This window comes from Hydrotalea sp. AMD (assembly GCF_004100315.1).
GTDB classification, from domain to species: Bacteria; Bacteroidota; Bacteroidia; order Chitinophagales; family Chitinophagaceae; genus Hydrotalea; species Hydrotalea flava.
In genome coordinates this window covers 1-57,671 of sequence record NZ_SCKY01000020.1, presented here as the reverse complement: position 1 = coordinate 57,671, position 57,671 = coordinate 1, and the positions used below count along the sequence as shown (strand labels likewise).

At 36.5% G+C, this 57,671-nt stretch carries 52 protein-coding genes, 2 rRNA genes and 1 pseudogene (1 of these 55 running past the window's edge); 16 read left to right on the top strand and 39 right to left on the bottom strand.

Annotation, left to right across the window (positions count from 1 at the left end):
• Together EO766_RS13945 and EO766_RS13940 are read left to right on the top strand one after the other, a co-directional pair.
• Positions 1 to 334 carry the final stretch of a COX15/CtaA family protein gene (locus tag EO766_RS13945; RefSeq protein WP_074418926.1) on the top strand. Its footprint begins 731 nt before the window's first position, so only the last 334 of its 1,065 coding nucleotides appear in the window; its start codon lies beyond the left edge, outside the window; it ends in the stop codon at positions 332 to 334.
• A gap of 140 nt (positions 335 to 474) precedes the next feature.
• Positions 475 to 2,709: a hypothetical protein gene (locus tag EO766_RS13940; protein WP_074418927.1), complete on the top strand. Its 2,235-nt coding sequence runs from the start codon at positions 475 to 477 to the stop codon at positions 2,707 to 2,709.
• A 72-nt stretch (positions 2,710 to 2,781) separates the two neighbouring features.
• On the opposite strand, the gene EO766_RS13935 is transcribed toward EO766_RS13940, so the two are convergent.
• The 3 genes from EO766_RS13935 to EO766_RS13925 form a co-directional block, all read right to left on the bottom strand.
• Positions 2,782 to 3,999 carry an N-acetylmuramoyl-L-alanine amidase family protein gene (locus EO766_RS13935; protein ID WP_074418928.1) on the bottom strand — a complete coding sequence of 406 codons (1,218 nt, stop codon included), beginning with the start codon at positions 3,997 to 3,999 and terminating at the stop codon, positions 2,782 to 2,784.
• A 111-nt stretch (positions 4,000 to 4,110) separates the two neighbouring features.
• Positions 4,111 to 5,379, bottom strand: coding sequence for a BamG family beta-barrel-assembly machinery protein (gene bamG, locus EO766_RS13930; RefSeq protein WP_074418929.1), 1,269 nt, complete (start codon positions 5,377 to 5,379; stop codon positions 4,111 to 4,113).
• 9 nt (positions 5,380 to 5,388) lie between these two features.
• Positions 5,389 to 6,759 carry a DUF4270 family protein gene (locus tag EO766_RS13925; protein WP_074418930.1) on the bottom strand — a complete coding sequence of 457 codons (1,371 nt, stop codon included), beginning with the start codon at positions 6,757 to 6,759 and terminating at the stop codon, positions 5,389 to 5,391.
• A gap of 360 nt (positions 6,760 to 7,119) precedes the next feature.
• On the opposite strand from EO766_RS13925, the gene EO766_RS13920 reads away from it, so the two are divergent.
• Positions 7,120 to 8,166, top strand: a complete 1,047-nt coding sequence (locus EO766_RS13920; RefSeq protein ID WP_074418931.1) for a Kelch repeat-containing protein — start codon at positions 7,120 to 7,122, stop codon at positions 8,164 to 8,166.
• Positions 8,159 to 8,497 carry a DUF4907 domain-containing protein gene (locus tag EO766_RS13915; protein ID WP_074418932.1) on the top strand — a complete coding sequence of 113 codons (339 nt, stop codon included), beginning with the start codon at positions 8,159 to 8,161 and terminating at the stop codon, positions 8,495 to 8,497. The genes EO766_RS13920 and EO766_RS13915 overlap by 8 nt, the downstream gene beginning before the upstream one ends.
• A gap of 106 nt (positions 8,498 to 8,603) precedes the next feature.
• Here EO766_RS13915 and EO766_RS13910 read toward each other — a convergent pair whose 3' ends face one another.
• Together EO766_RS13910 and EO766_RS13905 are read right to left on the bottom strand one after the other, a co-directional pair.
• Positions 8,604 to 10,394, bottom strand: coding sequence for an acyl-CoA dehydrogenase FadE (locus tag EO766_RS13910; protein WP_074418933.1), 1,791 nt, complete (start codon positions 10,392 to 10,394; stop codon positions 8,604 to 8,606).
• 50 nt (positions 10,395 to 10,444) lie between these two features.
• Positions 10,445 to 10,885 (bottom strand): MarR family winged helix-turn-helix transcriptional regulator, encoded by a 441-nt coding sequence (locus EO766_RS13905; protein ID WP_074418934.1) that lies wholly within the window; start codon positions 10,883 to 10,885, stop codon positions 10,445 to 10,447.
• A 92-nt stretch (positions 10,886 to 10,977) separates the two neighbouring features.
• Here EO766_RS13905 and EO766_RS13900 point away from each other — a divergent pair, with 92 nt between their 5' ends.
• The 3 genes from EO766_RS13900 (at position 10,978) to EO766_RS13890 (ending at position 14,334) form a co-directional block, all read left to right on the top strand.
• Complete coding sequence (locus EO766_RS13900; protein ID WP_074418935.1) at positions 10,978 to 11,790, top strand: alpha/beta fold hydrolase; 813 nt, start codon at positions 10,978 to 10,980, stop codon at positions 11,788 to 11,790.
• 20 nt (positions 11,791 to 11,810) lie between these two features.
• A complete protein-coding gene (locus EO766_RS13895; protein ID WP_074418936.1) occupies positions 11,811 to 12,959 on the top strand; it encodes a glycosyltransferase in 1,149 nt (382 codons plus the stop codon).
• Positions 12,960 to 13,218: 259 nt separating this feature from the next.
• Positions 13,219 to 14,334 carry an ABC transporter permease gene (locus EO766_RS13890; RefSeq protein ID WP_074418937.1) on the top strand — a complete coding sequence of 372 codons (1,116 nt, stop codon included), beginning with the start codon at positions 13,219 to 13,221 and terminating at the stop codon, positions 14,332 to 14,334.
• Here EO766_RS13890 and EO766_RS13885 read toward each other — a convergent pair.
• From EO766_RS13885 to cysC, 7 genes are all read right to left on the bottom strand, one after another.
• Positions 14,314 to 15,774, bottom strand: coding sequence for an O-antigen ligase family protein (locus EO766_RS13885; protein WP_074418938.1), 1,461 nt, complete (start codon positions 15,772 to 15,774; stop codon positions 14,314 to 14,316). The genes EO766_RS13890 and EO766_RS13885 overlap by 21 nt on opposite strands.
• A complete protein-coding gene (locus tag EO766_RS13880; RefSeq protein WP_074418939.1) occupies positions 15,774 to 16,640 on the bottom strand; it encodes a Wzz/FepE/Etk N-terminal domain-containing protein in 867 nt (288 codons plus the stop codon). Before EO766_RS13880 ends, EO766_RS13885 begins: the two co-directional genes overlap by 1 nt.
• Positions 16,641 to 16,675: 35 nt before the next feature.
• Positions 16,676 to 17,149: an Lrp/AsnC ligand binding domain-containing protein gene (locus EO766_RS13875; protein WP_074418940.1), complete on the bottom strand. Its 474-nt coding sequence runs from the start codon at positions 17,147 to 17,149 to the stop codon at positions 16,676 to 16,678.
• Between the two features lie 389 nt (positions 17,150 to 17,538).
• On the bottom strand, positions 17,539 to 18,603 hold the full coding sequence (locus EO766_RS13870; protein WP_074418941.1) for a sulfotransferase: 1,065 nt from the start codon (positions 18,601 to 18,603) through the stop codon (positions 17,539 to 17,541).
• 374 nt (positions 18,604 to 18,977) lie between these two features.
• Entirely contained in the window at positions 18,978 to 19,145 is a 168-nt protein-coding gene (locus tag EO766_RS13865; protein WP_179853183.1) for a hypothetical protein, read from the bottom strand.
• Positions 19,146 to 19,156: 11 nt separating this feature from the next.
• A complete protein-coding gene (locus tag EO766_RS13860) occupies positions 19,157 to 20,485 on the bottom strand; it encodes an arylsulfotransferase family protein (protein ID WP_074420337.1) in 1,329 nt (442 codons plus the stop codon).
• A 17-nt stretch (positions 20,486 to 20,502) separates the two neighbouring features.
• On the bottom strand, positions 20,503 to 21,111 hold the full coding sequence (gene cysC, locus EO766_RS13855; protein WP_218330826.1) for an adenylyl-sulfate kinase: 609 nt from the start codon (positions 21,109 to 21,111) through the stop codon (positions 20,503 to 20,505).
• A gap of 126 nt (positions 21,112 to 21,237) precedes the next feature.
• On the opposite strand from cysC, the gene trmB reads away from it, so the two are divergent.
• From trmB to EO766_RS13840, 3 genes are read left to right on the top strand one after another with little or no spacing between them, the layout of a single operon-like run.
• Positions 21,238 to 21,942, top strand: coding sequence for a tRNA (guanosine(46)-N7)-methyltransferase TrmB (gene trmB, locus EO766_RS13850; protein WP_074418944.1), 705 nt, complete (start codon positions 21,238 to 21,240; stop codon positions 21,940 to 21,942).
• Positions 21,929 to 22,135 (top strand): C1orf53 family protein, encoded by a 207-nt coding sequence (locus tag EO766_RS13845; RefSeq protein ID WP_074418945.1) that lies wholly within the window; start codon positions 21,929 to 21,931, stop codon positions 22,133 to 22,135. The genes trmB and EO766_RS13845 overlap by 14 nt, the downstream gene beginning before the upstream one ends.
• Positions 22,136 to 22,147: 12 nt before the next feature.
• The gene (locus tag EO766_RS13840) at positions 22,148 to 22,546 is read left to right on the top strand and encodes an MGMT family protein (protein ID WP_218330825.1); all 399 of its coding nucleotides are present in this window, start codon (positions 22,148 to 22,150) and stop codon (positions 22,544 to 22,546) included.
• Here the strand turns inward: EO766_RS13840 and EO766_RS13835 are convergent.
• The 14 genes from EO766_RS13835 to EO766_RS13770 form a co-directional block, all read right to left on the bottom strand.
• Positions 22,527 to 23,069 carry a DUF420 domain-containing protein gene (locus EO766_RS13835; RefSeq protein WP_074418946.1) on the bottom strand — a complete coding sequence of 181 codons (543 nt, stop codon included), beginning with the start codon at positions 23,067 to 23,069 and terminating at the stop codon, positions 22,527 to 22,529. The genes EO766_RS13840 and EO766_RS13835 overlap by 20 nt on opposite strands.
• A gap of 34 nt (positions 23,070 to 23,103) precedes the next feature.
• Positions 23,104 to 23,925, bottom strand: coding sequence for an SCO family protein (locus EO766_RS13830; RefSeq protein WP_074418947.1), 822 nt, complete (start codon positions 23,923 to 23,925; stop codon positions 23,104 to 23,106).
• A 108-nt stretch (positions 23,926 to 24,033) separates the two neighbouring features.
• Positions 24,034 to 24,471 carry a cytochrome C oxidase subunit IV family protein gene (locus EO766_RS13825; protein ID WP_068245402.1) on the bottom strand — a complete coding sequence of 146 codons (438 nt, stop codon included), beginning with the start codon at positions 24,469 to 24,471 and terminating at the stop codon, positions 24,034 to 24,036.
• A 31-nt stretch (positions 24,472 to 24,502) separates the two neighbouring features.
• Positions 24,503 to 25,177 carry a cytochrome c oxidase subunit 3 gene (locus tag EO766_RS13820; protein WP_074418948.1) on the bottom strand — a complete coding sequence of 225 codons (675 nt, stop codon included), beginning with the start codon at positions 25,175 to 25,177 and terminating at the stop codon, positions 24,503 to 24,505.
• An 80-nt stretch (positions 25,178 to 25,257) separates the two neighbouring features.
• Positions 25,258 to 25,839, bottom strand: a complete 582-nt coding sequence (locus EO766_RS13815) for a cytochrome c oxidase subunit 3 (protein WP_074418949.1) — start codon at positions 25,837 to 25,839, stop codon at positions 25,258 to 25,260.
• 33 nt (positions 25,840 to 25,872) lie between these two features.
• Entirely contained in the window at positions 25,873 to 26,784 is a 912-nt protein-coding gene (gene cyoE / locus EO766_RS13810) for a heme o synthase (RefSeq protein ID WP_074418950.1), read from the bottom strand.
• A gap of 93 nt (positions 26,785 to 26,877) precedes the next feature.
• On the bottom strand, positions 26,878 to 28,695 hold the full coding sequence (locus tag EO766_RS13805; protein WP_074418951.1) for a cytochrome c oxidase subunit I: 1,818 nt from the start codon (positions 28,693 to 28,695) through the stop codon (positions 26,878 to 26,880).
• Positions 28,696 to 28,756: 61 nt separating this feature from the next.
• On the bottom strand, positions 28,757 to 29,854 hold the full coding sequence (locus tag EO766_RS13800; protein WP_074418952.1) for a cytochrome c oxidase subunit II: 1,098 nt from the start codon (positions 29,852 to 29,854) through the stop codon (positions 28,757 to 28,759).
• A 49-nt stretch (positions 29,855 to 29,903) separates the two neighbouring features.
• Positions 29,904 to 31,142 (bottom strand): quinol:cytochrome C oxidoreductase, encoded by a 1,239-nt coding sequence (locus EO766_RS13795; protein ID WP_081298612.1) that lies wholly within the window; start codon positions 31,140 to 31,142, stop codon positions 29,904 to 29,906.
• A 44-nt stretch (positions 31,143 to 31,186) separates the two neighbouring features.
• Complete coding sequence (locus tag EO766_RS13790; RefSeq protein ID WP_074418953.1) at positions 31,187 to 31,804, bottom strand: c-type cytochrome; 618 nt, start codon at positions 31,802 to 31,804, stop codon at positions 31,187 to 31,189.
• A 21-nt stretch (positions 31,805 to 31,825) separates the two neighbouring features.
• The gene (locus EO766_RS13785) at positions 31,826 to 32,416 is read right to left on the bottom strand and encodes a DUF3341 domain-containing protein (RefSeq protein WP_074418954.1); all 591 of its coding nucleotides are present in this window, start codon (positions 32,414 to 32,416) and stop codon (positions 31,826 to 31,828) included.
• A gap of 66 nt (positions 32,417 to 32,482) precedes the next feature.
• A complete protein-coding gene (gene nrfD, locus EO766_RS13780; RefSeq protein WP_074418955.1) occupies positions 32,483 to 33,922 on the bottom strand; it encodes an NrfD/PsrC family molybdoenzyme membrane anchor subunit in 1,440 nt (479 codons plus the stop codon).
• Between the two features lie 96 nt (positions 33,923 to 34,018).
• Complete coding sequence (locus EO766_RS13775; RefSeq protein ID WP_081298613.1) at positions 34,019 to 37,129, bottom strand: TAT-variant-translocated molybdopterin oxidoreductase; 3,111 nt, start codon at positions 37,127 to 37,129, stop codon at positions 34,019 to 34,021.
• 120 nt (positions 37,130 to 37,249) lie between these two features.
• Positions 37,250 to 38,485, bottom strand: coding sequence for a c-type cytochrome (locus EO766_RS13770; RefSeq protein WP_228733143.1), 1,236 nt, complete (start codon positions 38,483 to 38,485; stop codon positions 37,250 to 37,252).
• A 308-nt stretch (positions 38,486 to 38,793) separates the two neighbouring features.
• Here EO766_RS13770 and purN point away from each other — a divergent pair, with 308 nt between their 5' ends.
• Entirely contained in the window at positions 38,794 to 39,414 is a 621-nt protein-coding gene (gene purN, locus EO766_RS13765; RefSeq protein WP_074418958.1) for a phosphoribosylglycinamide formyltransferase, read from the top strand.
• A gap of 100 nt (positions 39,415 to 39,514) precedes the next feature.
• Here the strand turns inward: purN and EO766_RS13760 are convergent, their stop codons facing one another.
• The 4 genes from EO766_RS13760 to EO766_RS13745 form a co-directional block, all read right to left on the bottom strand.
• Positions 39,515 to 39,991: a hypothetical protein gene (locus EO766_RS13760; RefSeq protein WP_074418959.1), complete on the bottom strand. Its 477-nt coding sequence runs from the start codon at positions 39,989 to 39,991 to the stop codon at positions 39,515 to 39,517.
• 10 nt (positions 39,992 to 40,001) lie between these two features.
• Positions 40,002 to 40,688, bottom strand: coding sequence for an NAD-dependent epimerase/dehydratase family protein (locus tag EO766_RS13755; protein WP_074418960.1), 687 nt, complete (start codon positions 40,686 to 40,688; stop codon positions 40,002 to 40,004).
• A gap of 146 nt (positions 40,689 to 40,834) precedes the next feature.
• Complete coding sequence (gene ygiD, locus EO766_RS13750; protein ID WP_074418961.1) at positions 40,835 to 41,668, bottom strand: 4,5-DOPA-extradiol-dioxygenase; 834 nt, start codon at positions 41,666 to 41,668, stop codon at positions 40,835 to 40,837.
• Between the two features lie 153 nt (positions 41,669 to 41,821).
• On the bottom strand, positions 41,822 to 42,139 hold the full coding sequence (locus tag EO766_RS13745; protein ID WP_074418962.1) for a hypothetical protein: 318 nt from the start codon (positions 42,137 to 42,139) through the stop codon (positions 41,822 to 41,824).
• A gap of 477 nt (positions 42,140 to 42,616) precedes the next feature.
• On the opposite strand from EO766_RS13745, the gene EO766_RS13740 reads away from it, so the two are divergent.
• Genes EO766_RS13740 through EO766_RS13730 form a run of 3 tightly spaced genes read left to right on the top strand, consistent with a single transcriptional unit; the run spans position 42,617 to position 44,111 of the window.
• Positions 42,617 to 43,204 (top strand): precorrin-2 dehydrogenase/sirohydrochlorin ferrochelatase family protein, encoded by a 588-nt coding sequence (locus EO766_RS13740; RefSeq protein ID WP_074418964.1) that lies wholly within the window; start codon positions 42,617 to 42,619, stop codon positions 43,202 to 43,204.
• A 3-nt stretch (positions 43,205 to 43,207) separates the two neighbouring features.
• Positions 43,208 to 43,486 carry an Rdx family protein gene (locus tag EO766_RS13735; RefSeq protein WP_074418965.1) on the top strand — a complete coding sequence of 93 codons (279 nt, stop codon included), beginning with the start codon at positions 43,208 to 43,210 and terminating at the stop codon, positions 43,484 to 43,486.
• 34 nt (positions 43,487 to 43,520) lie between these two features.
• Entirely contained in the window at positions 43,521 to 44,111 is a 591-nt protein-coding gene (locus tag EO766_RS13730; protein ID WP_074418966.1) for a molybdenum cofactor guanylyltransferase, read from the top strand.
• Here EO766_RS13730 and EO766_RS13725 read toward each other — a convergent pair.
• From EO766_RS13725 to nirB, 7 genes are all read right to left on the bottom strand, one after another.
• Positions 44,097 to 45,590, bottom strand: a complete 1,494-nt coding sequence (locus EO766_RS13725; RefSeq protein WP_074418967.1) for a rubredoxin — start codon at positions 45,588 to 45,590, stop codon at positions 44,097 to 44,099. The genes EO766_RS13730 and EO766_RS13725 overlap by 15 nt on opposite strands.
• A gap of 9 nt (positions 45,591 to 45,599) precedes the next feature.
• Positions 45,600 to 46,181 (bottom strand): nitrate reductase associated protein, encoded by a 582-nt coding sequence (locus tag EO766_RS13720; protein WP_218330824.1) that lies wholly within the window; start codon positions 46,179 to 46,181, stop codon positions 45,600 to 45,602.
• Entirely contained in the window at positions 46,139 to 49,654 is a 3,516-nt protein-coding gene (locus EO766_RS13715; RefSeq protein ID WP_074418975.1) for a nitrate reductase, read from the bottom strand. Before EO766_RS13715 ends, EO766_RS13720 begins: the two co-directional genes overlap by 43 nt.
• Before the next feature lie 109 nt (positions 49,655 to 49,763).
• Positions 49,764 to 51,071, bottom strand: a complete 1,308-nt coding sequence (locus EO766_RS13710) for a NarK family nitrate/nitrite MFS transporter (protein ID WP_074418968.1) — start codon at positions 51,069 to 51,071, stop codon at positions 49,764 to 49,766.
• A gap of 58 nt (positions 51,072 to 51,129) precedes the next feature.
• Positions 51,130 to 52,488 (bottom strand): alginate export family protein, encoded by a 1,359-nt coding sequence (locus EO766_RS13705; RefSeq protein ID WP_141676749.1) that lies wholly within the window; start codon positions 52,486 to 52,488, stop codon positions 51,130 to 51,132.
• Between the two features lie 103 nt (positions 52,489 to 52,591).
• Complete coding sequence (gene nirD, locus EO766_RS13700; protein WP_074418969.1) at positions 52,592 to 52,990, bottom strand: nitrite reductase small subunit NirD; 399 nt, start codon at positions 52,988 to 52,990, stop codon at positions 52,592 to 52,594.
• Positions 52,991 to 53,010: 20 nt separating this feature from the next.
• On the bottom strand, positions 53,011 to 55,512 hold the full coding sequence (gene nirB, locus EO766_RS13695; RefSeq protein ID WP_074418970.1) for a nitrite reductase large subunit NirB: 2,502 nt from the start codon (positions 55,510 to 55,512) through the stop codon (positions 53,011 to 53,013).
• Positions 55,513 to 55,718: 206 nt separating this feature from the next.
• Here nirB and cobA point away from each other — a divergent pair, with 206 nt between their 5' ends.
• Positions 55,719 to 56,516, top strand: a complete 798-nt coding sequence (cobA, locus tag EO766_RS13690) for a uroporphyrinogen-III C-methyltransferase (RefSeq protein WP_074417861.1) — start codon at positions 55,719 to 55,721, stop codon at positions 56,514 to 56,516.
• 306 nt (positions 56,517 to 56,822) lie between these two features.
• Positions 56,823 to 57,005, top strand: a pseudogene (locus EO766_RS13685) (transposase); the annotation flags it as partial.
• A 119-nt stretch (positions 57,006 to 57,124) separates the two neighbouring features.
• Here EO766_RS13685 and rrf read toward each other — a convergent pair.
• Both rrf and EO766_RS13675 read right to left on the bottom strand, forming a co-directional pair.
• Positions 57,125 to 57,238, bottom strand: a 5S ribosomal RNA gene (gene rrf, locus EO766_RS13680).
• A 47-nt stretch (positions 57,239 to 57,285) separates the two neighbouring features.
• Positions 57,286 to 57,671 (bottom strand): 23S ribosomal RNA (locus EO766_RS13675); the annotation flags it as partial.

Here is a 57,671-nt window from a genome sequence, read left to right as displayed (position 1 = left end):
TCAAAATTTATTCTTCAATAAAATTACCATCCATTTTATACACCGAACATTAGCGTATATTATTTTAATACTGCTTATTAGCTGGTATCGTAAAGCTTCGCAAGTAAAACAATCAGATTGGTTGAATGTAACCAAAAAACTTTCCATTGCTTTGGTTGCCTTACAAGTATTGTTAGGCATTGCAGCTATTTTAACAAGCCCCGGTATTGTATTAGGCAAATTTGGTTTGTTTGAATGGCTGGCTGAATTACATCAGGTTGTAGGCATGCTGCTTTTATTATCGATGATTACTAATGCATATTTATTGCTGTTTAAAAAAACAAACAACACATAAGATAACAGCTTCAACTATTTTTTATTTTTATTGATTGCAGTTAACTTTATAAGCAATATCCCAATTTATTGCAGCCATATTAGTGTAATGAAAAGATTGCTGCATGGTTGATATGGTTTACAAAGCTTATACACAACCGAATGAAAAAATATTTTTTAGGCTTTTGGTATTCATTACCTGTACAGCTTTTTTTACTGCATTTTAGAAAGTACCAGATTTTGCTGCTATTCTGGTATATTCTTTTTGCTACCATAGCCGGTTATTTCATGGAAAATTTTGGCGCTAACTCACTCTATCTGGCACCTGAATATTTTGATAAAGTAAATCCTGTTAGCGCCGCTATTGTGGGTTTTGCTATTGGCATTTTTATTATGAGCTGGAATATTACTACATTTATTTTAAATGCCCGATATGTTAAATTTTTAGCAACTACAGCCTCTCCATTTTTAAAATATTGCATCAACAATGCTGTGCTGCCATTGCTGTTTTTAGTGTTTTATTTAATTAGAGGATTGCAATATGCCCAACAACAACAACTGCAAAGTTTAGGCGATACGCTATTTACCGTTGCCGGTTTTACCGGTGGTTTATTTTTATCTATTCTGTTTGCATTTGTTTATTTTTTTAGTGCCGACAAAACCATTTATTACACCATTAAAAAAGGTATATCAGATGCCAACAAGCGGTATAATTCTATTATCAACGACAAGCCATTGCCGCAGGCTAAATCAGAAATGCGGGTTGATTGGTTTTTGAGCGCCAGCTTTAAATTACGCAGGCCTCGCGATATTAGGCACTATAATGAATCGTTTTTAGATGATGTATTTTCCAAACACCATATTGCTGCTGTAATTGCCATTCTCATTGCTTTTATTTTTTTAATTATTTTAGGTTTTAGTGCCGATACCCGATTGTTTCAAATACCTGCTGCAGCCAGCATTTCAGTACTATTTGCCGTATTAATTGCTGTTTCGGGAGCAGTGTCGCTTTTTTTTAAAAGCTGGAGTATTCCACTCATTATTATTATTTATTTAATCTTGAATTATTTTTACCAGGCCGGTATTATAGACCCCAGAAACAAAGCTTATGGATTAAATTATGATAATAAAACAGAAAGACCGGTATATGATGCAGTTGCAGTTAAACAATTGGCATCTGATAGTGCAATGCTGACCGATAAAGCATATTATTTATCCATCTTAAATAAATGGAAAGCACGGCAATCTGAGGAAAAACCAATCATGTATATCATCAATACCAGTGGTGGGGGTTTAAGAAGTGCAGTATTTACCATGAACACCTTACAAAAACTAGACAGTGTTTTACAAGGCCATCTTATGCAGCATACTTTATTCATTAACGGAGCTTCCGGCGGATTATTGGGCGCAGCATATTTTAGAGAATTGTATTATCAAAAAATCATCGGCAATAAAAATATTCATTTGCACGATACAAAATATGTAGATGATGTTGCCAAAGATTTATTAAATCCGCTTTTTTCTTCTTTTGTTACACGTGACATTATTGGGCCGGTACAAAAATTTAAATATGAAGGATTTGAATATATTAAAGACCGCGGCTACGCCTTTGAAGAAAAATTGAACGAGAACACACATGGACTGTTAGATAAAAACATTCATGCTTATGCGGCCCCAGAAGCTTCTGCCACTATTCCCATCATGTTCTTTAACTCCACCATCAGCCGCGATGCAAGAAACATGATAGTGGCCACCCACCCTGCCCGATTTTTAATGCGCCCCCTGCCCGATTCTTCGCACCTCACGGCTTACGATTCAGATGCTATTGATTTTAATAGTTTTTTCAAACAGCAAAACAGCGACAGCCTGCGCGTTTTATCGGCACTGAGAATGAATGCAACCTTCCCATTTGTTCTGCCGAATGTATGGTTGCCCTCTCAACCTATTATTGATGTAATGGATGCCGGCCTTCGCGATAATTTTGGACAGGAATTAACACTCCGCTTTTTGAATGTATTTAAAGACTGGTTAAAAGAAAACACCAGAAAGGTGATAATTATACAATTGCGTGATAGAAGTATTGATGATTGGGAAAACCCATACGATAATACCAGTTTGTTAAGCATGCTCACCAAACCTTTGCTATTGCTTCAATACAACTGGTTTAGGCTACAGGATTATTATCAGCACGATGCATTGAATTATTTTGCAGATGGATACGGTTCACATTTTTATACCGTTTCTTTTCAATACCTCGCTTCCAAAAAAGATGCGGCTGCTACATTAAATTTTCACCTCACTGCTGCTGAAAAGAAAAGTGTGATTGATGCTTTTGATAACAAAGTAAACTTGCAGGCACTGCATTTTCTTATGAAAGAAAGCCACGACTTACAATAAATTGCCCACAAAAAACAGCACAAAACTTTATGTTTGTATGCATATTGAAATAATGATTGGGAAGTAGGAAGCTTAATTTTTTTCGGTAGAAACATATTGCAACCAATCTTTTATACCCAGTACAATTTGTCTGGCTACTGCAGTTCGGAAGGCAGGGCTTTTAATTTTAGCCTCATCGCTTTTATTGCTTAAGAAGGCAATTTCAACCAAACAGTTCACAAAATCGGTGGGGGCATTTAAAGCAAAATTAAAACTGCCTACATTGCCAAACTCGTTCATTTTAATAGCGGCAATCCGTTTTAAAATGAATTGGCTGAGTGGTCTGAAACCAATGTGCTTATAATAGGTGCTTGCGCCATTCACACTGGCATCATCTGCCGAATTTAAATGCAGACTAATCAACACATCTGGATTTTTTTGTTGCAAAAACAATACCCTGTCTTTATTATCGAAGGTAGTATCGTTGGTTCTTGTCATCATTACTTTTGCATGTGCCAGTTTTAACTGTTTTCCTAATTCTTTGGCAAATAACAATGTATAATTTTTTTCTACTAACCCATACACATTTCCGCTGGCTCCTTCATTGGTTCCGCCATGCCCGGCATCAACAGCAAAAGTTAAATGCGATAAACCAACGATATTGGGCTGACGTTTAACTTTAATTATCAGTTTATTTCCTTCATACCCAATGGTATAACCCCAATGCTGTGCATGTTGTAACTGTATGGTAACTTCCAGCACATCATTTTCTATTTGATGGTAATATAAATTTTTAATTTCCTTCAGCGATTGCATCTGTGTGATCCAGTTGGTATTGCTTTGCACGCCATACAGATTAATTTTTATGGCAGCAGGATTTACTTCCATGTAGGAAGTATAAGGCACTTTCTCATTTAAATGAATGGTTACGATATCATAACAGCTATCAGTACCCCAGGCTTTCCACGATCCGCTGAGCACGGGTTTAGCTGTTTGCAATGCAGTATCACGTTGTATCATTGCAGTATCAATCAATGCTGTATGAAATTGCGACAATTGTAATTGATAAAATTTTTTAGGCCGGCCAATGATTTTACAAACCACACCGGTATCAATATAGCCCATGACGGCACCTCCTAATCGGTCGGCTCCTTCGCCATACAACAGTGCAGGCAATTTACCTGTGGTTTTGCCCCACCAAATAGAATTTTTTTTAACAATTACATTGGATTGTTCTGCTTTTTGATGATTGGATTGGCTACAGGCAGTAAATACTACAAAGAGAATGGGACAAATCAGGCAATATTTCATCTTACGGTAATTTATAGAAAAGAGAAAACAGTAAAAATTTAGATTTCACGATTTTTTCCGTAAATGAAAATACCAATAATTCAGCATAGAAATGATGGTGTCAGTTCTAGGTTAATCATATCTTCTAAAGTGGCGGGGAAGCCAAAATTCACGGAAGCCCAGAATAAAGGTTACCTGAAGATAATTTTCTTTCACTAAACCGTTAATGGTAGTTCCGCGAACCCCACCTTCTAAATTCACCTGAACAGAAAGTGTACTACGTAAGGCATTAAAGCCGGTACCCAGGGTACCTCCAATATTATCAATTTGCTGTCCGGCTATATTCACATAAGATTTTCCATAGAAAAAGCCGGCCTGAAAAAAGCTTTTCTCTGCAGTAATATCTCTGAATTTTGCTTTTTTGCTGTATTCAAAACCAACATTTACCCGATTGCTGTTTACCAGATTATAAGAAAGCCCGCTGTAATTTAATTTACGCCAATCCTGATAAGTATAATCGGCAGCAAAAGTGTAATCGTCTTTATAAGTAAGGGCAATACCAGCCGTGTACATATCCGGAAGCGTAAAAGTACCAATATTGTATTGCGGATTATCTATTAGTGTTGTGGTGCCATCGGTTACATTCAATGAAGTTAAACTGTTTAATTTGGTTTGCATAGAACCAGATGCACCTAATGCCACTTTCCATTTTTTGCCAATTTTGGTTCGGTATTGCACCCCTAATTTTAAATATGGGTTATTGAGATAGGTATTTTTTGTGGTAACTAGGTTACTATCTAAACCAGTTCCGGAAATTGTTTCTGTTTGGCCCAATTGTCCAAACAAATAAGAGGCTTGTAAGCCAACCGAAAAATGGTCGGAAAATTTATAGCTGTTGGTAATATAAAATAAATTGGTACTTCCAGTTCCAGTATAATAAGCCGGGAAAGTTTGTTGTGTGCCCTGAATTACTTTATTGGAATAAAAAGAGTAGTTAGCGGTACTAAATGGAGTTAACCCAAAGCCGATAGCCCATTTGGGTCTTACTTTTATAGCCATAGCAATTCTCTTAAATTGAATATCAGCACTTTGGTTATTGTTCACCAAATCAATAGGCTGTCCGGTATAAGAAACACCCCTGTAGCGGGCAGCTATTTCAAAATTAAAAAAATGCTCATCCAACATACTTAATGAAGCCGGGTTAGCCATATACATGGTTCTGCCACCAGATAGCGCCACACCTGCATGCCCCATACCGGATGTACGGTCTAAATAACTTTGTTCCAAATCGCCAATACCAATGATAGAGTAAGGAGAATTGTTGTTTTGCGCAACCGCTTTACTACACAAGGTTGTAAAAGTAAAAACAAGTAGTAATATATAAAGGTCAATTTTCTTCATTCTAAACAATTAGTATGATTTTACAGATGCGTAATAAAGGTCTAATTCAATTTGGCAGTTAATATTTGGATAAAACCTATCACCTGCTACTAATCTTGCAAATTGAGATTGAAATGCCGGATTGGGAGGTGTAAGCAATAATCCGGATTGATAATAGGGATATTCAGGATCCGCCAAGATACTTTTAACATAATTGGTTAAATCGTAGGTATAATAACTTTTACCACTAAAATAATCGGTAACCAGATTGCCATACTGCACACCAGCGCCGGCTCCTGGCGTTGCTACCTGTGTTAAATCCTGCCCCAATTGGTTTAAAATGGTGGTGGTGGAAAGCCTTAATTGTGGTGGCAAAAAATATAAAGGACTGTAACTGTTTGCAACCGGACGAATAATGAGCTGCGCTTTTAAGAATTTAGCATAATAAGGCAGTTTTTGTACATCCTGAATATTCGGGAAACGAATTTTTATCATGGTATTGGAAATAGGCTGGGAGAAAGCCATATTACCTGCCTGAGTACTCTTAATAATATTTACTTTTCCGGGTTGATTCAATCCACCCAAATTTTGCAATGCCGTTCCGGTTCTGTCTGCTGTAACATGAATAAAATGCAAGTTTCTGTTCACTAATGGAAAAGCCAATCGGGCACTGTCTTTATTTAAATTCGGATTGTGATAGGCTAAAAACACAGTAGCAGAATCTGCACAGGTATATACTGCATGGCTGTTACTGTTTGAGGCAATACGTAATCCATAAAAATAGCTGAGAAAATTAGAGGTACTCTGTAAATCTAAACTGGCTGTTTTTATTTTATTAAAAAGTTCCTGCCCCATGGCATCATCTAATTTTATATGAATGGAATCATCCACAGTTGGGCGAATATAGGCATCGGTAGTACCTAAGGGTTTTGGAAATACCGCAAAACTGTTTTTACTATATAATATACTACCCGGATCGCCATAAAAGGAGGGCGGGATAATAGGCTCTGAAAGGCGGGATACCTGAATATGAATGGGCTGCGTGGTATCGCCATAAAATGTTTTACGCAGTTTTAAGGTAATATACAACGAATCATAAATGGACTTTACATAATCAGTAGCTTTGGTGGTAGGTGGTGCAATTTCATAAAAAGTTTGCGCATCTAACCTGCCAAAATAAGGGTCGGTATAACCCCCAAAAACAGTAACACCTGTTGAGCCGGTTGAAAAAGAATCGATATATACAGTCGAAATTTCAGTATTAAAAGTATCAGTCATGATAATTTGGGTAAGTGTATTGTCTAATAACTGACTACTAAAATTAATATCTGCCCTTTTGCAGGCATTCAATAAAACAATAGAAGCAAGGGTAAAGAATAAAATAAGTAGTTTCTTAAGCATTATGTATGGTCTTATCTCAATTAAAAAGGGTTTTAGAAACCGGTTTTAGAATACAATATATTATAAGCTGCAACCTGTTATAAAATTGTTAGCAGCATGCATAATTTACAAATATACAGCTACAACATTTGCAAACGTGCTTACAACTCATATAATCAAAACATTTAGAACGCAAGGTTACAAAACATAAGAGCAGCCAAAACAAAAAGACTTGTTAAATCAATTATTTTACACTAAAAAAAGCCCATTCAAAAACTTGACCATACCAGTATTATTCACTTATCTTTGAAAACTTAAAGAAAACCAGTTTTAACTTTTTAAAGTACACTCACCCTTAATTTTAGAAAAAATTAAACGTCAATGAAGCAAATTAAGTATTTCTTTTTCTTACCCGCCAGCTTGGTATTACTGCTTATTTCCTGTGCCAGAACCGTATTAGACCCCACTCAAAGTAGTGGTAACTGGGTATTATCTCCCAACGACTTTGTGGGCGACCAGCGCACTGCTGCCTGTTCCTTTACTGTTGGAAATGTGGCTTATATTGGAACCGGATACAACTTAGCCAAAAACATTAGGTATTCCGATTTATATTCTTTTGATCCTACCAAAGGCGCCAATGGTAGCTGGACGCAATTGGCCAATGCTCCTGCTAATTTTACCCCCAGAAGCAATGCCGTTGCTTTTGCGGTTGGTACCAATGGTTATATTACCACCGGTCAGGATAATTTCAATAACTTTTTAAATGATACCTGGCAATACAATACAACCACCAATACCTGGGCTCAAAAAGCAAGTTTTGCTGGCACCCCCCGTATTGATGCACTGGCCTTTTCAATTGGCAACTTAGGTTATTTATTGTGTGGTTATGATGGTGGCTCTAATAAAAAAGATTCTTGGCAATACAATCCTAACGCTGATTCCTGGACTTTAACTGCTACTCAGTTTACCGGTAGCAAACGCCAGGGCGGTATTGTGTTTGTTTATAAAAACAAGGCTTATATTGTAACCGGAAACAATAATGGAGAAGTGAACGACTTTACTGTATTTGACCCATCCAACACCGCTAACCCATGGAATCAGTTACGCCCCATTACCAATGTAAGTGCTGATACTTATGATGATTTGTATACCAATATTATTCGCGACCACGGTGTAGGATTTGTGTTAGGCGATTCTGCTTACATCACAACCGGACAAAATGGTGGCTATAACATTAGTACCTGGGGTTATGATTTTGTAAACGATTTATGGTTCCAAAAAACCAATTTTGAAAGAGCTGGTCGTTCAGGCGCCATCGGTTTTTCTGTTGCAGGTAGGGCTTTTGTTACCACAGGTTCAGGTGGTTCAGCTTATTATGACGACTTAAACGAATGGTTACCTTATCAACCTTATAACCCAAATGATTAAAAAGTATTGGGTATATATTTTATTTGGGATAGCTGTTTTTCTTTTTGTGGTAACAGGCATCTTGGAAAAAAACAAAAAATCTAAAGTGCCCCAAATAACCTATAAAACTTATTACTCAGATAGTTTGCAGTGGGGCTATGATATTTTTGTGAACAATGAATTGCGCTTTCACCAAAATATTATACCCGGCGCATCGGGAAGAAAAGGCTTTATTTCTGAAGAACAGGCAGCAACCATTGCCCGTTTGGTAATTGATAAAATGAAACACCATCAGGCTCATTTTCCTACTGTAACCAATGCTGAATTAGACAGTTGCGGCATAACCAGATAAAACGTTTCAATTTTGTATATAAAAAAAACCCGGCAAATGAACAATGCCGGGTTTTTTATTTGTTTACTCTTTATATCTATAGCAACAATTTTGTTGTATTTATCTGCTAAAATGGATATTGATTGGCTGCTATCATGGTTTTTGCAATTGTTCTTCTGGCGGCTTTTGTATTAAAAGGCTCCACTTTTGTAAACCTTTTTAAACCTATGTGCATCATGCGTAATTCATCGCCCTCTGCAAAACTATTCAGCGCATCTTTGCCCGATTTATTGATACGTTCAGCCGCATCATACAAATAAGTACGCACCATATCTGCCTGCAAACTTACAGCAGTTTCGCCTTTTGTTTGCGCCAGTTTTATTAAACGAAGCAGGGCACTTTCTACATGATACACTTCAATAGCCATATCCGCAATATTCATCAACAGCTCCTGTTCTTTTTCTAATTGCATCATTAACTTTTGAACAGCAGCACCGGCAACTAACAGTATGGCCTTTTTAAAATTAGCTACATACTTTAATTCTTTGGTAAATAAACCTTCTGTTTCAGATCCAAAATCAGGAATACTCATCAATTCTTTAGAAACAGCCATTGCCGGCCCCATTAAATCTAATTTACCTTTCATGGCACGTTTCAGCATCATATCTACTGTAAGCAACCGGTTTATTTCGTTTGTACCTTCATAAATACGATTAATCCGAGAATCGCGATAAGCTTTACTGATAATGTATTCATCACTAAAACCATTACCGCCATGTATTTGCACCCCTTCATCTACTACATAATCCAGCAACTCACTACCAAATACTTTCAGCATGGCACATTCAATGGCAAATTCTTCTGCTGCGCCTAGTAAAGATGTATCAAACCCGGCACCACTTTGCATTAATTCTGCTTCTTTTAAATCAATCCATTTGGCGGTTCTATATAAAGCTGATTCTGCTACCCAAATACGGGTACACATTTCGGCCAATTTATGCTGAATGGCACCAAAGCTGGCAATAGGCACTTTAAACTGTTCGCGGGTATTGGCATATTGTACAGAAATACCGGCTGCTTTTTTACTGGCACCTAAAGCTGCAGCATCTAATTTTAAACGGCCAATATTTAAAATATTGAAAGCAATAATATGGCCACGGCCAACTTCGCCCAATACATTTTCTACCGGCACTTTACAATCTTGAAAATACAATTGAACGGTAGATGATCCTTTAATCCCCATTTTATGTTCTTCCGGACCTTGTGTAAAGCCTTCAAAACCTCGTTCTACAATAAAAGCCGTAAACTTATCGCCATCAATTTTGGCAAAAACAGTATACACATCTGCAAAACCACCGTTGGTAATCCAGCATTTCTGGCCGTTTAATAAATAATATTTCCCATCACTGCTTAATGTGGCCGTTGTTTTGGCACTCAAAGCATCACTACCACTGTTGGGTTCTGTAAGACCATAAGCGCCCTTCCATTCACCGGATGCTAATTTGGGAATGTATTTTTGTTTTTGCGCCGGTGTGCCGAAATATAAAATGGGTAATGAACCAATGCCTGTATGGGCTGCAATTGCCACTGAAAATGAAAAGCCGCCACCCAATCCTTCATTCACGATTGTGGCGGTAATAAAATCTTTCCCCAATCCGCCAAATTCTTCGGGGAATGAGGTGGAGAGTAATCCCTGTTCTCCCGCTTTTTGCAAAAGCGAAGGCATTAATCCGGGCTCTAATTGATCAATACGATCAATAATCGGTTCAATTTCTGTAGCAATGAATTGATGGCACATATCCATCACCATTTGCTGTTCTTCATTAAAATCTTCAGGAATAAAGGTTTGTTGTGGATCGCTTTCTTCGATTAACCACTCGCCGCCTTTCAGCAGCGTTGTTATTGTATCGGTTGACATATCAGTAAATTTTATTATTGAATTATGAAAATATCTGTAAAAACTGCCGGCTATTTTAAATTATCGTACACCTGCTGCAACACTTTTTTTACAATTTCAACATCTTGTTTTGCAATACCCGTTAGTGCCTCTTCCATGGTTTGATTGGCTAATTGCAAGGTAAGTTCCTGTAATCCTCTTGCAGATTCAGTTAAACAAACCAGATTAATTCTTCTGTCGGTCGGTGATGGATGGCGATTTACCAATCCCTGTTTTTCTAAATTATCTATTAGCCGGGTAATGCTGGGCTTATCTCTAAAAGTTCTATTGCACAATTCCTGCTGGCTCAAACAGTCTTCTTTCCATAAATGGTACAAAATACTCCACTGCTCAATGGTAATTTCCAATCCTGCCTGTCTGAAATTTTTTTGCAATCGCCTTGCAACTGCAATTGATGCCATGCCATTGATTACACTGTATAATTCGCCTCGCTTAAATTGGTTGTTTGGCATATAGTTAGTTATGCAACTATTTTCAAAATTGGTGTATCTTTATCAAATTACCAAGTAATATTTCCGAAATTTTTGTAAGTTTTAAAACTATAATGGCAGTGCTTCAAGAAAAATTACCCTTTCGAAACTCGTATGTTCAATATTACAGAATAGGGAATGGACCCACTTTGATTATTGCCCTACATGGGTATGGAGAAGATGGTCGTAGCTTTTCTTTTTTAGAAAACAAGCTGTGCACCAATTATACCATTATTGCCATTGATTTGCCTTTTCATGGCGGAACAGTTTGGCGGGAAGGTTTTCATTTTACAGCAACTGACTTATGGCAAATAATTACAACCATTGCAAATGGATATACACAACCGCTCATTATTTTGGGTTATAGTATGGGTGGTAGAATGGCTCTGCAGCTATTGCAATATTTTCCCGAACAAATACAAAAAACTATTTTAATTGCACCAGATGGCTTACACCATAACAAATGGCATTATCTGTCTACTCAAACCCGTGTAGGTAATCGATTATTTAAATGGGCCATGCAACATCCCAAACCGCTTTTTGTATGTATGGAGGCCTCTTGTAAAATTGGTTTATTCAATAAAAGCGTATTCAATTTTGCACATTTTTATTTAGACGATGCCAACGCCAGAAAATTACTGTATGAAAGATGGACAACGCTGCGAAAATTTCAACCCAATCACAAAATTTTAAAACAAAATATCCGCAAATATTATGTTCCAATACATTTAATTTTTGGTCAATTTGATCGTGTAATCACGCCAAAATATGGTTTTCAGTTTAAAAAAGGAATAGCATCATGGGTAAGTATTGATATCATTGCTGCAGGGCATCAGTTATTAAAAGAAAAAAATGCAGCTGTAATTGCCGCAGCCATTTCTAAGTAATATTGTTTCTTTGCAATACCATGTTCATTCCATTCATTCTGATTATTGCAATTTTATTAACCCTATTTTATGTATGGCTGATTTTGTTGTACAGAAGATGGTTTGTGCGGTTAAAACCTTTTGTTGATGCAATTGAAACACAGCCTGCTGTTTCTTTCAGCATCATAATACCTGCCAGAAATGAAGCGGCCAATATTGGTGCATGTTTAAAAAGTATTACTGCACAAAATTACCCTTCACATTTAATAGAAATTATTGTAATTGATGATTACTCCACCGATAACACTGCAGCTATTGTACAGCAATGGCAACAACAATATACCAATATTCAATTAATAGATTTATCGAAAGAAAGCAGAGATGCTACTACCAATTCTTATAAAAAATGGGCTATTGAAAGAGCCATTCATTATGCCCGTAGCGAATGGATAGTTACAACAGATGCCGATTGTGTAGCGGGGAAAAACTGGATCAGCAGTTTTGCAAAATGTATTGAAAAAGAACAACCCATATTGATTGCCGCACCGGTAAGATTTATTTATTATCCTACATTGTTAGGCGCTTTTCAATATTTAGATTTTTTAAGTCTGCAGGGTATTACTGCCGCTTCTGTTTCTGCAGGGTGGCACAGCATGTGCAACGGTGCTAATCTGGCTTATCAAAAAGCAGCTTTTTTTTCTGTGAATGGGTTTACCGGCATTAATCATATTGCCAGCGGCGATGATATGCTGCTCATGAATAAAATAAAGCAACAATATCCGGGAAAAACAACTTACTTATTTCATCCTAACGCCATTGTATTAACGCAACCTGTTTTTAGCTGGTATGAATTGCTTCATCAACGCATCAGATGGGCCAGTAAGGCGGATAAGTATGAGGACAAAAGTATTTTTGGGGTATTGCTATTTGTTTATCTGTATAATTTGGTTTTATTCATAATGCCTTTTCTTGCATTTTTTGATTGGCGGATACTAATATATTGGATGTTACTGCTTTTGATTAAAACCCTTACTGAACTCAGATTTATGAAACCGGTTAGTCGTTTTTTTGGTGAAAACCATTTGCATTGGTTCCCATTTTTACAACCCATTCATATAGCCTATACCGTTATAGTAGGCTGGTTGGGAAAATTCGGGCATTATCAATGGAAAGGAAGAAGGGTAGTGTAATGCTTTACCTTCCGTAGTTCATTCAGGCAATCTTTTTTTCCGGAAATCCAACATACAATAACAGGCAAATAAATGTTAGCAACACAAAAGGCAGCAAAACAATATTTTTAAACACATGTAGCATACAATTATATTTTAATAATGATAAAATGAGTTTAAATATGACATTAAGGGCTTTCTCTACAATTATGACCTGCAAAAACTAAAAATGTTTAACTTTCATTTTTTTGTTTTTTAAATTTCAGACAGATTTCTGCAAATGCCTGCTCAATTCGGTAAACACATAAAAAATTTCGGCAAACTGATTTTTCAAAATAAAAGTCTTGCTGTAGGTATTGGCATTGTTACAATGGCCATATTCATTGCGCTATTTGCATATATTATTGCACCCGATACCACTACCAATGCCAACCGAATGATCCCCGAAATTGGCAGTAAACCACCGGGTTTTAGTATTTCGTTACTTCGCATGCCTACAGATACTATACCACTAAATGGAGAGAAAGGCATTTTGCACTTTTTTCATGTTTTATACAATGGCAAGCCCGATCGGTATCGTTACATCCCTGTTACTGCTTATTATCTGCATCATGACACTGTTTTTGCAAAAAAATATATTGATGATGGCATTACCGCTTCAATTCAAGTGCCACTTAAAACCTTAGGGCAACCATTTGCTATGCACCGGCATTTTTATCTTGGTACTGATACATTTGGGCGTGATATTTTAAGCAGACTCCTAATTGGAACCCGTATTAGTTTAGCAGTGGGATTCATTGCAGTAGCCATATCACTCACTATTGGCATTGTTTTAGGCTTATTTGCGGGTTATTTTGGTGGAAAAACAGATGCCATTATTATGTGGTGTATTAATGTAATTTGGAGTATTCCAACTTTATTACTGGTTTTTGCAGTAACCCTTTTATTGGGTAAGGGTTTTTGGCAGGTTTTTATAGCAGTGGGACTGACCATGTGGGTAAATGTTGCCCGTATGGTTCGGGGGCAGACCCTTGCCGCCAAAACATTGGATTATGTAACTGCAGCAAAGGTTTTAGGGTTTGGCAACCTTCGTATTCTCTTCAAACATATTTTGCCCAATATTGCAGCGCCAGTTATAGTTATTGCAGCCAATAATTTTGCAGGCGCCATTGTAATTGAGGCAGGACTAAGTTTTTTAGGAATCGGTGTTCAACCACCGCAACCCAGTTGGGGATTGATGATTAAAGAAAACTATAATTTTATCATTACACATCAGCCTGTATTGGCATTGGCACCGGGTATTGCCATTATGCTGTTGGTGGTAGGCTTTAATTTATTGGGGAACGGATTAAGTGATATACTCAATATTCCAGGCTCATTTAAACCCGGCAATTGATTGTTGTTCAATTTTTAAGCGATGAGATAATACAATGAGTATACCGGCAGAAAGCCAGAAAAGACTTCCAATTTTATCGGTTTCAATTAAATCACTCAAAAAATTCAAAGTGCCAACCATAGCTACAACAGCACCGGTTGTTAATGCAACCATAGCATAAAAGCGACCTTGTAAATGGTGGAATAAATATTGTGCATAGCCCAACATGGCGATAAATAAAGTACAAAAGAATAGTAAACCCGGTAAGCCCTGCTCTAAAGCTGTTAACAAAAAATAATTATGAACCGATGAATGATCAGGATTGCTGCTCACCCAGGTTTTAAATCCACTATTGGTATAAGCTTTATAATAATTATAAAAATTATTAGGTCCAAAGCCGGTAACAGGTTTATCAATCACCATGTTTACCCCTGCCACCCAACGGTAAATACGTTCCGCATTCGATACATCCTTCATGGCAACAGTGGCTTCCAAATGGTCTTTAAAATTAGTGTGGAAAATAGTATGCTGAAAATCGGGCTCCAACTTTAAATACTTATTTTGCTGCACAAGCCCATATACAATCAGACTTATCAAAACAAAACTACCAATAACAAATTGCCACAGCCATTTTTTATATAAAATAAAAGCAATGCCCATCCCCACAATCAATGCCAGCCAGGCACCTCTTGAATACGACAATATTAATCCGGCAATAAAAACCATCATTATACCATATAACCATTTCCTGGATGAATGAGTGGAAGGGGTAAGCACCAACATGGCAACTAACATAGCCAAAACACACACCAACATGGCAGAGTAATTAACATGATTACGAAAAAAAGGAGACAGTGTTTTTTTTATGCCTTCAAATGAAAAATGATAGAACGTATGGCGAACCAGCGCCTGCACAACCACCAATAACATAGGCACAATGAAACATAAAGCCAATGTTTTAAAATCTTTCTGCGATTGTATAAGCAGCGCAGGTAGCAACACAAAAGGAACAATAAACCAGCTTTTAGCCAATAAGAATTTTATGGAAAGAATGGGGTTTTCAGAATAGATACAAGTAATCGCTACCCAAATGATATGTAATACAATTAAAAAAAACAAAGGGTGTTTTAAAACATAAGAAGGAATGAATTCAGGTTTTAGCAGCCATTTTAAAAAAAACAAGCCCGTTAGCAGCATCATAATAGCTTCATCCGGGAAATTGAGTGATAGCGTATCAGTTACCTGCCATTCGGTAGAAAGGGGTAATGCACACAGTAAAATCCAAAATAAATAGGAAGTATAGTGTACTGTTCCATTATAAAGCAGAGGAAGGAATATCCCTATAAATGGCAATGCAAAAAACAAAGGTTGATGGAGTACAATGCCTAACACAATAGCCATCATCAAAACTATGGCTGCGGTTAAAAATGGTTTTTTATAAAAAAAATGAATAATGCGCATTAAGTTGGCCGGTTACGATTATATATTAAGACAGCACAAGCCGCAAAAACAAAGCTAATGATACCTACTGCTATCATTACCAGTATTGGCTTGGGTTGATCGGGCTTTACAGCAGGGGCAGCACTTTCTACGATATATAATCCTGCAGGCACGTTTTGTATGGCTAATTGTAAATCTGCCATATTTTTCCGGTATTGCCCCAATTGCTGAAGATCCTGTATTTTTTGTGTTTGCAAAATCATTGTATTAACATTTGTGCTTCCTGATACGGACAACTGTTGTTCAGTTTCATTTATTTTTTGCTGCAATAATTGTATTTGATTTTGCAAGGTTTGCATTGCATTTTGATAGTTCCGCATCCATAGGCTTTCTTCTGAATTTTTCAAAACTGTTACAGCCCCATTGGCCATTTGGGCAGCCAATACAGGATCTTTATCCCACACACTAATGGACAATTGATTGTTTTCAGTTTTTTTAAATTGCAAATTTTCCCGAAGCGCCTTCATGGCCTTCCAACGGTTCAACGCAGCATTCGTTCCTGTAATAGCGTAGTTATTCACTAAATGAAAACTATCTGTTAACTGATAGTACAGCGTATCTAAGCGTGTCATCCCAAACAATAAATCCAAATCATCTCCATTGCCAAAATAGGAATAGAGCCTTTGTAAGTTATTATAAGCTGCCAACTCCTTATCTGCCAACTCAGGATTTGAAGGCAATACATAAGCGGTTGACTTATAATATCTGGGAACAAAAAAAAGCGTAATAGCGGCAATTACGCAGGCAACCACAACTACCCCAATAATTTTTCTTCGGTGTTGCTGAAGTGTATGCAACACATCTGATAAATTCAATGCAGTGGGCATAAAAAATTGGTTAGAAGATTAACGAATTGATGATTTTAATCCTGCTGATCAACCACCACATTTCTGCTAAAACTTTCTTCCAGCGAAATAAAGGTTTCTGTTCGTTCAATACCCTTAATGTTTTGTAATTTATCGTGTAAAACAAAACGAAGTTGCTGAATATCTTTCGTAACAATTTCAGCAAACATGCTGTAATTGCCTGTTGTGTAATTCAGGCGTACAATTTCCGGAATAGATTTTAGTTCGCTGGCAACCGTATCATATAAAGAGCTTTTTTCTAAATAAATGCCAATAAACGCAATCACATCATAGCCCAGCGCTTTTAAATCTACTGCCAATTTTCGGCCTTTTACTATTTTTTGTTCCTCTAATTTTTTAATGCGAACATGTATGGTGCCGCCCGACACAAACAATTGCTTACCTAAATCGGCATAAGAAATTTCGGCATCTTCCATCATGGCCTGAATAATTTGCAAATCCAGTTTGTCAAGATTTAATTTAAGGCTCATATTGCAGTTTATTTTTAAATAAATTTAATTAAATTATAAAAATAATGAACAATTTCTAAATTTTTAAAAAAATTATTGATTTATTTTTAAATAATGTTACATAATGTTTAATATTGTGCTGTCATAATAAAAAACAGCTCTTTATACTGTGGGGTGATGAAACATTTGGCAGACATGCCCTCTCGTCTCGGGGGTGAGGACAAAAGGATAAACGTAGCATAGAGCCTTTCGCAAGAAAGACCGGGGTTGACCACCGGACTTTGTGTTACAGCTAACTTCCTCGTGTAGGTTCGACTCCTACCCCTACAGCTCTCTCTAATTCTCATGTGCATTTGGGCCTTCGGAGTTTTTACTTTGAAGGCTTTTTTGTTGCACCAAGTCTATCCGTTTTATTTACGTTCTATGTCTGCATTGCTTTTTACCCGCAGTGCTTCATAGACAAACATACATGCTTTTAATAAACTGTGGTCAAAATTTTCTATTTGTTGAAAAGCAGGTACTTTAAAGGGTGGTATTGCCCTTGTATTTTGTATTTGCAATCGCTTTAATAAATTGCTGAAAATATCAGCACCTTTTGTTCCTAAATCTTCATAACAAATACAAATACAGTTAGCCTCATTGAATGCCAGAATTTTTTCATAATAATTTTTCCAACATTGTAACCAATAGTTTATTTCATTAATGGAAAACTGTTGCAAAATGGCTTCATCTTCCTGCTTCCAAATAAAAGGTTTGTGCCCCAAGCCAAACTCAAAATGCCCCAACCAATTCATGTATTTTAATACAAACGGATTGTTTTTTTGCATGCTGGAAAAATGTTTGTGCTGTTTCATTAATGAATAAGCATGCTGCAGTGGATGCCGAAAAGGTATGATAAAAACAGCCTGAGGCAGTTGTTGCATAAGTTGTGGGAACCTTAATATATTATTATTATTTTTAGACAAATAACGTATCCCTCCGGTTGAATTTTCAGCACTTGCTACCGTATGCTGCATAAAAAGCTGAAACTTTTGGATTACCTCATTTGAAAGTTTGTGGGGAATAACACTGCTTGTTTTAATATAATCATCTGCACAAAAACATCGCCAAAATATTTCTTCAAATGCCTCCGGACTATCAAAATTCACCATAATTCCATCGGCATGTGCACGCTCTTTTTCTTCTGGCTTAGTGATTGTTTTTCCCCTAAATTTTTTCCAAATGCCGGGCATTAAAACAAAAGGCATATCGCGGTAAGTAATACATCGGAATGCCCCGGTTTCATAAAGTGTACGCATTATAATGGTAGTTCCGCTTCTGGCTAAACCACTCACAAAAACAGGAGAACCTATAGCTACAGGTTTATTTTTTTGTAAAGCAGTTTCCATATCAAAACTAAATTCTAAAACACTTCTGTTGCCCAAAGCAATGGAATGCAGCATTTTAGATAATAATGAGTAATCAAATTCGCTCATATATTTTTTTCACAATAAAATATACAATAAATGTAAAAACTGAAAGCCAAAAAACACGCCATGTAAGCAGGTATTGAAATAAATATGAATTACGCCAGTATAAAAAACTTAGGCAGAATACGATTAATAAAAATATAGTTATTACAATTATTAATAATTCAATCAAACGCAAACTATTATTGAGCAAAAGGATAGAATAACCTAATATAAATTTTTCTTTGTATTGATCTGAAGCTTTTTTATATCGTACAAAAACAGTGTACAATTTCCGATAACAAACCCACGAAGCATTGATGTATCTTGTAAATGGCAAAGCATCCCCTGCAAGAAACAGGAGAAAAAACAAAACAAACAACATGATATTTGCTATCATATCAACTGTTCATCTTCCTGTTGTGTAATCGGTTTTTCTTAAATTTTTTCAGAAATCGTTTAAATGGATACCATACAATTGCAAATACTGCTATAAAAAAAGATAGTAAAATGCCAAAAACAACTGAAAGTACACCGCCATCCATTCCCGGACCAATATAATTCAACATATTTTTAAGCTTTAATTTTCACTGTAATCAAATTTTTCATCTCCTGTTTTTAATAAATAACGCCCCCACGATAGAATGCTGAGATGCTTTGCATCTATCGGGCATTTATATTCCCATAACACAGCATCTGCCGATAGCCGAAAGGCTCTCCCAAAGTTAGATTCCTCTACAAACGCAGTTCCATCTTTCAATATTTTTACCCTACCCTCTGTTATTGTGCCAATTTTTTTCTGTTGAAAAACCTTTGCAAATGGTTTTGTTACAGAATCATTTGCAAAATTGTATAAATACACCTGATTTGTATTTTGATATAACTTATCACCACCTAAAGCAAATGTTCGTACAACGTTGTTACCAAAAATGCTGATATGTGTACTATCCACAAAATCAGGACAATGTTGGTTGAGCCAGGGGCCTGTTTTTAGCCAAATAATTTTATTTGTAGAAGGCCGATATAAGAAAACAGTGCTTTTATGTCGTAAACTCACCAATAAATCTCCTTTTTGCCAATACCTGCTGCTATATAAAGCCGGCCTTACTTCATTTAAATGCAGGGGGTCTTCGTCAATTAATCCGGTGCCTAACAAAAGGCCTTTGTAACCATTGTCAACCAGAATTTGTGCAACAGATTGAATAGAAATGATTTTACCCTGTGGTGAAATGCATGCAATGGCATCATTTCTGTTTTTCCCAACTAAATCTTCCTGAATAAATGAGGTATCTAAAACAGTGGGCGACCAGAAATTACCATTTGTATCTATTTCGGTAGAATGATGAAATACACCATCAATTAGCCAAACAATGTTGCTGTTGCTATCTAATTTAAATAGGGGGCCGTCATTTATTTTTACTACTATAGCACCATCTGAAAGCAGTAATGGATGCAAGGCACGAGCCTCATTAGTATGTAAAACACTATTATGAAAAAAAGGATTGTTGGTATGTGTAAGATTACGAATTTTATCCAATGGCGGTATCCATACTTTTAAAATCTGTCCATTTTGTAAGGATACTAATTTCACTGTTGTTTGATGATAGGTAAGGTCATACACGGTTGTTAAAACAGCGCCGGTATCTTTTTTAGATGTATTAAAATAAGTTAACCCATTGATTGCTGTATTTTTATTGGGAATAATTTGCTGATTGAATCCCAATACCTCTCCCAGCGCATCACGCACCATTTTTGGGTATGCTGCTACAGCAACTGCCCATTCGCCTGCTTTCCCTAATTTTTTACCTCCTAAAAGCTGGTGCCTTACCGCAGCCCCAAATAACAACATAATCATTATGCCTGCAAATACTATTAATAACAACCAGCGAATCGAAATTTTTTTGCCCACACGAATCAATAAAATGATTAAATAAATTTATTTGTTTTCAGATAGTACAATATTTCAGCAGTAGCCGTTTCAACAGATACCTGTTCGGTATCTATTCTTATTTCAGGAGCTATGGGTATTTCATAAGGTGCATCAATCCCTGTAAAATTTTTTATTTGGCCGGCCAATGCTTTTTTATAAAGCCCCTTTGGGTCTCTTTCTATACAAGCTTTTATAGAGGCACTTACATGCACCTCAACAAAATTTTGTCTGCCAATAATATGTTTGGCAACATCTCTTTCTATTATTGTTGGTGAAATAAAAGCAACAATTACAATTAACCCTGCAGCAGTCATTAATTTACTTACCTCGGCAACCCTTCTTATGTTTTCATCACGATCCTGCTGTGTAAAACCCAAATCGCTACATAAACCCTGGCGGATAATATCTCCATCTAATAAAATGACAGGCGCATTGGCTTCCTTTAATTCATTGAATAATTGGTTTCCTAAGGTTGTTTTACCTGCACCACTTAATCCGGTTAACCAAACTACGAAAGGCTTTGCTATGCTAACCACCCGATGAATTGATGAGCTTTCAGTGTATAAAAAAGATTGTTTTTGGTGTGAAGTAAAACTTTGCTGCATGCACACTTAGTTTATTGAAACGACCGGTTAATGTAGGCTAACTGCCTATAAGTTTTAATCAGACTTTTATTTTTTTATTAGGTTTAATTCAATTTCAATATTGTAACCCTATTTTTGCTGTTTACCATGGCACATAAAAAATTAATTCGGTTCGAGGCAATTAAATCTTTTCCCAATGTTTTTGAATTGCCCCAAAACATGGAGGAACAGTGGACGGTTTTCTTCAAAAATCAACACCCATTGGTTTTGGAATTAGCCTGTGGTAAAGGAGAATATACAATAGGTTTAGCAAGGCTGTATCCACAAAAAAATTATATTGGTGTTGATATAAAGGGCAATCGCATTTGGCGGGGTGCTTTAACAGCCATAGAAGAAAACTTACCCAATGTTGCTTTTTTAAGAACGCCAATTGAGGGTATACACCAATATTTTACCCCCCATACAGTTGAAGCCATTTGGATAACATTTCCCGACCCGCAACTGCGCTTATCAAAAGCCAAAAAAAGATTAACCCATCCACGATTTTTACGGTTATACCAACAAGTATTACAACCCAATGGCATTGTACATTTAAAAACAGACAGTCCGGATCTGTATTATTTCACCAAAGCTGTTATCAACTTATTTGACTTGGAATTGTTACAAGATTATGATAACCTGTATGCAGAACAACAATTATTACCGGAACATACCATTCAAACCCATTATGAATTGTTAGATATTGCCAAAAGTAACCGCATTCATTATTTGGCTTTCCGGTTAAACAAGCCATTGGATGTAGAAAAAGATGCAATACTAAAAAAATTAATTCTTGAACATGTCGCTAATTGAAGGAACTGATTTTTATTATGATGTGCAAGGTTATATGGTATTGACAGAAAAATACCATTTAGAAAAAGGTTATTGCTGTGGGTATGGCTGCAGACATTGCCCTTACCAGTATGAAAATGTTCCCGAACCCAAACGATCGGCTTTAACTGAACAGGCAGTTGCATCTATAAAAAATGCATCACCCGAACCTTAAACAAAAAAGGCATTGGCTAAATTACAAAAATCAATTCCCATTAAAACTATTTTACCCAGCGGTAAAAAAGACCACTCTTTTTTTGAGCAGGTATATGCAGTAGTGGCATTAATACCCAAAGGGCAGGTAACCAGTTATGGTGCCATTGCTAATTTTTTAGGCACCAAAATGAGTGCAAGAATGGTAGGATGGGCACTAAACAATGCACATCATTTACCAAATGTGCCTGCACACAGGGTAGTAAACCGCAATGGCGCTTTAAGCGGGAAAGCCCATTTTGAAACACCTACACAAATGCAAATCTTATTAGAACGGGAGGGCATTGCCGTAAAGAATGATACCATTGTTGATTTTAAAACCCATTTCTGGGATCCCTCCATTGCTTTGGATATTATTGATAATAAGGACTGATAAACAGATACACAACAGGGCCCGTAACAGCAACATACAACCAAAGCGGCCAGGTATAACGTGCCAGTTTTTTATGCAAGAGAAACTCTGCTGTTAAAGCCCGGTAAGCGGTAAATAAAATGAAGGGCAATATAATGGCAGCCAGAAAAATATGGGTAAATAAAATAAAAAGATATATAACCTTAATAGAACCGGTGCCTTCAAATTTTGTTTCGCCGGCCAACAGATGATGCGCAATATAACTAACCAAAAACAACACAGAGAGTATAAGTGCTGTGATCATTAATTTCTTGTGTAATAAATAATGTTTTGTTTTTACTGCTACCAATGCTGCAATAAGCAATATTGCAATAATGGTATTGACTATGGCATTAAAAGCAGCAAATAAGTGAACATTAAAACCAAGGTTAACCGTTAATTTAAAATTACTCAGCAATACTACTGCAGCAAATACTACAAAGGAAAATACACCAATCAGCAGTTTTGCCTGTTTATCATTTTTTTTGATAATTGCACTTAACATTTTTAAATTGAATTTTCAGATATAAACGAAAAAATCAGGTGTTTTGTTTGGGAATACCGGGTTTTTTGGTTAAAGCATATACAAAGATGATGATCATCAACACTATAATTACCCAAAGCCATTTTAATGCAATAATAGAAGCAAACACCTCACTTTTTTGCGATTTGTCTTTTTCTAACATTAATAACCCAATATCTTTAGCCAGTTTACCCAATGCCACCGTATCTCTTCCATCATATAAACCACGAACAATATAATTTTTATCTAATAAAATAAAAGAGGGTGTATGTAAAAAAGCAGTATCTACATTATGCCCGTCAATTAATCCTATCTTTAATTCATCGAAAGCAAAATCATAAATTTTCTTTTTCGGACCGGTTAGCATCCACCAGTTATCCGGATTTACGCCATATTGATTGGCATAGGCTTTTAATGCCTGTACACTATCTCTTTCCGGATCTACTGAAAAAGAAATAAACTGTACAATCGAAGAGTCTACCACCTTTCTGCCTTCTTCATAATTAGAAAATGACTGTTGTAATTTGCGCATGTTACGGGTTAATACCGGACAGGGATATGGACATCTGGTAAAAAAGAAATCCAATACCGTTATTTTACCGGGTTTATCGTACAAACTCACGGTATCGCCCAACTGATTGACTAATGTAATATTGGCCGTGTGATGCCAAAAACTGTCAGTAACCTCTTTCCCATTCACAATTCGGGTAGCAACACTGTCTAACAATAATTTTCCGGGCATTACTACTGACTTATCGCTGAAAGATTTCAACATTAAATAGCTAACCAACGGAATGAGTATAGCTATTAGCAGTGCCAAAACGGCTTTTTTATTCATGGTGCAAAGGTAATGTTGTATAAATGAAACAACCATTGCTGGTAGACAATGGTTGCTAAAATAGATGTTAAAAAAATATTACAATCTTATTTATTCTATCGCTTCAATTTACTCTACCGCTTTTTTCAATTCAATGGTTCCTTTTTCGTGTTCACCATGTACTTTTTGTTGTACCGGAATATTGCTCTCCTGATCGTAAGGTGCATATTTATTGCGTAATTCTCTGAAAGAGTTACCATCGGCCAAAAAAGCAATGATAAACCAAATGAACAAGCCCAAAGGCAATACAATGGTCATGATTAAATTTCTTATTTCATGTTTTAAGTGCATGAAATAAGCTACAATGTAAAAAGCTTTTGCCAGCATCAAAATCAAAATTATTCCTTTGATCAAGTGCCGTGAGAAACTTTGCTCAGACATATTTACCATTGAATAACCCAATGCTAATTCAATAATGGTAAGCACACTCAAAATAATAGTTACCCTGTACACTTCTTTGCGGGCTGCTACTGCATGAGCATCATCTAATATTCTTAAATCTTCCATATAATTATTTTTTGATAATGAATTCAATTGATTATACCAGATAAAAACAGGTAAATACAAATACCCAAACCAAATCTACAAAGTGCCAGTATAAACCAGCTTTTTCAATCATTAAATAATGGCCTTTCTTTTCAAATGTATTATTTAATGCCATAATAAGCATAATCACATTAATCACAACACCGCTAAATACATGGAATCCATGGAACCCGGTAATGGTAAAAAAGAAATTGGTGAAGTTGGTAGTTGATTGGGTTCCATCTGCATTTAAGAATGGATTACGACCCCACCAGGCACCTTCGTGAAATAAGTGTGTCCACTCCCATGCCTGACAACTTAAAAATGCCAAACCGCCAATAATGGTAAATATTAAATTAATGACAACACCTTTTTTATTCATGTTTTGTCCTGCCTGTACCGCCAATACCATGGTAACGGAACTTAGAATCAAAATAAATGTCATTAAACTAACAAACAGCAATGGGTAACCACTACCTAAGCCGGGAAAAGAATTAAACACATGATTGGGGTCAGGCCATCCCTGGGTTGCAAAACGGGTGGTTCCATAAGAAATGAGTAAGGCACCAAACGTAAATGTGTCACTCATTAAAAAATACCACATCATAATTTTACCATACTCTACGTTGAAGGGGCTTTTACCGCCGCTCCACCACTTGGTTGTTGCAGTTGCTGTTGTTGTTGACATGTTGGTTTCTTAAATTACGTTCGCAAATTTATTGGCTAATGTTTAAAAATCGTGCACAAATTGCATATTTTTTAAACCACTTATCTGGCTACATACAGAAATATATACAAATAAATCCAAAGTATATCTACAAAATGCCAGTAAGTGCTTACTATTTCAATGGGTACCGGGCTATAAGATTTTACTTTTGTTCTGAATGCCCTGAAGAAGGTGATGAGTAATGCAACCACCCCACCCAACACATGCAGCACATGCAATCCAATAATTACTATCAGAAAGGAAGCTGCTGCATTACTGCCCGTGCCTATTAATAAAACCCCATGATTGGCCATTGCCTTAAAACCTATATACTGCAAATAAGCAAATACCAGCCCCAATATAACCGTAATGGTTATTAAGTTTTTGTATTGCAGCATTTGCCTGGCTTTAAAGGCCTTTAAAGCCAGATACATGGTAATACTACTACTAACGATCACCATTGTAGAATAGAGGAAAACAGGCGACAGTTGCACATCTTCCCAATTGGCCTGATTTCTTTTTACGATATATGCACTGGTTAATCCGGCAAACATCATACAAATGCTGCCAATGCCCATCCACATTAAAAATTTATGGGGATGTATTTTTTTACTACGGTTAGAAGTTTCTGTTACTGCCATCATCACATATTCAATTTAGGTATACAATAAAAAATTTTATGCGCCGGGTATTTTATCGGCTAATAATGCAAATAATACAATCGGTAAATAAATATAACTACTAAACATTACTCTACGTGCTGCTTTTACAGTCATTTCTCTGTACAACCGAACCGACTGAAACACCATGAACAGGTTGCAGGCTAATAAAATCCACATACTCACCTGGCCCGACATATTTAAATATGCCGGCAATAAACCCACCGGAATCATGAGCACACTGTACATGATAGTTTGAAGCGCTGTATATTTTGTAGGTCCTTTTTCATTGGGCAACAGTTTAAACCCGGCTTTTGAATAATCGTTATGTGCTACCCAGGCAATGGCCCAAAAATGCGGGAACTGCCACAAAAACTGAATGGCAAATAAAACCCATCCTCCGGCGGTAAAAGCATCCTGGCCGGCTACCCATCCAATTAAACAGGGCAATGCACCCGGAAAACCGCCAATTAAAACTGCAATGGAATTCACTTTTTTTAATGGCGTATAAATAAAGGCATATAAAAACAAGCTGAAAGCAGATAACAATGCAGATGACAAATTAAAAAAATACCACATCATAGCCACTCCAATTACCCCACTGATGAAAGCGAAGATATAAGCTTCTTCTGCACGCATTCTACCACTGGCAACCGGTCTTTTTAAAGTACGCTTCATTAAGGCATCGGTATCTTTTTCAACAGCCTGATTAATAGCATTTGCACTTCCTGTAATTAATAGCCCGGCAACAAACAATAAAACAATCATACCCCAATTGTATGCTACTACTTTTGGCGCCATCAGGTAACAAATAACGCAGGAGAACACTACCGTAAAGCTGAGGGTAAATTTCATTAACTGAAAATAATCCTTCACTTTAGCCACTAGTGCAAAAGAAACCGAAGTAGAAGTATCAATGGTTTTTGTCATGTTCATTTTAGTAAAAACCAATGCCCTGACATCTCAGGGCATTGCACATATTTTAGGTGAAGCCGAGATAATTACTTCACTACATTATTAAAATTAGTGTTGCGTTTCATCCGCACCAACAGGCTCTGTTTGCGGAATATATTCTCTTCCATCTTTATTATAATCATAAGCCCAACGGTGTACTTCCGGAATTTCTCCTTCCCAGTTACCGTGTCCGGGATTAATTGGAGTTGTCCATTCCAATGTATTGGCACCCCATGGATTTTTAGTGGTTACTTTTCTTCCTTTGAAAATAGAATAGAAGAAATTAAAGATGAATAAAAGTTGTGTAGCAAAAGTGATGATTACAACTGTGCTGATAAACCTGTTTAATTCTGCAAATTGTTTGAAACTTTCCCAGCTGCTGTAATCATAATAACGACGAGGCATACCGGCTAAACCTTCATAATGCATGGGCCAGAAAATCAGATAAGCACCGGCCAATGTAATCCAGAAATGGATATATGCCAATGTATTGTTCATGTAACGACCATACATTTTAGGGAACCAGTGGTAAATACCTGCAAACATACCAAACATAGAAGCCACGCCCATTACTAAGTGAAAGTGTGCAATTACAAAATAAGTATCGTGTAAGTGAATATCTAATGCAGAATCGCCAAGCCAAATACCGGTTAATCCGCCTGAAATAAACAAACTAACAAAACCTATGGTAAACAACATACCAGGCGTAAAGCGAATATTACCACGCCACAAAGTAGTTAACCAGTTAAATACTTTAATAGCAGAAGGTACCGCAATCAATAAAGTTAAGAGTACGAAAACAGAGCCCACAAAAGGATTTAATCCGGATACGAACATGTGGTGCGCCCATACTAAAAATGAAAGTATACATATGGCAAACAAAGAACCAATCATTGCCATGTAGCCAAAAATGGGTTTCCTTGCGTTTACCGACATAATTTCAGAAGCCATACCCATTGCAGGTAATAATACAATATATACTTCAGGATGGCCCAGGAACCAGAATAAATGCTGGTATAAAATGGCGGTACCCCCCTCATTGGGCAAAGCACCTACCCCATTAATAAATATATCGGATAAATAAAAGCTGGTACCAAAGTTTCTGTCGAAAATCAATAATATGAAGCCGGAAAATAAAACGGGAAAAGAAAGCACGCCAATAACAGCAGTAAAAAATAATGCCCAGATAGTTAAGGGCAACCTAGTCATGCTCATACCTTTGGTTCTCATGTTTAAGATCGTAGCTATATAATTTAGCCCACCGAGAAGTGAGGATACCACAAATAAAATAATTGAAATTAGCCACAGATCCATACCAGATTTAGAACCGGGTGATGCATCGCGCAAAGCACTCAATGGCGCATAGGCCACCCAACCGCCACTAAACGGCCCCGTTTCAACAAACAATGAAGATAACATCACCAACCCTGCACTAAAAAAGAACCAATAAGACAACATATTCATAAAGGGCGAAGCCATATCCCGGGCACCAATTTGCAGTGGTATTAAAAAGTTGGCAAAAGTACCGCTAAGACCGGCAGTTAATACAAAGAAAACCATCACGGTTCCATGTATGGTAACCAAAGCATAGTAAGCCTGTGGGGTAATACGACCATCTTCTACCCAAAATTTTCCCAAAACATCCTGCAACCAGTAAAAATGTGAATCAGGATAACCCAATTGCAATCGGAATAATACGCTCATTAATCCACCCAGGAATGCCCAAATAATACCTGTAATCAGGAACTGTTTAGAAATCATTTTATGGTCGGTACTAAAAATGTACTTTGTAATAAACGACTGATGGTGTTCATGATGTTCATGATGCTCGGATGCTAATTCGGTGCTAAGTCCGGCGCCGGCTCCCAGTGCAATTTCGTTACTCATAACTTTACAGTTTTAAAAGTTCTTCTTTAACAACAATTCAAACAATTCGGTTCTATAAACATTAATTTTTAGCCACTGCTTTAATCATTAGTTGCCCGGCAGCCATGGTAGGCTTAGCAGTGCTGTCGGTTTTTTTATTATCCGGATCTTTGTCTGGGAAAGCAAGGTAATAATACGGTTTTTGTTTCGCCATCCAAACATCAAAATCTTCCTGACTTACCACTTTAATAATTCCTTTCATGGAATAATGGCCGTTACCACACAACTGATCACAGGCAATTTCGTAATCAAAATTAGGATTATCAGTTATTTTACGCATTTCTTCCGTAGTATATTTAGGTGTTAACCACATGGTAGTGGGTATACCGGGAACTGCATCCATTTTTAAACGGAACTGAGGTAATCCTACATCATGAATCACATCTCTTGAGCCAATAATAAACTTAACCGGTTTACCTTTCACCAGATATAACGTTTGTTCCATCACAACATCATCATGGGTAGCCGGGTCATCTTTCAAATGCAAGGTGCTGTCATTTTTCCAAACTAACCCTAATGAATTGGTAGCAGGATCTATTTCTTTGTAATATTTTTTACCTAAAATGCCATCTTCGCCCGGATAGCGAAAAATCCAGCCAAATTGTTTGCCGGTAATTTCAACTACCATTGCATTTTTAGGGGCATCACCTGTAAAATAAAACCAATCTCTTAAGCCTATAATTACCAATATGGTTAAAACAATGGCAGGTACCACTGTCCATAACAACTCTAATTTATTATTATGCGGAAAAAAGAAAGGTTTATTGTTTTCTTTTTCCTGGTAACGGAATGAGAACCAGAATAATAAAATTTGAGTAATTAAGAAAACCACACCTGTTATAATTAAAGTAATCCATAAAATGGAGTCTACTTTTTCGCCCTGCACACTGGCAGAGGGATGCTCTAATAATGTTTTTTTGAACAACAATTCATTACACCAGTATAAACCTATTAACCCCAATACTAAAAACCCCACCATCAAAAAACCATTGATTTTATTGGCTTGTTGGCGTGTTTCTTTTTCGCCTTTTAAAATGCCCACATACTCACTGGCTTTGGCAATTTGAAAAATTACCAGGAACACCAACACAATTACTGCTATCGTTAAAAAGATTGTCATAACACTACAATTAAAATTTCAATTCAGTTTCAATATTATTAATGTCTTTCTACGTATGATGTACAATACTTTCTTTTAGGAAGGGATTGTATTTTGCAATCAATGGTTTTGAAGCCAGTGCTTTCCCAACAAAATGAATCATTAAGCCAATAAACAAAGCCAGGATACCAAAATCGAACCAGCCTAAAGAAACATGGTCTTTGCTAATGCCGGGCATTACAATTTGGTAAAAATCTATCCAGTGTCCAAAAAGAATCAATACCGCCATAAAAGTCATTAAAGTATAGTTTCTTTTTGCAGAACGCTTCATCAAAATTAAGAGCGGACAAATGAAATTGATAATAATGTTTAAGAAAAAGATGCCTTTATAGGGACCTTGTACTCTTCCCTTAAAGTAAACGGTTTCTTCCGGTTGGTTAGAGTACCAAATCAGCATGTATTGTGAGAACCATAAATAAGTCCAAAAAATAGAAAATGCAAAAATAAATTTACCCAAATCGTGCAAGTGCTCCTGATTGGTATATTCCAAATAGCCCTTGTTTTTTAAATAGATTACCCACAATGTAATTAATGCTACACCCGATACAAAAGTGCTTGCAAAAACGTACCAGCTATACATGGTACTGTACCAATGTGCATCAATACTCATTAACCACAACCAGGGTAAAGTAGAACCTACCGTTAATGCAAACCATACAATAAATAATCCGGCAGTTACCGTATTTTTCCAAACATAAGTGTTGCCGGTATTATAATCCATGGGTTCAATATCAGCCTCGCTGCTAATTTTACGCATTCTCCAACCCAATAAGCTCCATAAACCAACAGTGAGTATAGACCAGATTACGAAGAATTTTACATTTAAAAAACCTGATTTTCCTTTTAATATTTCATCAGCAGCTACTTGTTTGGCATCTAACCAATGATAAATTTCGTGGTTGCCGGTAAATACAATATAAAACAATACCACTAAAGTAATAATACCAAATACAGGTACAAGGGTTGAAATAGCTTCAGCCACTCTTCTAAAAGTCATTTGCCAACCGCCCATGGCCAAAGTAGTAGCACAAATAAAAAACATAGCGGCATTACATACCATGGTCCAGAAAATGGTATTGTACATAATGGTACCCATGAATATGGCTTTTTCTTCATTGGTTCCGGTGCCTTTTGTAAACAATCCGATAATAAAAGCCAGCAGGCCTATTCCTATTAAGGCATAGGACCATGTTTTCATTTTTGAAGGAACCTCGAATTGCTCTTTAAAATCTAAAGTTTGTTCTGCCATTGTAAAACACATTTATTATTTTGATGGATGCAGTACCAATTTAATTATTTACTTGCCGTAGCAGTATTTGCTTTGCCTTCGGCCTGCTTCATTTTAATGTAACGAATAATTTGCCAACGTTGTTGCCTGCTTAACTGAGAAGCATAGCTACCCATTAAGTTCTTACCATATTCAACGGAATAAAACATTTGCCCTTCTGGCATAGCTTCATATTTAGCATCGCCTACCAATTGAGCCGGCTTAGCAGGATATGGGCCTTCACCACCTTTATAGAGTGGGCCATTTCCATCTAATTTTGGTCCGTGACAAATGGCGCAATTCACCAAGAAAAGTCTTTCTGTTTCTACATACTGTGCCGGTGTTAAAGAATCAATGGGGCTTTTAATCAGTTTGGAAGCAGCATAGTTGGTGGTATCGCCCGGCACATCTTTGGCCAAAGGGAAAGGCATATCTTCGCCGCGGGCAATGGTTCCAACTACGGGCTTTTCATTGTAAAAAACCCCTTCTTTGGTTAAATTACTATGATCAGTATATGTTTGATAAGCCCGGCTGTAAAACATATCGGGCATATAAATGCGGCTGGGTTTGCGCTTAATATCACTGCAACTGAATAAAACAGCGGTTGCAGAGAATAAAACGATTAAAATAGATAGTTTTTTCATTGTAAATCAATTCAAATTAAGTTAAGCAGCAATAATTTCTTTTTCTAATGTTTTTTCGTCGTCTTTATCATAACGACCCCACCACCAGCCTTCTTCAGCCACCTGTACATCTGTTTCAACAGCGCCATTATTAGTTAAGAATCCTCTTAAATCATCTATATTGGTTTTATCTGTGCACTCAATTACCATCACAAATAAGTCGTCGGTTGCCCGGGGATGGAAATGGTGCTTTTTTACAAATGGAGCCAACTGGCATAAATAACAGAAAGTATATACCATGCCTACTGCAGCAAATAATACCGTTAACTCAAAAGTAATGGGTATCCATGCCGGTAACGCAAAATGGGGCTTTCCGCCAATATTCAATGGCCAGTCGTATGTTAATATCCAACTAATACCACCCAAAGCTGTGGCAGTTCCGGTAATTCCGTAAATAAAACCGGCAGTATGCAAACTGGTTTCTCTTAAACCCAAGGCATGGTCTAAGCCATGTACCGGAAAAGGGGTGTACACATCTCTGATTTTATAACCGGCTGTACGTACTTTTTTTACAGCAGGGAATAACACTTCCTCATTATCAAAACAGCCTACAACAAATTTCTTTTTTGCCATATGTTTAATTTAGGTCTTCAATAATTGTATTCACACAATTGCTATCTGCTAATTCCGGAATTAGAATTAATGTGCATATTCATGTGCAAATTCTTCCACCGGTTCTTTTTCAATAGCACCCATTGTGTTTTTGTAGCTTTCTCCGCTGGTCTTCAATACATATTTAATTTCATGTACCGCAATAACCGGTGCATACTTGCTAAATAAGAAGAAGCAGGTAAAGAACAAGCCAAATGTTCCCAGATAGAAACCAATTTCCCAAATAGTTGGGCTGTAATAAACAGACCAGGAAGAAGGCAAATAGTCTCTATAAATAGAAGTAACAATAATTACAAAACGCTCAAACCACATACCCACGTTCACCAGAACAGAAATGAAGAAGGTGATAAAGAGGTTTCTTCTTGCTTTACGCAACCAAAATATTTGTGGCACCATAACGTTACAGGTCATCATACCCCAGTAACTCCAACCATAAGGACTAAACAAATTAGCCCTGCTATACCAGAAGGTATAACCTTCATATTTACTTTGGCTGTACCAGCCCATGAACAATTCTGTTAAATAGGCCACCCCTACAATAGAGCCGGTTAATACAATAATTTTATTCATGGCCTCAATGTGGCCAATGGTAATATAATCTTCTAAATGATATACTTTTCTTACCACCAGCAGCAGCGATTGTGTCATGGCAAAACCCGAGAATACAGCACCGGCCACAAAATAGGGCGGGAAGATGGTGGTATGCCAGCCTGGAATAACAGAGGTGGCAAAGTCCATAGATACAATGGTGTGTACTGAAAGTACCAGCGGTGTAGCCAAGCCGGCCAATACCAATGATAAAGATTCGATTCTTTGCCAGTGTTTGGTAGAACCTGTCCAGCCAAAGGCAGCAACGCCATATAAATATTTACGCAATTTTGTTTTAGCCCTGTCGCGTACGGTTGCCATATCAGGTATTAAACCACTGTACCAGAATAAAACAGATACGGTGAAATAAGTAGAAATCGCAAATACGTCCCACAACAAAGGAGAGTTGAAGTTTACCCAAACCGGACCTCTTGTATTGGGATAAGGCATAATGAAGAACGCCAACCATACACGACCCATGTGGAAGATGGGGAACTGTCCGGCACACATTACCGCAAAGATGGTCATTGCTTCCGCAGCACGGTTTACACCCGTACGCCAGCCCTGACGAAACAGTAATAGGATGGCAGAAATCAATGTACCGGCATGACCAATACCTACCCACCATACGAAGTTGGTAATATCCCAACCCCAACCTACGGTTTTATTCAGGTTCCATTGGCCAATACCATATGTAACATCCCGGTATACGCTATATACCCCAAACAGCAGTAATGCCACGGCAGTATAAAATCCAACATACCAAAGCTTACCCGGCTTTGCCTCAATGGGGCGAATAATTTCTTCCGTAACATCATGGTAGGTTTTCCTGCCATATACCAACGGCTCTCTTAATTGTGATTCGTACTTTAAATGCATTTCTTCTTACTGTTTAGTGTTCCGGAAATTAATTTCTGAGAACTGTGTTTACATTTTCAAAGTATACTTTATTTCAATTTGCTGAAACAATCCATCTTATCCTTCTGCTTTTTCAGTGGCCTCTTCTTCAACATTGCGCACTTTCGCCAAATAATTTACGTTCGGTAATACGTGCAATTGCTCTAATGATTTGAAGAGTCGTAACTTATTCTCCTGACGGGTAATGGTAATGGCACTGTGTGAATCGTTTATATTACCAAATACAATAGCATCAGTAGGGCAAGCCTGTTGACAAGCAGTTTTTACATCCCATTTATTGTCTTCCCCGGTAATTAAAGGCCTGCTTTCTTTCTTGGCTTTTAATTTTCCTTCCTGCAACCTTTGTACGCAGAAAGTACATTTTTCCATTACACCACGGGCACGAACGGTTACATCCGGATTCAATACCATACGAGACAAACCGTCATTCATCATCAATACCACATCATTCACAATGCCCTTCTGATTGTCGGGGAAACTGTCTGAACCGGTGTAATCGGCCCAGTTAAAACGGCGCACTTTATAAGGACAGTTATTGGCGCAATACCTGGTTCCAATACATCTGTTATAAGCCATTTGGTTCAATCCTTCACTGCTATGGTTGGTAGCACCTACCGGGCACACATTTTCGCAAGGCGCATTATCGCACTGTTGGCACATTAAAGGTTGGAATACCACTTTCGGATTATCGGGATTGCCACTGTAATAACGGTCAATTCTTAACCAGTGCATATCATGAAAACGCAATACCTCCGGCTTGCCTACCACCGGTACATTGTTTTCTGCATGGCAGGCAATTACACAGGCGCCACAACCGGTACAAGAATTTAAATCCACACTCATGCCCCAGTGAATACCAGGCTTATCGAAATAAGGATAAATGGTTCCTTCTTTTTCGTAATCTTTTAATCCGCCAAATGGAGCTAATTCTTTTTCGCGGTCATTAATAATTTCTTCCGGATCTTTTTTAAATGCACTTAAAGTTAATTCTTTCATCACTTCGGTACGTTTTCCCTGTGGGGTATCGTACACATTGTGCGTTTGCATTAAAGCTACTGGATAAGTATTACCGGTTTTTTCAACCGTAGCATCTATCACAGCATAACTTAAAGTAGTGCCGCTCATGTTGGTAAATGGAAATACATTTTGTCCGATTCCTTCAGCAGCTTTACCAATTTCTTTGGTACGGCCGTAACCTACAGCAATACCAATGGTATCAGGATGCACTCCCGGTATAATTAAAACGGGTAATGTTACGCTTTTTCCGTTAGCCGTTACTTTTACCACCGGTTTTTCAGGGGTTACTTCATAATTATCGGCTTCACGGGCAATATTCAAATCAATATTTAACAATGTTCTGGCCATGGCCGGAGACATCATTACATAATTATCCCAGGTAGCACGGGTAATTGGATCGGGCATTTCCTGTAACCAGGGGTTAGAGGCGGTTTGTCCGGCACCTATGCTCACTTTTTGGTACAATACTACTTCTACTTTTCCACCTTTTTTGTTCGCAGCAATGGCTGCCAATGCACCACTTACGGCACCACTGTTAAATGCGGCACCCAACATAACGGGTTCTGTAACCGGATTCAGTACACCATCCTGCAAGGCCTTATTCCACCCATTTTCACCACCGGCTTTAGCACTCCAGTAAGTTTTCAAAAAGCCTAAATAATCGGTAGTTGCGCCACTCCATTTTAACAGGCTATCCTGCCATTGGCGGGTTTTGAATAATGGATAAATAGTAGGTTGTAATAAAGAATAATAACCTGTTTTGGGTTCCGCATCGCCCCAACTTTCCAAGAAGTGGTGATTGGGAATTACATATTTACACAATTGAGTAGTTTCATCATTTTTAGGACTGAATGAAACGGCAAATTTTACTTTCTTCATACCGGCCACAAAGCGGCTGCTATCGAACCAGGTATACGCAGGGTTGGGGCCAATAATCAATAACGCACCTACACTTCCGGCATTCATATCTTCTACCAAACGGGCAAAATCGGTATCAACACCCTGATAGGTATTATAGGTACTGGACCAATCGATGGTTTTACCTCCCGATTGTAATGCCTCATTAATGGCGTTTACTACTATTTGTACGTTTACATCGTTACTGCCGCTTACCACAAGGGCATTGCCTTTATTGGCTATCAGCGCTGCTGCTGCGTTTTTAATTCCTTCTTTTAAAGCAGTGTCACTCAAATTTACTGCCTGACCATTGATGGCATTGAGTAAAGCTACCGCAACGGCACCTGTTTCAGATGGACGATGCAGGTAACGCTCATCGGCATTAGAACCGGTTAAACTAGCCACACTTTCAAAATGAAAATGTTTGCTCATGGCCGGTGCCTTTTCATTGATTTTTTTATTTTTTGAGTATTGTTTTGCAAATTCAATGGAGCTTAACCAGGTACCCAAAAAATCTGCACCCAGACTTACAATTACTTTGGCATTATCGAAACGATAAGAAGGAATGGCTTTTTTGCCATAAGTAGCTTCATTGGCCAGTAACATACCACTATATGAAATAGCATCGTAAGTTACCTGACGAGAACCCGGATGCCTGGCAATGAATTGGTTAATCACTTCTTTTGAAGAAGGAGACACCACCGAACTGGTTAAAATAACCACGGGTGCACCACCCAACGAACCCATTGCATTGGCAATAGCACCATCTATATTTTCGAAAGTTGTTTCTTTACCATCAATGGTTGGGAAACGTAAACGGGCAGTATCATACAAATCCAGTACAGATGATTGTACCCTGGCAGAAGTTCCGCCTTTGGTAATGGGGCTTAATTCATTCCCCTCCAACTTAATAGGACGACCATCTCTAACTTTTGCCACCACACTTACCGCTTCCCCATCCTGTAAATAGGTAGTAGCATAATAGTTGGCTACTCCGGGTATTACATCTTCCGGTTTATTGGCAAAAGGAATAATTTTTTTAACGGGCACCTCACAACTGGCAGCTACCATGGCAGCGGCCGTACTAAAACCCAAATATTTTAAGAAATCTCTACGGGGAGTGGTAGCATCAAACAAACCTTTATCATCTTCCCACACGGGTAAATCTTCCCGGAACTCGTCTTTTGCTGATTGCTGATAACCTTCAGAATTATTCAACTCTCCAAAACTTTGCCAGTGTTTTTTTTGCTCCATAATTTGTTTTGTTAGGTGTAAAATTGCCTAAAACAGGCACTCTACATTTTTTCGTTGATGCGGTTTAACTATATCAAACTTTCGTATCAATACAGCCAACAATACTTTTGAAACTTTATTTTAATAGTGACATTTTTGACATTCGGTACCACCAATCATTTCTACAGTTACGCCCTTGGTACTATCTAATTTACCATCTTTTAAATCCTGATGGTATTTTTCATAAATGCTGTAAAATCCATTGTCTTTAAACTGAACCTGTGTGGTGCGGTGACAGTTAATACACCAGCCCATGCTCAATTCAGAAACCTGTTTTACTTCATCCATTTTATTGATTTCACCATGACAAATTTGACATTGTACTTTACCTACACGGGTATGTTGTGAGTGATTGAAATAAACGTGTGCAGGCAACATGTGTATTTTGGTCCATTCAATGGGTTTTGCTTTGCTGGCATCCCAAGGCTGGCCGGGTGTAAAGTTGGCGTATTCGTATAATTTTTTAATTTCTTCCGTACCGTTTACTTCATCGCCATCGGCAGTATATAATTTTTCGCCTTTGTATTCATTAATGGCCATGTGGCAGTTCATACAAACATTTACAGAAGGCACATTAGAATATTTACTGTCTAATGCTCCACTATGGCAATACAAACAGTTAATTTGGTTAATGCCTGCATGCACTTTGTGTGAATAGAAAATAGGTTGCTTGGGTTCATAATTAATGTTACGGCCTAACCCAATAGCCCCTTTGGTAGTTAAATATCCACCTACCAAAAAGAGCAGGATAGTTACAAAAGCAATATAAGTTCTGTTTTTCCAGAAAGGCACTGGCTCTGGCGATTCAATACCTTCTTTATTGTCGGTTAATTTTTTGAGGTTGCTGTTTACCTGCATTAAGGTAAAGGCAATAACAGCCAATATCAGGGTTAAAATACCAAATAATAAGGTATTATCGCTATCGGCAGCAGGCTGTGTGGCAGTGCCACCAGCGGCTTGTGGAGTAGCCGGTTTATAATCGGATATATATTTTAAGATAGCACCAATTTCAGCATCGGTTAATTGCGGAAACAGGTTCATAGCTGTTTTGTTGTATTCATTATACAACTTATTGGCATAAGGATCGCCTGTTTTTAAGAATGCCTGATTATTCCGAATCCAAGAATATAGATTTTTCTTGTTGGGCCACCTGTCTTCTACACCCATCAATGCAGGGCCTACTAACTTTTTATCAATGGCATGGCAGGATGCACAATTTTGACTGAATAATGATTTGCCATCCTGGGCTTTTAAATTACCGACGAATGCAAACGAAAAAACAACAAAAATTCCTGCGACAACAGTTCGGATTATCATGCGATGAGGTATCATATTCACAATCTGGTTGGTCTAATGTGGAAAAATATCCTTGAACGAGTGCAAAAATATGACACGGGGCTGACAAAAACTCAATGTTTAAAAAAAAATTTTAGTCAGTAATGGCGCGGGTTTCAAAGAATTGTTCCATTTTTATTTCTTTTTAATACAAGCTTTAATCAACAAATTTGTTTACCAAATATGGTAGGCTGCATTTGAAAAATTAATCAGATTTTTGCCATCCGGTACCCAATTTCATACTATTTGTTTTACACATAACCGATACGTTTTAAATATAAATACTCCGAATGAACCCATCTTACCCTCAACAACGCCTGGCTATTTTTGCTTCCGGTACTGGTTCTAATACGGTTAATTTAATACACTATTTTCAGCAGCATCCTTTTATTACCATACAATTAATTGTTACCAATAATTCCAATGCCGGTGTTATTCAAATTGCCCACCAACACCAAATTCCTGTTTTAATCATTGAAAAAGAAAAATTCCAAAAAACAGACGGCTATGTTCCTGAAATGCAGATCTACGGTATAAACTGGATTATTTTGGCCGGTTTTTTATGGAAAGTGCCCCCTACTCTAATTGAAGCTTTCCCCCATCATATCATCAACATTCACCCTGCCTTATTACCCAAATATGGCGGTAAAGGCATGTATGGCATTAAAGTACACCAGGCTATTGCCAATGCTGGCGAATCGGTAACAGGTATCACAATTCATTTTGTGAATGAAAATTATGATGATGGTCCTCCTATTTTTCAAGCTACCTGTGCGGTTGTGCCAACTGATACGCCCGAACAAATTGCGCAAAAAGTGCATGTTTTAGAATATGCCCATTTTCCAAAAGTGATTGAAGACACTATTATGCAAAATTTGAAGTTGAAATTATCAACTAAAGCAGAAAATTGAACGTCGGGCCCGAACTGTTGCTGAAGCTTCCATCTCGAAGCTTCGGGATTACATTGTCCATCCCTGCTTTTGCAAATATTTTTGTTGCAGGTAGCCTTAGTTAATCTGATTTTGATATTTTTTGAAATAAAGTTTTGAATTTTTCCCATTTTTCAAAATCTCTATCAATCTCAATTTTTTTTGGCTTCTTAAAAACATTAGAAATTGTACCAATAAGAGCACCGGAAGGCGCACCGATTAAAGTTGAAACTAAACCTACCGTTGTACCTTTATCAAAAAGGTTAATTTTTTTATCATAGGGAAGGGTCAGGGTAAATAAACCCAAAGATGCAAGCCCTAAGAGACTACCAACCCCAATATTATGTCCAAAAGAATGCTTTGTTTTAATGAAACCGATTTGAGCGTAATGGATTATTTTATTCTTTTTTTTAAACTCAATTGTCGAGTCAGTAATTTGATAATCTCTACCACGCATTATTTTCTTTCCCTCTAAGATATAAACGCGAATGAATTCTTTTTTTTGAGAATGAACATTTATTGTAAGAAATATCAAAATAGAAAATACTAAAGTTTTCATATGAATTGAATTAATAACAACATTTATTGAAGGCTACTTGCAACTGTTTTATATCCTTCACTTCCAATATCTTTTTTTCATTTCCGGTTAAAGCCACCTGAATCATTGCCTCCCCCATTTCTTTTAATGAACAAATACTATTGGGTATCAGCACTTTAAATAGCGGTATTAGCCAACCAAAATAATGGTACAGCTTTAACGTGTTTTTTAAACCGGGCGTTGGAATAATTATAGCCGGGCGAAACAAAAACACGGCTTTAAAAGGTAGTTGCATCAACGTGTTTTCTGTTTTCCCTTTTACTCTGGCCCACATCAGTCTGCCTTTTTCTGAAGAATCTGTACCTGCACCGGAAACATAACAGAAAGTCATTGCGGGATTTTGGCTACTGAGTAACCGCGCAAAACCAATGGTTAAATCATACGTCAATCGGCTGAATTCGGCTTCTTTCATTCCTACCGATGAAACACCCAAACAGAAAAAACAAGCATCATAGCCACTTACTGCGGGCATTAATGGACTTACATCCATAAAATTTTCATGCAATATTTCAGTTAACTTAGGATGCTTTATTCCGGTTGTGCGCCGGTTAATAATGAGCACTTTGGCAACTTGTTCAGATTGTAAACATTCGTGTAAAACCCCTTCGCCCACCATGCCTGTTGCACCGGTAATGATAACGTTAATGGAATTTTCCATGTAAAAAACTTAAAGCAAAGTAAACTTTAATGAAGAATAACCGATTTGCCGCTAATAAATATACAACATTTAACATGCGTTTCCAAATTTTTTTTTTAAAATTCAATCATAAAAAAATCAACCGGAACTAAAATACAGGGAGGAAATTACCCCAATTTTACAGACGTCATGGTTAATGAGCCGCCAATAGCCAGATCATTGAATAGCATGGCTTCATCTTTTTTATTGCGCAAACCCATGGTATACATCAGCGGAATATAATGTTCGGGTGTAGGTATGGCTAATTGTGCAGCTGTTCCCAATTGTTCATAACGAATTAATGCGGGTGCATTGTTTTGTACAATCAGTGTTTTAAAAGTTTCATTTATTTCTGTTGCCCAGTCATAGGCAAAACCAGGCTCATTCAACTTTTGCCAGTTTACCATACGCAGGTTATGTACCATATTGCCACTGCCTATCATTAATACACCTCTTTTGCGTAATGCTTGTAATTCTTTCGCTAATTCAAAATGATATCGGGCATCTTTAGTGTAATCAATACTTAACTGTAGCACGGGAATATTGGCCTGCGGATACATGTGCCGCACCACCGTCCATGCACCATGATCTAAACCCCATTCATGGTCTAAACCAATTTCGGTACTTTTTACAAGATGTTTTGTAACTTCTGCCAACTGTGGTTGACCGGGTGCTGGATATTGCACCTGATACAATGCTTCAGGAAAACCGCCAAAGTCGTGTATAGTAGGCGGTAAATCCATTGCCGTAATTTGTGTGCCTCTGGTTTGCCAATGCGCCGATATAACGATAACTGCTTTAGGTATGGGAATGTTTTTAGCTATGGCTGCCCATTGGTTACTAAAAACATTATTTTCAATGCCATTCATGGGTGAACCATGCCCAATAAATAAAACAGGCATTAAGGTTTCCTGCTCAGGAAAAGTTTGCATCATTTGCTGTATATTAGTAAATTTTGCCATAATTTAAATTGATTACACAAAGTTACGCTTAGCTTAGTGCCTGTAAAATGATGTTAGATAAGAAAAACAATTGATTATTATCAATTCACTTACCTTTTATAAAATTTAAGCGGATTGTCATTTGTAATTCCTTAATCAAAACAGGCACTGTTACTAAAATATTTTCTGCACTCTTATTACCGGATAAGGTGTCATACCTTTAGCATCGAACCATAAAATTTTATTCATTACGGCATCATTGCCGCCATCAACAGCTACAAATACTTTTTCAAATAAACGAATGTATTGTTTGGCTAAACCGGTTAATTGTGACGTGGGTTTATTGCGTTCATCTAACGGTATATTATTGGGAATATAGGCATATTGATATATATGTTTCTCGATTATAAAACAATCAAATATGGGCAAGGCCGTGGCATCTATTACATTCATGGGCGGTAAACCCAATATTTGCTCTATGGTACGCAACATAGAGGCTTGATTGTATTGAGTATGAATGATTTTTCCAATAAATAATTATGAATTAAAAATAATTATTTTTTTATAGCTATCTAATTATAAATGTTTTATGTTGAATAAGCATGGCCAAATAGTACACTGTTTTTTGTAGCAACAAAAATGTTTAAAAATAGCGTTTAGAAACCAATAAAACGGTATTTATGGCCGGCAATAATTTTGTGTATCAATTTACCTTGGTAACGACTAAAAAAAACCTATGCAACTTAAAAAAGAGAAACGGCTGCCCGTATAGGGGGGCTCTAACGGGTTTTGTTGTTTGCTCAACTTTTCTAACCGTATTTGCTCGTTAATTAATCCGCTTGCTTTTGACTTGGTAACTGTTTTTATAACAGACAACTTTTTATAATAAAATATTACTTCGTATCTTAGGTTTTTAGAGATGACCTTAATTTTATTCTGATTCTCTTGTATCATTTTAATGACAATTTGATGAACCATCTTTTCCCTGTATTTCTTAAATTAGAAGAACTTCATACACTGATTGTTGGAGGTGGCAATGTGGGACTTGAAAAAATTACAGCGGTGCTGTCTAATTCACCAAACGCAAGAGTAACATTAATTGCTCCTGAAATCAGGAATGAAATTAAACAGTTAACTGAAAATAACTCATTAGTAAGCCTTATATATCGAAAATTTATGGTTAAAGATTTGAAGGATAAGGATATTGTGATTATTGCTACCGAAAATCAATCTGAAAATAAACGTATATGCGATTTAGCGAAGCGGAAAAGGTTATTGTGCAACGTAGCAGATACCCCTGATATTTGTGATTTCTATCTCTCATCAGTGGTGCAAAAACAAAACCTTAAAATAGCTATCTCTACAAACGGTGTTTCACCAACAATGGCAAAGCGAATCAAAGAAATATTACACAATAGCCTTCCTGATGATATTGAAACAACATTGAATAATCTGCAACAGATTAGAAAATATTTAACCGGTGATTTTTCTGAAAAAGTTGCACAATTGAATAAGTTAACAGAAACTTTGATAAAACAAAATAAAAAAGTAAAATAGAACATGAAGCCAGTTATCACAATTGAATATTGCCCTAAGTGTGGCTGGTTGCTACGGGCTGCTTATATGGCACAAGAAATATTAATCAGTTTTTCAGAAGATATAAAAGCTGTTTCGTTGCAACCCAGTGAGCAGCCAGGTGCTTATTACATTTATATTAATGATGATATAGTATTTAACAGAAAAGAATATGGAGGATTTCCTGAAATAAAAATTATTAAAAGAATTATCAGGAATATTGTGAATCCGGAAAAAAATTTAGGACATATAGATATGAATTAATAATTAATATTTATAAATAACAAAATTTAGACTAATGAATGGCGTTATTTTATGTGGTGGACAAAGCACTCGTATGGGGAATGATAAAGGAATGATTTCAATAGATGATCGTACATGGGTTCAGGCCGCTTCTGAAAAGTTATCGCTACTTGGTATTCCTGTACTTATTTCAGTGAACAAATCGCAGCAAGAAAAATATAAAATATATTTTTCATCTGAAAGGCTTATTACCGACAATAATTCTTTATTAGTCAAAGGCCCGCTTTTAGGACTGTTAAGCGTTCATTTGCAAAGACCTTCAGATGATTTTTTTGTATTTGCCTGCGATATGCCTTTTATGGAGTTTTCATTAATCAAAAATCTATATTGTCAATATCAACAAAACAGTACAAATACATTTGATGCATATATCTATACAATTGAGGGTGAAGCTGAACCCTTATGCGGAATTTATACTGCAAAGGCATTGGAGTTCGTAATGCAAATGTATTACACCGGGCAACTATTAAAACATAGTATGAAATTTATACTAGAACATTTAAGTGTTTATAAAATACCTGTATCTGCTGATAAAAAAATATGTTTTCGAAATATGAATGCTCATGCAGATTTAAATGGCTTGTAATCCCAATGAAGCCTTACTCACTAATACAAAATTTTCTTTTGTTGCATCACATACCGTACATTTATAAGCACTGTCTAATTGGTTAAATAAAGTGCCTGGAGCTATTTTATTTTCTGGTTCTCCAATTTCTTCATCGTACACTGTTAAACATTTCCGGCACTGGTAAACCATAGTTGGTATTGATAAATTTGATTCAAAATATTCTTCTTTTATAGCGGTTTCTTTTAATAAATCATTTTTACAGAAATTTTCATAATAATATTTACATAATGAAATAAGATAAGTGGCCAAATGTTCTTTACTTACATTGTTTCTGAATACAATCAATTCATTTGAGTTTGGATTGAAACCTGAACTATATAAAATATCAAACTTGCTTGAAGGTTTTAATGTATCTCTTATTACATTATATTGTTTTTTAATAATTATAGAGCCAAACACACCTGACTTTGGTTGAGTTTTTACTGCAATGCATAATCCATAGGTACGAACATCATCTTTATCTAATTGCCTAATGATATGCTGTTTGATACTAAGACCTTCTTCGTTGGTATCTTCTACCTGCCAGTTCAATTCATTGGAGGCATGTCGAACATTAATTCGATGCCTGTTCAAAATAAAACTCCACAAATGTCTATGCTTTTCATCAATATTTTTTATAATCAAAGATTTCCATGGTGTTGTATATAACTGTCCTATCTTGGTTTCCAGGCATAGTTTACAAATATCTTTTAGGAACGAAACTTTAAATAATTCGTTGCGCTGATATAGTCCTAACCAGGATTTAGTACCATAATTATTAAATCCTTCATAATAAGGAAGTTTAAATTCTGGCAGAAACAGGTTTTCTTCCACTGGTTTTGATATAATACTGATGCTTGAATGAACTTGTTCGTAAATAATGTCGCCATAAGCAAGGTTGTTATCATAATATAGTTCAGGATTTTCAAAAATAATTTTTTCAATAAATTTAGATAAACGTGGAATTTCGTTGGTATATATTAAATCTTTCCATTGATAAATTATATTTGTTTTTGGGAATCGAATATACAAATACCAAAAATGAATATTTTTTGAGGCAATCCAGTTAATATTACCTGTAAAAAAAGGAGTAAACGTTTGGTTGTTATCAGCGATGTTTATTTTGATTGCAGGTCTGTAATCAAACAGATCAAAAATATCTTTATATACCCCTTCCTTTACCCATGAATCTCTGATAAATATTTCTTCAGCAGGATATGAACTGAGGATGTTGGGATAAGAATCTATTTTATTTTCATATTGAATGTTATGTAAATTTAATGATGCCACTACTTTCTCATATTCTTTGTGCGATACATCAATCAGTAATTGCTGCCTCAAACCAAAACGAACATTATCAATTCCGGCAACCTCTAAAGCTTCTAAAATATTATGCAGATATCCCGGCGAGATAATCCCTCCTGTGAAATTAATTTTAAATTTAAATGCATGTCTCATATAATTTCTTTAGGATAATTTGAATTCTCTTATTGCTTTTATAAAATTTTTATTCTCATGTCCTGGTCTGCACAATTTTAGTAAGGCAAAACGTTGTAAATCGCTCAAATTTTTCCATTGATTAAGATTAATTGGTAAGTTGAATTCACTGGCTTTTGTTAAAAATTTTTCTGGAATTTTTTCTATATTTGACCATTCAGGGTCATCTTCAATTTGCAAATTTGTTGGGTCTAAACCGGTGTATTTTTTTATAATAATTTTTGTATAATTATAATATTTTTTTTTCTCTTTTTTAGTTGTAATATTGATTGATGCCAGTTTTTTCTTTTCGTTTAAACTCATCATTGCCCATTCTTTTAATTTTAATTTTATTCCTACTTCATCCATTTTAAATCTTACAATCATTGGAATACAACGAACATTTTCCTCAACAAAATCTTCTTCAAATTGAAAATATTCTATTTTTTTTGTATGTTTAAAAAAATAATGTAACTTATTTAAGTTAATATGTTTTTTTATTTTCATCACTTTTCGATTTGTAATTAAATCTATACAGTCATTATTTTTTTTTCTTCTGTTAAATTCATACATTCTGACATTTTTTTCTCTAAAATGGTCTGTACTTCAGGCCTGCAGCTGCCGCAACCCATACCCGCACCGCTGGACTCGCATAATGATTTTAAATCATTATATCCCTGTTTAATTTTGTTAATAATATTACCTTCACCGATGTTGCCGCAACTGCAAATCAATTTACCCAATAGCGGCTCTGTTTTATTGCCTGAACGCAATAATAACAGACGTTTTTCTGAAAGCTCTGTTTTGTTCTCGATTAGATCTTTAAAATCAAGGAACTCAGTTTTATCTCCGATTAAGATTGCCCCTATTAATCGGTCATTGTGAATGAGGCATTTTTTATAATAGCGTTTGGCCTTATCTATAAAAACTACCTCTTCATACTCTTTATTGTCAGGAGATTCAATAGTGCCTATGGAAACAAAATCTGTTCCACGCATCTTTAAAATATTCATAAATATTGAGCCTTCATAATATTTTGAAATATCGCCTGAAATATATCGTGCTGCTATGTCAGCCTGTTGTTCTGCTGCAACTGTAATCCCATACAAAAATCCTTTAAACTCTGCAATTTCCCCTACTGAAAAAATATTTGGATCACTGGTTTGCAAATATTCATTTACTATCACGCCTCGTTTACAATTCAACCCGCAATCTTTTGCAAGTTTAATATTCGGTACTGTACCTATAGCAATTATAATTGCCTGGCAATCAATTATTGCACCACTTTTTAATTTGATTCCTTCAACAGAATTATTGCCAATTAAGCGCTCAATTTCATCATTATAATAAATTTCTATATTTTTACTATACAACTCTTCGTGCAATAGTTGACTACCCAGCTGGTCTAATTGCTTGTCCATTAATCTTGAATTACGATGAACAATGGTTACATTCAAGTTTACTTCACGAAGCGAAGCTGCTAATTCTATTCCTAATATACCACCACCAATTATAATTACTTTTCCTTTGGCAGGGTCAATATGATTTTTAAAACTATCCGCATCGTTTCTGTTCCTCATAGTGAATATGCCTTTCAATGGAGGTACATCCCGGAGCTTAGCAGCCCGGCTACCGGTTGCTATCACCAATTTATTATAGTGATGTATTTCCCCATTGCTATCAGTTACTGTTTGATTTAATCTGTCAATTTGCTCAATACTTGTACCTCTGTGTAATTTAATGTTTAATTGATCTTCATCATCATCTGTCATTTTTACTAAGTGTTGCCAGTTTTGCCAACCACTAATGTAATCTGGCAGCATAACCCGATTATAAAAAGGAAAGGCTTCTTTGCTAAAAACAATAATTTCGTCTGCTTTATTTCGATCACGATAACTCTTTATGAACCCAAACGCGCCTGCTCCTGCACCTATTATAATAATTTTTTCTTTTGCTTTTTTATATCCCTGTATCTGAACGGCAGTATATTTAAAATCAGGTTCTTTTGATTTTGGGTCAACTAAATTATTAGTAAGGTTGTTTGCCCTGTTTAGATCGCTTTTTAAAATTTTTCCCCAATGCATTGGTAAAAAAACGACTCCTTGTTTTATGTTTGATGATATTCTTGCTTTCACCCGCACTTGTCCGTTTTTACTGTTAATTTCTACCAAATCATTTTCTTTGATATTTCTTTGAGATGCATCATCAGGATGTATTTCTAAAAATGATTCAGGAATGTGAAGTTTGAGTTTATTTACTTTTCCTGTTTTACTCATGGTATGCCATTGATCTCTGATACGCCCGGTAGTAAGTATTAAAGGAAAAATTTCATCCGGCTTCTCCAGTTCAATATGATCATTAATGGTATGTATAATTGCCCTTTTAGAAGGTGTATCAAACTGATGGTTTGTAAACAATCGTTTAGTACCACTCCCTTTTTCACCAGAGGGGTAGGGCCATTGTACCCCATTTTGTATTTTTAATATATTATAACTTAAACCACTAATGTCAATTTTTGTATTTTTAGTAAGTGCACAATGCTCATCAAAAATTTCTGATGATGTTTTATAGTTAAACTGTTTATAACCCATTTTTTGCGCAAACCTGCAAATAATTTCAGCATCTGGTAAGGCTTCTCCCGGGGCATCTACAATTTTGTTCAAGTAAGAAATTCGTCTTTCAGAGTTGGTCATTGTTCCTTCTTTTTCAGCCCATGTGGCTGCAGGAAGCACAATATCTGCATATAGTAAAGTTTCCGGTTTATTAGACGCTTCCTGAACTACAACGAATTTTGCTTTTTTTAGTGTATCTTCTGCCAATCGAACATTAGGCAGGCTAACCAATGGATTGGTGGATACAATCCATATTGCCTTCAGTCTGCCATCGTTTAATGCTTCGAACATTTCCGTTGCTGTGTACCCGGGTTTAGGAGATATTTGCTTTCCTTTCCAAAAATTCTGTACATAAATTCTGTGTGCTGCATTGGCTAAATCCCGGTGTGCGGGTAACAGATTGGCCATGCCACCAACTTCCCTTCCTCCCATTGCATTAGGTTGGCCGGTTAGCGAAAATGGTCCGGAACCCGGCTTCCCAATATGGCCTGTAATAAGATTAAGGTTAATTAGACTTAGGTTTTTGTTAACCCCAATAACGCTTTGGTTCAGTCCCATCGCCCACATTGAAATAAATCCTTTTGCATTACCAATAAATGAAGCTGCCAAATAAATTTCTTTTTCTTCCAGACCACAGATAATTGCAGCTTCAGCAATTGTTCTTTGCATTACGTTATTTCGGTATTGTTCAAAACCCTCCGTACTACATTCTATAAAATTGATATCGATATCTCCTTGTTCAATTAAAGCCCTACCTATGGCATGATGCAATACTACATCTGTTCCGGGATTTAATTGCAGGTATAAACTTGCTTTAGTTGCAGTTTGAGTTTTTCTCGGATCACTAACAATAATTTTCAAATTAGGATTTGTTTCAAGAGCTGCCTCGATTCTTCGCCATAAGATAGGATGACACCATGCAGGATTTGCACCGGCAATAAAAATACAATCAGCAATTTCAATATCATCATAACTAATAGGCATACTGTCTTGCCCCAAACTCATTTTATACCCGGTTACTGCACTACTCATGCACAACCTGGAATTGGTATCAATATTATTGCTGCCAATAAATCCTTTCATCAATTTATTGATTACATAATATTCTTCTGTGAGGCATTGTCCGGAGGCATAAAAAGCAACTGAGTCCGGTCCATATTTTTCAATAATTGATGTAAAAACTGCGGCGGCCCTGTTTAAGGCCTGCTCCCACGATACTCGCTGTCGTAATTGGTTTTTATTATACCGCATTTCAGGATATAAAAGTCTGTCACTCTGATCCATTACTGTATAATGCAGATTCATACCTTTACTGCAAAGCATACCTTTGTTCACCGGATGTTCTTTATCGCCTTCAACAATTATGTTTCCATGTTGGTCATTATTTATTACAATACCACACCCCACGCCACAATAGCAACATGTTGTTTTCATTGCTGACTTATTCAATAAGCTATAATTTGTTTTTATGTCTTTTTGTTCAGGCATGAATTGTCCTTATTTCTTTCTGTTTTTTTTAACTTGCCTTGTTTATAATACAATTTTATGCTATAGCTAATTCTGTATTTGGATGAATAGATTCAGACTTTACCACCGTATAAAAACGAGTTATAAAAACTACAACTGCAACTGTAATTACCATATATCCGATATAGGTAAAAGCCTGTACATAAGAAATATTCGTTGATTTAAATAAAAATCCAAATAACATACCTCCTACATTGCCTCCGGCTCCAACAATACCACTAATAAGTCCTACATTTTTTTCATTGACAAAAGGAACAATACCATAGGTTGCACCATTTGCCATTTTTAGGAATAATGCAAATGAAAGCATGGAAATAATTGCAAAAAATAAAGTGCCTGCATGCGCAAAAATGATAATGCCTATACCCTCCAGCAAAAGCATCATGGCTAAAAGCCACCCTTTCCCTTTCATTCCGAACTTTTTTCCTATTTTATCAGACGCAACTCCTCCCAGCGCACGGGCAAACAAATTCATAAAGCCAAAGATACCTGCCCAAAAACCGGCAGAAGATTGTGATAATTTAAATGTATCAACAAAGTGCAGGGAAGCCACATTGTCGAAAGTTATTTCCATACCAAAGCTCATAGCATAAGCCAATGCAAGTGTCCATATCCGCCAATCTCGAATCACTGACCAATCTGTTTTTTTTCTCGAATTTTTAGCTTTGTTGAGTTCAGAAAAATTTCCTTCCGGAGTGTCTTTAGTATATCGGTAATAGAGTATGGCTACTAACAGCATCATGGTTCCCGGAATTATCATGGCATATCGCCATGCTTCATGTTTTGTAAAACCAGCAGCAACTATTGCAGCAAAAATCAGAGGCATTAACATATTTGTTACCCCACCTCCTAAATTTCCCCATCCTCCCGCTATAGCATTAGCGGTACCTTTGATGTTACCAGCGAACATAAGGGAAGTATGGAATTGGGTAATTACAAACGAAGCGCCTATTATCCCGATTGCTGCTCTAAATAATAAAAAACTGGTATAATCTTTTGATAAACCAACAAGGAAAACCGGTATGGATCCAAATATGAGTAAAAAGACAGCTGTTAATCGGGGGCCCCATATATCGCATAATTTTCCTATAATTAATCGGGCAATGATAGTAGAAGAGACAGAAATAATAACCAGATTGCCAATCTGTGATTTTGTAAGGTGCAGGTCAGTACGAATGGTTGGCATTAAAGGTGCAAGACCGAACCAGCCAAAGAAACAAACAAAGAACATTAGCCAGGTAATGTGAAAACTGCGCATTTGAACACCCCTGATACTGAATATATTTAATCGATTAAGTGGTTTTGTATTTGGAGAAACTTGCATAATAAATAATATTTTAGTTGCTTAAAATAGATAATAGTAATTAGGAAGCGTTGGGTTTTTATTTGAAAAAGAATTCAGGTTTTATATCTAACATAAGATAAGCCCAGTTTGCTCCTGATCTGGCATTTGCTATATTTTTTACATTAGGTGAGGTAAGTAAAGCCGTGCTAAAATAATGAGAATAACCTGACTCTATATTAACTTGTTTTGTAATACTATAAGAACCTACAAAGTCAAGCTCAGTGCCCAATCCCTTTTTATTACTACTCAGGTTATTAGGGTTAACAATACTCGTTGCACTTGAGAATGAATGTAAATCTGCTGTAATCCAAAACTTTTCTGAGGGCGTGTATTTAGTTTTTAAATAAACATCAACCAATCCACCTTTACCAAATGGACTTGCTGCATAATAATAATCCATGAGACCCCAGAATTTATGGGGGGTTCCATACAAAGGATCAAAAGTATTGCTTGTATTACCGCTTTTACCACCGGATGTATAATCAATTCCAATTCCAGTGTTAATCTTTTTATTAAAAATATATTTTGCAAAACCACTGAGTAAATAAGAACTCAATGGTTGGCCTGTTGCATTTTTACCAAATTGATAATAGGTAGAAGCAGTTACAGCAACACTATTTAAAAAGAGGTCATTAAAATAGAGGCCGGTAGTGGCTCTTCCCCATACACCAGTTTGGAATATTTTTGTTGCATTACTATCTGTAGTGTACTTATTGAATTGGTCTGTAAAAAACAGGAACGAAACATTTCCATTTGCCAATTTTTTACCTATGTATAAGAATTCCATACTTTTATACATGCTGCCGCCATTGGTGTTAGCAGCATAATTACCCGGCGGGGTGCTGTAGTAAATTGTACCTGAAGAATTTGAAGTATTTTGATTAAATGCACCAGCTAAATGTATCATCCATTGGTATGTTTCATATTTCAAAACAGCAGCGTCATGTGTTCTGGCCTGTTGAAGCCAATCGAGATTTCCAATGAGGCGTTGGTCATCATACACTAATTCCTGTCTGCCTATCTTTAAGCTTAGTGCTTTGTTTTTTAGGGTAGTGTCAGTAAGTAGTATTTCAGCCCATGCTTCATGCAGCATTAATCCATTGTTGTTTTGTGTGGTCGTTTGGTTAATTGTTGATACATCCTGCCCCCATAGCCTAACATCCTGTAAAGACAACCCAAATTTTAACCGATAAGATTTAAAACCGGCAATAAGTCGTGTGCGTTGCGAAATGAAGAAAGCAGGAGCTAAACCATTAGACAAAGGCGCACCCTGACCATCTCTGAACTCAGATCTTGGCCTTATTTGACCAGAAAGCGAAAATTGGGCTTGTAATGGTAAGAAATCAAACATAAAGATTATACCAAAAATTCCCACAGCAATTAATTTTTTTTTCATGTAAATTCGTTTGGTTTTAAGTGAACGTATTTATTTAAAACATAGAGCCTGGGCAGGGTGCAATCTACCAGGCTTTATATTTTGAATGCTTTCATATAATATTTTACTTGTGTTTATTGATGAAACCTATGTATACAAAATCGTTTTCCAGTTTAACAGGGAAAGTTCTAATATTACAATCTTCGCTTTGGTTCATACTGCGCCCATCAATCAGCGAAAATGTTTTTTTATGAAAAGGACAAGCCACTTTTGGTTCATCGTTTTGAGTTCCAATTATTCCTCTGCTTAATGCCATTTGGTGTTTGTGTGGGCATAGATTTTGTGTTGCATACCATTCACCACGTCTGCTGAAATGGAACAATGCAATTTGTTCATTTTCATATTTAACACATACACCGCCATTTAAAGGGACGTCATTTTTATGACAAGCGGGTAGCCATATAACACTATTTTCCTCCAGCTCTGTTTGAGGATGTGAAATTTCTGTAGTTGTTACATTCATATTTTAATATTTATTTGTTTTTAATATTTCCAATTTGCTGCTTTTTTCTGCTCTCTCAAATTTTCGAATTGAACAGTAGGATCTTTTTCAGAAGGTGCATTCACGAAATGCGAGAAGCGTTTACGCAATTCAGGTGATTCGACCACCTCTTTCCATTCGCATTTATAGCTGTTGATCAGTACGCTCATTTCTTGCTCTAATTGCTGATTAATACCAAGACTATCATTAATTATTACATTACGTAAATAATCAATTCCACCTTCCATTTTATTAAGCCAGGTTGCAGTTCGTGTTAATGGATCAGCTGTTTTTATATAAAACATAAGAAACCTGTCAAGATATTTTATGCATGTTTCTTTATCAATGTCAGTTGCAAGGAGTAATGCATGCTGGGGTTTAGAGCCGCCATTGCCACAAATAAATAGATTCCAGCCTTTTTCTGTAGCAATAATGCCAAAATCTTTTGATTGTGCTTCAGCACATTCACGGATACAGCCGCTTACACCACCTTTCAGTTTATGCGGTGAACGTAATCCACGATACCTTTCTTCAATTTCAATTGCAAAACTTACACTGTCATGCAGGCCAAATCTGCACCAAGTTGAACCAACGCAGCTTTTTACTGTTCGAAGTGCTTTCCCATATGCATGACCACTTTCAAAACCCGCTTCAATCAGTTCCTTCCATATTTCTGGTAAGTCATTTAAATGGGCACCAAACATATCAATTCGCTGCCCACCCGTTATTTTTGTATAGAGATTGTATTTTTTTGCAATTTCACCAATCACAATTAATTTATCTGGTGTAATTTCTCCACCCGGAATTCTTGGCACTACTGAATAAGTACCGCCTTTTTGAATATTCGCAAGATAACGGTCGTTAGAATCCTGCGCAGTGTCATTTCCTTTTTTTAATATCATTTCATTCCATAAACTTGCTAATATTGAAGCTACAGGCGGTTTGCATAATTCGCATCCATCACCCTTACCCAAAACATCCAATACTTCGTCGAATGATTTAAGGTTTTTTAGTTTGATTAAATCATATAATTCCTGACGCGAATAATTAAAATGTTCGCATATAACATTTCGAATATACTTGCCTTGTGTTTTCATTTCATGGAGCATCAAGTCTTTTACCATTGGCATACATCCTCCACAGCCGGTACCTGCTTTTGTACATTGTTTTATTGCGTCTATTGTTTCACATCCCTGCAATACTGAATGGCATATATCTTTTTTGGTAACACTTTCGCAACTGCATATTAAAGCTTCATCTGGAAGGCCTGAAACACCTGGTCCGGCTCCAGGTTCACTTCTGCCCGGCCCTAAAAGTATATCTTGAGGATTTTTAGGCAATACAAGTTTGTTTTTTGTTGTTTGCAACAACATGTTATATGTTTCTGCCTCTCCAATTAATATACCACCTAAAAGGTATTTACCATCTGCAGTTATATTTATTTTTTTATATATACCTTTTAGGGTATCTTCATATACAAGCGAACAACAATCAGTAGATTGAATAAAAGGATCACCAAAGCTGGCAACATCAATGCCAATTAATTTTAATTTGGTGCTCATGTCATAGCCATTAAATATTTTATTACCATTGGTAAGGTATGATACTACAACATCTGCCATTTCATAACCAGGTGCAACTAAACCGTAAATCATATTGTTATATAAAGCACATTCACCAATAGCAAAGATTCGAGCGTCACTGGTTTGTAAATTATTATTCACAACAATCCCTCCACGTAAACCAATTTCAAGACCTGCCTGTTTGGCAAGTTCATCTCTTGGCTTTATTCCGGCAGAAATTACCAGCATATCCACATCAATTTTTGAATTATCTGAGAAGATCATTCCTTTTATACAATCATCGCCAATAATTTCTTTTGTATTTTTATTTGTTTGAATTTTCAAACCAATTGCTTCTAATTTTGATTGAAGAATTTTTGAACCGATATCATCAATTTGTCGTGGCATAAGTCGGGGTGCAAATTCAATTACCTGTGTATGTGCTATGCCGAGGTCAATCATTGCTTTTGCTGCTTCAAGACCAAGCAGTCCCCCGCCAATTACCGCACCATTTTTTGCCTTTTTTGCAAAATCCTTCATTAATTCCAGATCTTCTATCGTTCGATACATGAATACCCCCTTTTTTTCTATACCGGGAATGTCTGGAATAAAGGGCGATGATCCCGTAGCAATAACCAGATAATCGTAAGATCTCTTGATACCCTTATGCGAATACACGATTTGGTTTTTTCTGTCTATGTTTTTTATGGGGTCAGCTAAGTGCAGTTGGATATTATTCTCTCTGTACCAGTCAGATGGCGCTAAGTATAAATCTGCCGCAGACGTGCCGGAAAAATAATCAGTTAGATGAACGCGATCATAAGCAGGTCTTGGTTCTTCTCCGAATACTGTTAATTCAAATTGATTTTGTTTTGCTTTTTTCAGCAACTTTTCACAGAATTTATAACCAACCATACCATTGCCAATAATTATTATTTTCATTTTAAACGATTTTAGGTCATTAAAAAGGAACTTATAAAAATGGCAACAATCGTATTATTTATAATTTTATGTGATAGAATATTATCAAAGATTGATTATTTTATCAAAAAAATTATCATTTAGTAGATAAAAATAATCAAAATGATTAAATAATTAGTTATTTTTGATAAAAAATATTATATATTTTTATTTACAATGTTATTTTTATGCCTAATCCTTATTTATTATTAGTTGGAGCGGGGCCTGGAGATCCTGAACTAATTACATTAAAAGCAATCAATGCACTTAAGTCTGCAGACGTTATATTATATGATGCGCTTGCAAATGAAACATTGTTGCAATATGCAAAATCAAATACCGTCAAAAAATTTGTTGGCAAGCGATATGGATGCCATTCTCTTTCTCAACAAGAAATTAATCATCTCATTATTGAATATGCATTTTCACATGGAAAGGTAGTAAGACTTAAAGGGGGAGATCCTTTTGTTTTTGGTCGTGCACAAGAGGAGATTGATGCTGCCCGCAATGCAGGCATTCAGGTAGAGGTGATTCCAGGCATATCCAGTGCACTTGCTGTACCTGCATCACAAATGATACCACTCACGAGCCGGGGTATTAATGAAAGCTTTTGGGTAACTACCGGTACAAATAAAGCAGGAAAAATTTCGCCCGATTTAAAATTGGCTGCACAGTCAACTGCAACCGTCGTTATTTTAATGGCAATGAGTAAACTGGAAAAGATCATGCAAATTTTTTCAAGTTATGGAAAAAACGAAACTCCTGTTGCAATTATTCAAGATGGCACTACTGAAAGCGAAAAAATTATTATTGGAAAAGTAAAGGATATTTACTTAAAATCACAATATGCAGGACTTACAAATCCTTCTATAATCGTTGTTGGGGAAGTAGTAAAGTTTCATCCTTCCATAATTGCAGATTTTTTACAAAAAAATGACCTGAATTATATTTCCCCAAAAAACAAAGCTAATTTACAATGGATATAATGGGGAAAAAGAGTAGATGCTTGTTTTATTAAATGAAACAAATTAATTTGTCTTTTCCTAAAATAGGTTACTCCAAAAAGTGTAAAACATGGACAAAAAAATCATAAAAAAGCAGGTAAATATTTTACTGAAGAAGAGAAACAGAAAACAGAAAGTCATACAGGAGTTAATTTCAACAGGTTGTACTAAAGTTGAAATTTGGGAGAAATGCACAGGCGAAGAAAAGGAGCATTGACAACTTCTTCGCTGGTTAAAACAACAGGCAGCACAACGGCTGCGAAGTGAAGAAGGAATACAAAACGCAAAAAGCGGTGTGCAGATGTGGAACCAGTATTTGCCAACTGGAAGCAGAATAAAGGCTTCCGGCGGTTCAGACTGCGTGGCAATCAAAAAGTATCCATCGAAATAGGCCTGATAGCTATGACACACAACCTTCAAAAGTTCACAAAGGGCAAAAACAAAGAAAATACTTTTAAAATGGCAGCATAAAAAGCCTGTCTTAAATAAATCTCCCTCCAAAATCATAGAAAATAAAAAATCCTGAACCCAATACCCAAAAATTAAAAGGCTGCATCAAAATCGCTTTTGATACAGCCTCTTTAGGATAAATACGGCAGCTACCTACTCTCCCAGGGACAAGGCCCAAGTACCATTGGCCATGAGGGACTTAACTTCTCTGTTCGGAATGGGAAGAGGTGAACACCCTCGGTATAACCACCATAAACTCTTCAATAAGTTAACATATTGGGAAGTGTTTTGTGTAAATAAAAAAAATAAAGCTTACGGGTAATTAGTACTACTCGACTTTGCTGTTACCAGCTGTACATCTGTAGCCTATCAACGTCATCGTCTCTGACGACCCTTAAAAGTAAACTCATCTTGTGGAAGGTTTCACGCTTAGATGCTTTCAGCGTTTATCCTGACTGTACATAGCTACTCAGCATTGCACCTGGCGGCACAACTGATACACCAGCGGTACATGCAACCCGGTCCTCTCGTACTAAGGTCACGTCCACTCAATTTACTAACGCCCACCACAGATAGGGACCGAACTGTCTTGCGACGTTCTGAACCCAGTTCACGTGCCACTTTAATCGGCGAACAGCCGAACCCTTGGGACCTTCTCCAGCCCCAGGATGTGACGAACCGACATCG

Excerpts from the sequence above, each read along its gene's own strand:
- bamG (WP_074418929.1), bottom strand. The coding sequence starts at position 5,379 with ATGAAGAAAATTGACCTTTATATATTACTACTTGTTTTTACTTTTACA.
- EO766_RS13790 (WP_074418953.1), bottom strand. The coding sequence starts at position 31,804 with ATGAAAAAACTATCTATTTTAATCGTTTTATTCTCTGCAACCGCTGTT.
- EO766_RS13900 (WP_074418935.1), top strand. The coding sequence starts at position 10,978 with ATGGCAGTGCTTCAAGAAAAATTACCCTTTCGAAACTCGTATGTTCAA.
- EO766_RS13890 (WP_074418937.1), top strand. The coding sequence starts at position 13,219 with ATGCCTGCTCAATTCGGTAAACACATAAAAAATTTCGGCAAACTGATT.
- trmB (WP_074418944.1), top strand. The coding sequence starts at position 21,238 with ATGGCACATAAAAAATTAATTCGGTTCGAGGCAATTAAATCTTTTCCC.
- EO766_RS13735 (WP_074418965.1), top strand. The coding sequence starts at position 43,208 with ATGAAGCCAGTTATCACAATTGAATATTGCCCTAAGTGTGGCTGGTTG.
- cobA (WP_074417861.1), top strand. The coding sequence starts at position 55,719 with ATGCCTAATCCTTATTTATTATTAGTTGGAGCGGGGCCTGGAGATCCT.
- ygiD (WP_074418961.1), bottom strand. The coding sequence starts at position 41,668 with ATGGCAAAATTTACTAATATACAGCAAATGATGCAAACTTTTCCTGAG.
- EO766_RS13925 (WP_074418930.1), bottom strand. The coding sequence starts at position 6,759 with ATGCTTAAGAAACTACTTATTTTATTCTTTACCCTTGCTTCTATTGTT.
- EO766_RS13935 (WP_074418928.1), bottom strand. The coding sequence starts at position 3,999 with ATGAAATATTGCCTGATTTGTCCCATTCTCTTTGTAGTATTTACTGCC.
- nirB (WP_074418970.1), bottom strand. The coding sequence starts at position 55,512 with ATGAAAATAATAATTATTGGCAATGGTATGGTTGGTTATAAATTCTGT.
- EO766_RS13720 (WP_218330824.1), bottom strand. The coding sequence starts at position 46,181 with ATGTATGAATTTAACAGAAGAAAAAAAAATAATGACTGTATAGATTTA.
- nrfD (WP_074418955.1), bottom strand. The coding sequence starts at position 33,922 with ATGCATTTAAAGTACGAATCACAATTAAGAGAGCCGTTGGTATATGGC.
- EO766_RS13715 (WP_074418975.1), bottom strand. The coding sequence starts at position 49,654 with ATGAAAACAACATGTTGCTATTGTGGCGTGGGGTGTGGTATTGTAATA.
- EO766_RS13815 (WP_074418949.1), bottom strand. The coding sequence starts at position 25,839 with ATGATGGCAGTAACAGAAACTTCTAACCGTAGTAAAAAAATACATCCC.
- EO766_RS13730 (WP_074418966.1), top strand. The coding sequence starts at position 43,521 with ATGAATGGCGTTATTTTATGTGGTGGACAAAGCACTCGTATGGGGAAT.
- nirD (WP_074418969.1), bottom strand. The coding sequence starts at position 52,990 with ATGAATGTAACAACTACAGAAATTTCACATCCTCAAACAGAGCTGGAG.
- cysC (WP_218330826.1), bottom strand. The coding sequence starts at position 21,111 with ATGCAGCAAAGTTTTACTTCACACCAAAAACAATCTTTTTTATACACT.
- EO766_RS13795 (WP_081298612.1), bottom strand. The coding sequence starts at position 31,142 with ATGGCAGAACAAACTTTAGATTTTAAAGAGCAATTCGAGGTTCCTTCA.
- EO766_RS13940 (WP_074418927.1), top strand. The coding sequence starts at position 475 with ATGAAAAAATATTTTTTAGGCTTTTGGTATTCATTACCTGTACAGCTT.
- EO766_RS13820 (WP_074418948.1), bottom strand. The coding sequence starts at position 25,177 with ATGTCAACAACAACAGCAACTGCAACAACCAAGTGGTGGAGCGGCGGT.
- EO766_RS13895 (WP_074418936.1), top strand. The coding sequence starts at position 11,811 with ATGTTCATTCCATTCATTCTGATTATTGCAATTTTATTAACCCTATTT.
- EO766_RS13805 (WP_074418951.1), bottom strand. The coding sequence starts at position 28,695 with ATGAGTAACGAAATTGCACTGGGAGCCGGCGCCGGACTTAGCACCGAA.
- EO766_RS13755 (WP_074418960.1), bottom strand. The coding sequence starts at position 40,688 with ATGGAAAATTCCATTAACGTTATCATTACCGGTGCAACAGGCATGGTG.
- EO766_RS13920 (WP_074418931.1), top strand. The coding sequence starts at position 7,120 with ATGAAGCAAATTAAGTATTTCTTTTTCTTACCCGCCAGCTTGGTATTA.
- EO766_RS13725 (WP_074418967.1), bottom strand. The coding sequence starts at position 45,590 with ATGAGACATGCATTTAAATTTAAAATTAATTTCACAGGAGGGATTATC.
- EO766_RS13825 (WP_068245402.1), bottom strand. The coding sequence starts at position 24,471 with ATGGAAGATTTAAGAATATTAGATGATGCTCATGCAGTAGCAGCCCGC.
- EO766_RS13880 (WP_074418939.1), bottom strand. The coding sequence starts at position 16,640 with ATGCCCACTGCATTGAATTTATCAGATGTGTTGCATACACTTCAGCAA.
- EO766_RS13800 (WP_074418952.1), bottom strand. The coding sequence starts at position 29,854 with ATGACAATCTTTTTAACGATAGCAGTAATTGTGTTGGTGTTCCTGGTA.
- EO766_RS13905 (WP_074418934.1), bottom strand. The coding sequence starts at position 10,885 with ATGCCAAACAACCAATTTAAGCGAGGCGAATTATACAGTGTAATCAAT.
- EO766_RS13760 (WP_074418959.1), bottom strand. The coding sequence starts at position 39,991 with ATGAAAACTTTAGTATTTTCTATTTTGATATTTCTTACAATAAATGTT.
- EO766_RS13785 (WP_074418954.1), bottom strand. The coding sequence starts at position 32,416 with ATGGCAAAAAAGAAATTTGTTGTAGGCTGTTTTGATAATGAGGAAGTG.
- EO766_RS13845 (WP_074418945.1), top strand. The coding sequence starts at position 21,929 with ATGTCGCTAATTGAAGGAACTGATTTTTATTATGATGTGCAAGGTTAT.
- EO766_RS13710 (WP_074418968.1), bottom strand. The coding sequence starts at position 51,071 with ATGCAAGTTTCTCCAAATACAAAACCACTTAATCGATTAAATATATTC.
- EO766_RS13705 (WP_141676749.1), bottom strand. The coding sequence starts at position 52,488 with ATGAAAAAAAAATTAATTGCTGTGGGAATTTTTGGTATAATCTTTATG.
- EO766_RS13775 (WP_081298613.1), bottom strand. The coding sequence starts at position 37,129 with ATGGAGCAAAAAAAACACTGGCAAAGTTTTGGAGAGTTGAATAATTCT.
- EO766_RS13740 (WP_074418964.1), top strand. The coding sequence starts at position 42,617 with ATGAACCATCTTTTCCCTGTATTTCTTAAATTAGAAGAACTTCATACA.
- EO766_RS13875 (WP_074418940.1), bottom strand. The coding sequence starts at position 17,149 with ATGAGCCTTAAATTAAATCTTGACAAACTGGATTTGCAAATTATTCAG.
- EO766_RS13835 (WP_074418946.1), bottom strand. The coding sequence starts at position 23,069 with ATGTTAAGTGCAATTATCAAAAAAAATGATAAACAGGCAAAACTGCTG.
- EO766_RS13770 (WP_228733143.1), bottom strand. The coding sequence starts at position 38,485 with ATGATAATCCGAACTGTTGTCGCAGGAATTTTTGTTGTTTTTTCGTTT.
- EO766_RS13885 (WP_074418938.1), bottom strand. The coding sequence starts at position 15,774 with ATGCGCATTATTCATTTTTTTTATAAAAAACCATTTTTAACCGCAGCC.
- cyoE (WP_074418950.1), bottom strand. The coding sequence starts at position 26,784 with ATGACAAAAACCATTGATACTTCTACTTCGGTTTCTTTTGCACTAGTG.
- purN (WP_074418958.1), top strand. The coding sequence starts at position 38,794 with ATGAACCCATCTTACCCTCAACAACGCCTGGCTATTTTTGCTTCCGGT.
- EO766_RS13910 (WP_074418933.1), bottom strand. The coding sequence starts at position 10,394 with ATGTCAACCGATACAATAACAACGCTGCTGAAAGGCGGCGAGTGGTTA.
- EO766_RS13745 (WP_074418962.1), bottom strand. The coding sequence starts at position 42,139 with ATGTTGCGTACCATAGAGCAAATATTGGGTTTACCGCCCATGAATGTA.
- EO766_RS13865 (WP_179853183.1), bottom strand. The coding sequence starts at position 19,145 with ATGTTGAATTATATTGGTCCGGGAATGGATGGCGGTGTACTTTCAGTT.
- EO766_RS13915 (WP_074418932.1), top strand. The coding sequence starts at position 8,159 with ATGATTAAAAAGTATTGGGTATATATTTTATTTGGGATAGCTGTTTTT.
- EO766_RS13870 (WP_074418941.1), bottom strand. The coding sequence starts at position 18,603 with ATGAGCGAATTTGATTACTCATTATTATCTAAAATGCTGCATTCCATT.
- EO766_RS13830 (WP_074418947.1), bottom strand. The coding sequence starts at position 23,925 with ATGAATAAAAAAGCCGTTTTGGCACTGCTAATAGCTATACTCATTCCG.